The following is a 57423-nucleotide window of genomic DNA, read 5'->3' as shown; positions in this document are numbered from 1 at the left end:
TCATCGTGGTGGGCGCTGGCCCGGGGGGAAGCGTGGCGGCCATGACCGGCGCGGAGCTGGGCATGAAAGCGCTGATGCTGGAGCGGGCCAACTAACCGGGGGAGAAGAACGCCTCGGGCTTCGCCTTTTCCTCCAAGGGAGAGAGGGACTTCCCCTTCCTCAAGGAAGTGGAATATCCTTCCATGCGCATCGGTTGGAGGACCCAAGCGCATTTCCTCTCCCCGCCTCCGGAGATGGAGGAGAAGTTCAGCATGATCACCACCACCTCGCGGCGCATAAGCTATCCCGAGGGACGCGACTACTTCGTGAAGACCATGTACCGGCCCGAGCTGGACCGCTACTTGGCGGAGCGCGCGGTGCAGAAGGGGGCGGAGCTCAAGCTCAAGACCCTGGTGACGGGGATGGTCCGGGAGGGAGGAAAGATCTGCGGCGTGCGTACCGAGGGGGGCGAGGAGTACCGCGCCCCGGTGGTCATCGGGGCGGACGGGGTGATGTCCATGACCGCACGCCTGGCGGGCCTGCGGGAGAAGTTCGGGCGCGACGAGGTGGTCTCGCTGTGCACCGTGGACTACGCCGTGCCCAGGGAGAGGGCGGACGCGGTCATCCACGAGAACTGCTTCCAGACCTACTTCGCCCCCGGCTTCGGCGGGCTCTACCTCATCGTCATGGCCGACGGCGTGCACGTGGGGGGACCCGGGGTGACCAACAGCCTGGTGTCCAGGGCGGTGCGCAAACGCATCAATCCCGCCAAGGAGGTACTGCAGATGATAAACTGCCCTCCCATCCAGAGGCAGTACACCGCCCTCGACGCCCGTCCCCGGGAATGGCAGGCCCACATGCTGCCCTGGATGGACCAGTTCAACCGGCGCATCTACACCGGCGGTTTCATGCTGGTGGGAGACGCGGCGGGGGTGCCCGAGCCCCTGTGGGCGGAGGGGGTGTGGCAGGCCATGTACTCGGGGCGCCTGGCGGCGGAGGTGGCCCACGAGGCCCTGCAAGAGGGCGACACCTCCGCCTCCTCCCTGCAGCGCTACTGCGACCGCCTGGAGGAGAGCCCGGTGGGGCAGGAGTTCATCGCCGGGGTGCAGCTGCGCCAGCTCTTCGAGATGCTGGGGGACCCGGTGATCTTCGACGAGGCCACCGACCTGCTGGTGGACCTGAGCAACAACATGCTCTGGAACTGCCAGGAGCCCAAGGCGGTGAGCATCAATCGGCTCTTCCCCATCCTCCTGGAGAACCTGCCCCTGCTCATGGGCATGTTGAGGGTTTACGCCCCCATCCTCCTGGAGACGGGAGGGGATAGCCTGCGCAAGTGTATAGAGATGGTCAAAGGGGTCGCGGCCATGGTCTCGCAGATGACGGGAGGGGAGGTGGAAGTATGAGCCGGAAGAAAGACCGGGGCGGGGAGCTGGACAAGTTCGCCCTCAGCGAGATCGTCCCCGCGCCGCACGACTTCATCTTCTTCGACGCCGAGAAGTGCACGGGCTGCACGGGCTGCGTGGTCATCTGCCCCATGGACCTGTGGAAGATGCGCGAGGGCCGCGCCCGGCTGGAGCCGGATTACCGCGAGAAGTGCATGGAGTGCGGGAGCTGCTTCATCGCCTGCGAGTCCGGGGCCATCGATTTCACCTATCCGCCAGGCGGGTCGGGGGTGGTGTACAGGTTCGCGTGACGGAGCCAGGCGGGAGGAAGGAGATGAAGGCCATCGTCGTGGGAGCTGGGACCGCGGGGCTCGCGGCCCTGCACGCACTGGACAGGGCGGGAGTGGAGGTCACGGCGCCGGAGAGGGAGAGTGCGGCGGGCGGACGCATCGCCGGCGCGTGGAGGAACGGGTATGCCCTCGATCTGGGGGCGCAGTTCTTTTTCCGGGAAAGCCCGGCCGCCGCGGAGCTCGCCCGCGACCTCGGCCTGGAGGGCGAGCTGCGCGGCTACCTTTTCAAGGCCGCCAACTACAAGCGCGGCAGGTTCTACACCGGGGTCATAGACAGCGACCCGAGGGTGCTGTGGCGCCACCGCCGCCTGCTCATGAACTCCCAGGGGTTCACGCCGGCGGGGCTGGCGCAGATGGCGAGGTTCATGCCCGCCTTCCTTAAGCGCAGAAGGGACTATGACCTGCTGGCCCCGGAGAAGACCCTGGACCTGGACGGCGAGAGCGCGGCGGATTTCGCCCTGCGCCGCGGGGGGGAGGAGGTGCTGGAGGGGCTGGTGCAGCCGGTGGTCACCAACCTCACCCTAGGGGAGCCGGAGGAGGTGGCGGCGGGCTATGCCCTCACGCTGCTGTGGAACATCCTGCACGGGGTCTTCACCTTCCGACGCGGCCTGGGGGACCTTGGCCTCGCGCCTCGCGGACGAGCACCGGGGGAGGTTGAGGACTGGAACCCCTGCCAGGCGCATCGTGGTCGAGGGCGGCAGGGTCCGGGGGGTGGAGACGGACGAGGGCTTTGTGGACGCGGACGCGGTGGTCTGCGCCACCACCGCCACCACCGCCCTCGAGCTCATGCCGGACCTGCCCGCTTCCCTGCGGGGCCCGCTGGAGAGGGTGCGCTATAGCGCCTGCTGCCACGTCATTTTTGCCCTGCGCCGGCGCCTCTTTCCCGACGGGTGGTACGGGGTCGGTTTCCCGCGCCGCGAGGGCTCGTTCATGAACGTCTGCGACAAAGCCGTGAAATCTCCCTACTACGCTCCCGAGGGGTGCTCGCTCATCCACTGCTTCACCTACGGGCGCCACTCCCACGAGCTTCTGGCGCTGGAAGACGGGGAGGTGCTCAAGAGGGTGACGGAGGAGATCCGGCGCTATTTCCCGGACATGACCGAGGCCCCTCTCTTCGCCGAGGTGCGCCAGTGGCGCGAGGCGGTCTGCCTCTCGCCGCCGGGCATGCTGGGAGCGGTGGCGGGCCTGCGGGGGAAGGTCGCGGCGGAGGTGAAGGGCTCCACCTCGCCGGCGAGTACATGTACATGCCCTCGGCGGAGGCGGCGCTGCGCAGCGGGCTGAACGCCGCCGGGGCGGTGCTGGCGAACGGATAGCGCGGGACCGGGGGCGGAGCCCGCCGTACGGAGGAAGAGGGCGCCGCGGACTTAGGGGCGGTGCCGGGGCGTGCGCGGAGGGAGGAAAAGGGAGGCCAAGGAGGAACGATGAAGGCACTGGTCATGGGAGGGGGCATGGCGGGGCTGTGCGCCGCCGCCGACCTCTGCGACTTCGAGGTGGAGGTACACCTGCTGGAGGCCACGCCCATCCTGGGCGGCAGGGCGACCTCTTGGGTGGACGATGACGGGGATACAGTGGACAACGCGCTGCACATCTTCATGCCCCACTACAGCAATTGCCTGGGATTTCTTGCCAAGGTGGGGGCGGAGCCCCTGCACTGGACCCAGGGCATCACCAACTACGACGCGCAGGGCAGGAGCGGGCTGCTGCCCATAGGCGGCGGGCTGCGCACCGTCCTCCAGGCCATGCGCTCCCCCACCATGTCCATGATCGACCAGGCCAGCCTGGGGCTGGCCGTCCTCGTCTCGGCGCTCATGTCCAGGGAGAGGCTGGACGCGTGCGACGAGATCACCCTCCTGGAATGGTTCAAGCGCCACGGGGTAACCCGCAACGCCATCGTCCACTTCCGTCCCGGGGGGGGGCCGGGCTGACCTTCCTGGAGCTCAACCAGGTCTCGGCCAAGGCCCTTCTATACTGGACCTCGTCCTTCATCAACCGGGAATACATCTCCAATCCGGGGATCGGTTTCGCCAACGGCGGGCTGGGGGAGATCTACGTGGAGCCGGCAAGGCGCTACATCGAGGCACGCGGCGGCCGGGTGGAGACGGGGCGTAGGGTGACCGGACTGGTGGTGCGGGGGAACGAGGTGGTGGGCGCGAGCACCGAGGACGGCGAGACCCTCACCGCCGACGTCTATATCAGCGCCATGCCCTATTACGAGCTGCGGCGCGTGCTGCCGGAAAGCGCCCTGGACTACCCGTTTTTCCTGGACCTCTGGCGCCTCGAGGAGGCCCCCTCGGTGTCGGTGCAGATCTGGTTCGACCGTTTCGTCACCAGCATGCGCAACATCGCAGCCCAGATGCAGGGGACCTTCAACTGTTTCGCGGACATGCACACCATCGTGCCCAGGTTCGCCTCCACGGCCACGGGCTCCATGTTGGAGTTCGTCCTCACCCCCGCCTTTCACCTCCGGGGCCTGCCGGCGGAGCGCATCTACTCCAAGGTCCTGGAGGAGTTCAGGCGCATCATGCCCGCGGCGCGCGAGGCGGAGGTGAAAAAATGGGTGGTGACCCGGGAGCGCCAGGGCATCTTCGCCCAGAGGCCGGGAGCGGACCGCTTCCGCCCGCCCCAGCGCACCCCCTACCCCAACCTCTATCTCTGCGGCGACTACACCAAGACCTTCATCTCCGCGGGTATGGAGAACGCCTGCGCCTCCGCGCACCTGGCGGTGGGGCACGCACTTTACGAGCACGCGGGCAGGGAGGTCACGCTGTTCTCGCGCCTTACCGCCTACAATGCCTACCTCCGGGGAGGGCTGGCGGCGGGGGCGGCGCTGGCGGGGGCGGCGCTGGCGGCGCGCTCCCTGTATGGAAGAAAAAGGCGTTAAGCCCCGGCGCGGGGAAGGATGCTGGCGCGGTCGGGAAGGAGGGAGACCATGGAGCGGAGCAGGAAAGTGGTGGTCATCGGCTCCGGTATCGGGGGAGCGGGGATAGCGGCCCTGCTGCAGACCCGGGGGCACCAGGTCACCCTGCTGGAAAAAAACGGCTATTACGGTGGTAAATGCTCCTCCTTCGTCAGGGACGGCTACGTGGTGGATTCCGGCGTGCACATGTATTCCATGGGGCCGCGCGGCCCGCACGCGGAGCTGGACCGCCGGGTGGGCGGGGACCTGGAATGGTGCGTGGCCGATCCCATGTCCGACATCATCAGCAGCGGGCGCGTGCACATGCTGGCCTACCAGAACCAGTTCGACCCCCGGGGGCTGTTGGAGAACCTCAAGGCGGTGGCCATGGATCGGCGCGTCGCCAGGGAGGGGCGGCGGGACGCGGCCAGGCGCATGCGCCTGCTGGAGAAGGAGACCTATCGGGCCGCGAAGCGCATGCGCCCCCGCGAGGTGCTCGACGCCGTGGTGCGCATCGCGAGGCGCGACGAGGCCCTGCTGACCGAGCTCGACGGCATCACCCTGCAGGAGTTCGCCCACCGCGTCACCGACGACCTCGGTTTCCTGGGCACTCTCGCCACCCTGTGCATGGTGCTCCTGGTGGTGCCCTACTCCGAGGCCGCGGCGGGGGAGTTCCTGTGGTGCTACGCATCCATCTACCGCAACCGCAGCCTGGGGGTGCCGCGCGGCTCGGCGCGCGAGATACCCGGCTCCTTTATGCGCGCCTTCCTGCGCGCGGGAGGCGACCTCCGCCTGGGATGCGAGGCCGCCCGTATCAGGGTGGAGAACGGCAGGGCGCGGGGAGTGGAGAGCCGGGAAGGGGAGTTCTTCCCCGCCGAGCTGGTGGTCTCCAACGCGGGGATCAAGCGCACCCTGGAGTTGGCGGGGGAGGAGAACTTCCCCCCGGAATACGCGGCCTACGTGCGGGGGCTGCGCTACTCCTACTCCTTCATCACCGCCAAATACGGCTTGGCGCGCCGGGTGGTGGATGTGGGGGCGCCGAGCTTCTTCAACAAGCCCCACGTCCACCCCGACCATATGTTCGATTATATAGAGGAGGATATGGAGGAGGGCGGGGTGCCGGAGGACCCCCTGCTCTTCGTGCCCATGCCCTCGGAATGGGATCCTCGCGTGGCCCCGGTGGGAAAGCAGCTCCTCATCATGGGCGTCCCCGGCCCCAGCGAGGTCACACCGGAGAGGGTGGAGCAGTGCGAGCGCATCCTGGACCGCGCGGAGGAGAGGCTGTGCGAGCTCTTCCCCGCGGTGAAGGACGGCGCGGAATGGATCATGCGCACCCACATCGCCCACACCGCGGCCATCACCGGTAAGCCCACGGGGGAATGCATCGGCCTCGCCCAGTGCGTGGGGCAGACCGGCATCGCCAAGCCCTCCTGCCGCACCCCGGTGGAGGGCCTGTGGCTGGTGGGCACGGACGCGGGGGCGCGGGGCGTGGGGACGGAACAGGCGGCGGCGAGCGCCCTCTACCTCTCGGGCTTGTTGACCTGATCGCAGACGCGGCGCCTTTGCCGCGCGGGAGCGGGCTTGCAGGGCGCCGCCTGGAAGGGAGCGGTCTTGGCGAGACGGTGACTTGCGTGGCGAAGGGGATACGAGCCGTGATCTGCCGCTGCTTGCGCGGAGGGAGGCGCGGGAGCACGAGCGGCGTCCCAAGGTCGCTTGTCGTACAAGGGATGGGAATCGTTATGGCGGTGACCATGGAGGAGAGCGGGGGATCCGATGCCGAAGCCTTGTCCGAGCCACCCGTGGCGGAAAAAGGCGAGGAACGCCTGGTAAGTGGATACCGGGTTCCGGGCGGAGGTTCTCTCTTGCGGGGGCGGTATGGGGCCGGTTTCCCGTATCGATGGTAAAACAGGGTTTGAGACGAGCGCCGATGGTTGCGGACTGCATCGCGGGTATATCGCCTGTGTTCGGCAGGGATCGGCTTGTTTAGGGAAGGGGTGATGGGGATGGCGGAGATAGCCGTGGTAGGCGCCGGTCTATCGGGCTTGGTGGCGGCGATAAACTGCGCCCGCGCGGGCCATAAGGTGACGGTGCTGGAAAAATACGACAGAGTAGGGGGAGAGCCCGAAAACCATCCCTCGGTGGACTCCACACCCATGCTGCCCGACCGCCTGGGATCGTACATAGGGGTGGAGCTGAAATCCCCCGCAGGTGACCCCGACGCGCACCATGCGCTCCTATGCTTACGGCGATAAGTACGATATAGACGGCGGCCTACTGCACCTTCACGCGGTGGAGAGGGGAGCGCGTTCGACCTCCATAGAGAACTACCTGTATGGATCGGCCTTGGAGGCGGGCGTGTCGTTCGAGTTCGGCTGGCGCCTGCGCTCCCAGGCGGACCTCGAGGAGCTTCCGCCCAACAGCATCATCGCCACCGGCCTGCATCTCGAGTCCTTTCTGGCCCTGGACATTCCCTTCCGGCAGGTCTACGGTTACACCTCCACCACAAGGTACGAGGGGGAGCCGAAGGCGGTGGCTTACTTCGGCGACCTGACCCGCGACTACTGCTATCTCGCCAATGCCAACGGCATCGCCTACGCCCTCTTCTTCGACCGCGGGGGGCCGGTGAGGCGCGAGCTGGTGGACCGATGGGCGGAGATGCTGAAGCGGGACGAGGGAGTGGAGTTCAGGGAATGGCGTCTCTTCCAGGGCGCGGTGGCGGTGAGGGCCCTCGACAACCCCAGGCTCTTCGTGGGAGACAAGATCATCGCAGGCACGCTGGCCTCCATGAACGACCCCCTGTTCCTCTTCGGGGTGCACGCTTCCCTGCTGAGCGGAAAGATCGCGGCCACGGCGGTGGACGACAAGGCGAAGGCATACGGGCTCTTCCGTGGCGTGCTCTCCTTCTACCGCAAGGCCTAGGCCTTGAGGCGGCTCATGGACGCGACCCCCATGGCCATGCGCAGGCACGCGATGCGCGCCTTCCTGGGCATCTCGCGCTCCCGGCCCGGGCTCTACGCGAAAATAATGTCCTACCAGATACCCGGCTTCCGTCAGGTGGAAGCGGGGCAGGTCTCTTTGCGCGGGGGGTGAGAGGATGAGGGAACGCGAGGCAAAAGCGGTGGCGGGAGCGCCTCTGCGGCATATGCTGGCGGCGGCACTGCCGGGAAAGCGAAAGGTGCCGGTGTTTTTCCAAGGCCTGCCGGCGGGGCGTCACCCCGAGGACCTCAACCGTGGCATCCCGGATCATTTCGACGCCGCGCACCGACCCGGCGGCAGGTTCGGTTTCGAGTGGTGGTATTTCGACGCGAAATTCGAGGACGGACACGCCGTGGTCTGCGGGCTTATGGACCCCGACACCTGGAAGTTCAGCGCAACCAAGGCCTTGATGTGGCTGCACGTCTATCTGCCCGACGGCACCTTCTACAACAACCATATCGACATCCCGCGCTCGCGCTTCAGGGCCTCCTCGCTGGAATGCGACGTGGAACTGGCGGAAAACCGCATACGCGGGGGATACCCCGAGTACCGGGTGGACCTCGAGCACGGCGAGTTCGCCGCGCACCTCGTTTTCAAGAGCCTGCTTCCGGGATGGGCGTTGGGAAACGGACAGATGATGTTCGGATATCCGTCCTACCCCCTGGTATTCGGCTGGCTGGTGCCCCAGCCGCGGGCGGAGGTAAAGGGGACGCTCTCCTTTCCGGGAGGAACGGTAGAGGTGAGGGGAGAGGGTTATCACGACCATAACTGGGGCAATCTTCCACCTTCGCTCATGATAGAGCGCTGGCATTGGGGGAGGCTGATGCACCGCGAAAGCGGCATCACCACGCTCTTCGCCGACGTCATCTGCGGCCGCTCCTGTGGAGGTGCCCATATCCCCATGCTGCTGGTGGCCAGGGGCGACCGGCTGGTGCTGGAGACCTTGCGCGTGGAATGGCATTACCAGGACTATGCCATGGACGCCTTCGGCATCCAGGCCTACCCGCACCGTTACGGCTTCCGCTTCGGGGAGCGGGGGATCACGGGCGAGGTGGAGTTCAGGGTGGACAACGTCCCCGAACACATTGACCTGCTGGAGAACATGGGTGTCCCGGCCTTTGCGAGGGGTCCCCTCGCCAGGCTGTCGCAGCCGTGCTACTACCGCTTCGAGGCCGCCTACTCCGGGTACGTAGATTTCGAGGGCGAGAGGGTGGAGCTGGAAGGCGAGACCATAACCGAGCATATCATCCTCACCCTGCGCAGGGGAAAGGTCCCCGTGGACGTGCCCTTCAGGAGGTTTATCCCCTAACCGGCGAAGGCCGCCCCGGCGCTGTGGCCGGTGCCGCGCGCGATGCGGGGGCATCCTTTTTGCGGCGGGGTGAGGAGTGAGGACGTGGACGGGGACGTGACCGGGATGCCGCGCGCGATGCGGCGGCATCCTTTTTCGGCGGATGCGCGATGGGCGCCGCAGCCGACTTCGCCCGCGTGATGGATTTATGAGAACCTGTAAGAACCGGCCGGGGAAAGCGGCTCATTCCCTGGAGTCGCAGGAGGGGCACGCCCACCCCCGGCCCTTCCGGCCGTGCCGGGAGGGGAACTCGTCGCCGCAGCGGCCGCAGCGGTACCGGCCGGGGCCTTCCTTGAGGATGTAGCTCCCGCCCTCGATGCGCAGGGCCTTGCCGGACACCAAGGCCTCGATGACCTTCGCCCTGGCCTCGGTGATCATGCGCTGGATGGTCTGGCGGGACACCCCCATCTCCCTGGCGGCGTCCTCCTGGTACATCCCCTCCAGGTCCACCAGGCGCAGGGCCTCCAGCTCCTCGACGGTGAGGTTCACCTCCTCGAGCTGGGCCATGGGGATGCCGCGGGGCTTGAAGTAGTCCGCCCGGGGCGCTTCCCCTACCAGTTTGGGCTTCACCGGTCTGGCCAAACCATCACTCCCTTGCCTTTGCCGCCGCCGCGTTACCTAATATATATGCCAACGCGGCCGCTTTGTCATCTCGCCCGTCACTCCTGCCGCGCGGCCGTTCCGGACACCGCCACCCCCAGGCGCCCGGCCGCCGCCACGGCGAGAGCCCGCAGGGGCTCCTCCACCTCGCGGGGCACGTTGCCCACCGGGGGCAGGCCGCGGCGCAGCGACTCCACCACCGCCTCGCTGAAGGGGACCTCGGCAGCCACCTCTATGCCCAGGGAGCCGCATCTCTCCCTTATCCCGCGCGCCAGCTCGGGCACGAGGTCGCTCTTGTTCACGCACACCAGGGCCGGCACGCCGAAGTGCCGCGCCACCCCCAGGATGCGCTCCAGGTCGTGCAGCCCCGAGAGCGAGGGCTCGGTGACGATGAGGGTGAGGTCCGCTCCGCTCATGGAGGCGATCACCGGGCAACCGGTGCCGGGAGAGCCGTCCACCACCACCAGGGGCAGGGCGGCGTCCAGGGCCAGCAGCTGCGCCTCCATGCGCACCCTGCTCACAACCTTGCCCGAGGCCTCCTCGCCCACCGCCAGCTCCGCCCCTACCATGGGGCCGTAGGGGGTGGAGCCGACGTATACCTCCGCTCCCTCGGGCTCGAGGAAGAAGACGGCTTCCCGGGGGCAGACCCGCGCGCAGACGCCGCATCCCTCGCAGCGGAAGGCATCCACGGAAGGGGTCTCGGAGCCGGCTATGGCCCCGTAGCGGCAGCTCTCCGCGCAGGCGCCGCAGCCGTCGCAGGCCCGGGGGTCGATGCTCGCCTTGCGCGAGACGCTCAGCCGGAAAGACCTCTCCACCCGCGGCGAGAGCAGGAGGTGGAGGTTGGGCGCCTCGACGTCGCAGTCCGCGAGCACCACCGGTTGGAGGAGCTGCGCCAGGGAGGCGGTGACCGTGGTCTTGCCCGTCCCTCCCTTGCCGCTCAGTACGATCAGCTGTTTCATCCCCGTTACCTCCGCTCCGCGCCGTTCAAAAAAGGTCCGTCGACGGTCGATGTGCCGCTCAGGTCATATCCCACCCATGGCGCTCCCCGTTCCCCTCTGAGATGTCGGGGATCGGCGGTGTTCCCTCTGCATGTGTAGAGGGGCCTCATCTCAGTCACCCCCGCTGCGCGCCAGGGACGCCGTGCGCTCGTAGAGGGAGAGGAAGAGGCGGCGCCATTCCTCACCCGAGTCCGCGAGGTTGACGCCGCTGGAGGTCAGGCGCGCGATCTCCAGGGAGAAGGGTATGGAGAGAGCGATCTCCAGGCCGCGCTCGGCGCAGAAGCGCCTCACCTCCGTCTCCCCGGGGATGTCCTTGTTCACCACCACCAGCGACGGGACCCCCAGGGCCGCGGCCATCCTCACCGCCATGTCCAGGTCGTGCAGCCCGAAGGGGGTGGGCTCGGTGACCATGACGCAGACGTCGGACCCGTGCACGGTGCCCATGACCGCGCAGCCCGTGCCGGGCCCGCAGTCCACCACGTTCACCCTGTGGGGGTCGAGGCCTTCCTTCATGGAGGAGATGATGGGGGTGGCCTTGGGCTCGCCGATCTCCAGCAGGCCCTGCATGAAGCCCATGCCCTCGCCGGTGCGGCCTTCCTCCACCGTCCCGATGACCCGCTCCACCTCACTTATCGCCCCCGCCGGGCAGATGAGGGCGCACCCTCCGCAGCCGTGGCAGAGGTCGTCGAAGACGATCACGCGGTCCGGGGTGGTGGCCAAGGCCCCGTAGGCGCAGAAGGACGAGCATTCGCCGCAGCGGTCGCAGAGGCCCTCGTCGACGCGGGGTATGGCCACGGTGACCTCCCTGCGGCCGGATATGGCCGGCTTGACGAAGAGGTGGTCGTTGGGCTCCTCGACGTCCGCGTCCACCAGGGTGGTCTCGATCCCGGACCGCTGCAGAGAAAGGGCCAGGTTCACCGCCACCAGCGTCTTGCCGGTGCCGCCCTTGCCGGCGGCGACGGTGATCACCAACGGCCCGCTCCCCTGCCGCCACCCCTGCCGCAGCCGCCGCGGCCTCTCCCCCCGCGCCAGGTGCCTCCGTGGCCGCCGCCCGGGCCGGGCATCCCGCCCATGCCCATGCCGCCCGGAGCCGCGGGTCCCGGGCCGGTCGCGGGACCGCCGCCCGCCGCGGGGCCGCCGGCCATGCCGGCATGGTCCCTCACGGTGGCGGAGGCGGTCTCGGACAGCCTGCCTTCCTTCAAGGCCTGCACGGCCTCGCTGACGGTGCCCTGGAAGCCGGTATGCACCTTGACCTGGCCGGAAAGGACCTGCATGGCGTTGGGGCCGATGTTGCCGGTGACCACCGCGCCGGCCCCCCGGTCGATCACGAGCTGGGCGGTGCGGATGCCGGCCCCTCCGCCCGCGTCCCGGTTGGCGTTGGGCACGGCCTCCCATTCCCCGCTGTCCAGGTCGTAGAGGATGAGGTAGGCGCAGCGCCCGAAGCGGGGATCCACCCCGCTGTCGAGGCCGGGCCCGGCGCTGGATATGGCGGCCTTCATCTCAGGCCCCTTCCTTCTCCAGCTTGTCGATGCGCTCGCGGATCTGTGCCAGGGTCTGCTCCATCCTCTCCGCCTGGGCTTTGAGCAGCTCCAGCTCGCCCGCGAACCCGGCCTGGGCCGTCGGGGGCGCGAAGGGCGCCGCCGGGGCCGGCCACCTGCCGGTGAGGATGTACTCCGCGCAGGGCCCCAGGCCGCTGCGGCTCCTCCCGGCCCAGCCGGGGCTGTAGCCGAGCCTCATCCAGCCCGGCTGCCCGGTGAGGTAATACATGTTCCGGTGTCCGTATCCCATGTCCGTTCCCTCCTTTTCTCTTTCCGCGCCCCGGGGGGGCGCCGTATGAACCGTCTCTCAGCAATTGGCTCCCGCCATGCGGGCGCCGCACTTGGGGCAGCTCCTGGTGAAGCAGGGTATGCCCCGCGTGTGCGGCTCGGTGTAGCCGCATCTCGGACAGCGGCAGACCTTGGTGCCCCCGAGGCCGCGCCCGCCTGCGGGCCTGCCGCCTCCGCGTCCTCTTCCGAATCCGGCCAATATCCTCACCTCCATGTCTCCGCGCATCCCGCTCGCGGACCTAATAAGGCATATGCCCATAACCGATGATAATATGATTACGGGCATATGTAAAGCACTATTTGACGGGGGAAGCGTGAGTCAGGCCGCCCGGCGCGAAAAGATACTGGACATATGCCAATAATGCTATATAATCTAACCGTGAGCGAGAAGGCACGGATCCGCCCGCGAGCAAGACCCCGATGCGAGGTCGAGGCGCCGGGGAGGAAGCGGCCGAGAAGGCCGCATTTCCATCCCGCGCCGCTTACGGCGGGCCTCGGCGCCGGGCCGGGGCGGGACCCGGGACGGCGCGGGCGGAGAAGGAGAGGAAGCGTCGGGCGATGATCGTCGATCGCGAGCACAAGGTGGCCGTGGCCACCACGGACGGAAAGAGGATAGCCGGCCATTTCGGCTCCGCCCCCCTTTTCGCCGTGTACACGGTGGCGAAGGGGAGGGTGCTCGACTGGGAGATGAGGGCGAACCGCGAAGGATGCTCACGGGAGGAGGACGATACCCAGGCGGGATGCTGGGAGCTCATGGAGCGCCTGCTTCCGGATGTGCGCGTGGTCATTTGCCGGGGGATGGGAGAGAACGCGTACGTGGGGCTGCTGAGGCGGGACGTGCTGCCCGTGACCACGCCCGAGGAGGAGGTGGAGGCGGCGGTGGAGGCATACCTGAAGGGCCGCCTCGTGGACGACCCCGGCCGGGTGCATCCGCCGCGCCGCGAGGGTCCCGCCGCGGAGAAGACGGAGGCGGGGGCGGAGCGTTGAGCGACGGCCGGAAAGGCATGCGAGGTCCTGCGCCTGCCTGATCCGGCCGGAGATTCAGGAAAGGAGCAGTGAAGGACAGTGGCGACATGTAAAGGCGATTGCGGAGAGAAGGTGATGCCCGGGCAGCACCCCAACTTCGCCGGCGTGAAGAAAAAGATCATGGTGCTAAGCGGCAAAGGCGGGGTGGGCAAGAGCTCCATCGCCGCCGCCCTGGCCCTGGGTCTGGCGGAGCGGGGTTTCCGGGTGGGGGTCATGGACGTGGATTTCCACGGTCCCAGCATACCGGTGATCTTCGGCATCGAGGGCCAGCGGGTCATGGGCGACGAGACGGGCATCTTCCCCGCCGAGATCGCCTTCAACCTCAAGGTCATCTCCATCGGCCTCTTTTTGGAGGACCGGGACGGCGCCGTGATCTGGAGGGGGCCCCTGAAGATGACCGCCATCCGCCAGTTCATGGAGGACATCCACTGGGGGGACCTCGATTACCTGGTCATAGACTCGCCCCCCGGGACGGGCGACGAGCCCCTGAGCGTGGCCCAGCTCATACCCGACGCCTTCGGGCTCATCGTCACCACCCCGCAGGAGCTGGCCATGGCCGACGTGCGCAAGTCCATCGCCTTCTGCCGGCGCATCGGCATGCGCATGCTCGGCGTGGTGGAGAACATGAGCGGCCTGGTCTGCCCCCACTGCGGCGGGCGCATCGACGTCTTCGGGCGGGACGGGGCGAAGGGCATGGCCGAGAGGATGGGCGTGGAGCTGCTGGCTTCGCTCCCCCTGGACGGCGAGTTCGCGGCCTGGGCGGACCGCGGGGGCGCGAAGAAGGGTTTCTACCGCGACCTGGAGGGAGTGGCGGGCGCGCTCGACGAGATGGTGGACAGGGTGGTCGCCCTGACCTCCGCCGCGGAGGCGGAGGGCGGCGGGGTCGAGTCCGCGGTGGTCGGGCGGGCGGATGCGCGTGGCGAGGATAAGGCGGAAGGCAAGGAGGGAGAGATGGATATATTTGCCATACCGACGGAGAACGGGCTGCTCTGCGCTCACTTCGGGCATTGCGAGCGGTTCACGCTGGTGGAAGTGGGGGAAAACGGCGAGCCCGCGGTGAGGGAGGTATGCGAGGCGCCGCCCCACGAGCCCGGCCTGCTGCCGCGCTGGCTGGCGGAGAAGGGCGTGAAGACGGTCATCGCCGGGGGCATGGGCGCTAGGGCGCAGCAGATCTTCGCCGAGAGCGGGGTCAGGGTGCTCTGCGGGGCGCCGCAGGCCGAGCCGCTGCGGCTGGTCAGGGACTACCTGTCGGGCACCCTGGAGCTGGGCGACAACGTCTGCGACCACTGAGCGCCGGCGGCGGGAGAGAGTGCGGCTGCGATGTACGCGGTGGACGAGGACGCCTGCACGGGCTGCGGCCTCTGCATCGAGCGCTGTCCCGCCGGGGCCATATCCATCCGGGGCCGGGCAGCGGTGATAGACGAAGGTTCATGCACCTCCTGCGGCGCATGCGGCGACGAGTGCCCACAGGGCGCCGTCTACGAGTACGAGGTCCTGCCCGCGACCCGGGAGCGCGGAGGGGAGCCGGCTGCGTCCGCCCCGCGGGGATCGCGGTTGGCCGTGAGGCCGAAGGCCCTCTCCCTCACCCCGAGGGAGAAGGCGGCGGCCGCGGTGGCGCTCCTGCCCGTGCTCTCGCGGGCCCTGTTGAGGCTGGCGGGCCGGATCTCCGCGGGCGCCGCGAAAACACCGCGTTCCCGGGGCGGGAGCGCCGGGACGCGCGGCCCGGCGGGGCGGGCGGGCGCGGGAAGGCACCGCTGGCACGGAGGCCGCGGCTGAACCGAGAGGACCCGGTCAGAGAAGGGGTCCCTCCTATTTCTTGAGGAAGGATGCGGGATCGATCCAGGATTCGGTGCGCTCCGGCTCCCTGTCGGGGTCGTGTTCGGGAGGCGGTCCGTGGAAATGTGAGGGGTCGTACTTGTAGCCCTTGTAATCGTCGGGGTTTACCCGCTTGCCCTCCACGCGGATGACGCGCGCCGGGTTGCCCACCACCACCGAGTAGGGCGGCACGTCCATGTCCCAGACCACGGCGTTGAGGCCGATCTGGGCATACTCCCCGATGGTGGCGCTCCCTCCCACCATGGCCCCGTGATATATCTGAACGTAATCCCTTATGTCCATGAAGGGCTTGTTCTCCGGCAGTCCCACCGCCCCCACCGCCACGTGGGAATAGATGCGCACCCCCCTGCCGATACGGGTCTGCCTCCCGATGAGGGTGGCCACGGGGTGGTCGAGGTGGAAGTCTGGGCCTATGTCGGCGTCGGGATGGATCTCCACCCCGCAGAGGAAGTAATTCAGGCGATACCCGAGAAAGGCCAGGTTGATATGGCCTTTGAGGTAGAGCATGCGGTAGATGCGGTAGAGGGCGATGGCCTGGTTGCCGGGATGCAGGAAGATGTCCCGGAACAGGCCTCCGATCCCCTTGCGCTTGACCGCCAGCCGGAGGTCCTCGAGTAGATGCATCGCGGCGCCTTCACTCAATCCCTACACCTCCTCGTCCGCTCTTTCCCCGGCCTTTCGCCCGCCCCCTGCGGGCCAGCCGTGCCTTTCTTATATCATGGCATTATCTGGTTTTCTTTCCACTGCGTCTGGAGGCCAGCCACTTGCGCACCGTGTCCCGGGACCCGTAGAGGATCATGGAGGTCTCGTAGGGCTTGCTCTCCAGCTTACGTACCGTCTCGCGCGACACCACCTTTCTCCCGCGCAGCACCTGCGGAAGTCCCAACAGGGTATCGAAGATGCCGCGGAAGAAATCCCGCCACGTGCGGTGCTTGATGGAGTATAGCACGAAGAACACCAGGTAATAGAGGGATTTTTCCAGGGCTTTCCCCACGGGATAGAAGCGCGCCAGGTACCACCATCCTCCGGTCATGGTGATGTAGAGGCGATGTCCCGGGTTGCGCACTTCGCGCGATATCTTATGGCGGATCACTGACCCGGGGTGGTAGACGATGCGGTAGCCGCGGTCGATGGCCTTGGCGGAGATGTTGCGCTCGAACTGGTAGAGCTGGATCTCCGGCTCGATGTAACCGATCTCCTCCAGCACGTCGCGGCGTATCATGGCCCCGTTGCCGTGGAAGCTGGGCACGTCGAACACCCCCTCCGAGGCGTGCTCCTCGGGGGTGAACCAGCGCATGGGGTCGAAGACCTCGCCGGTGTCGTAGTAGAGATTCTTGGAGTGCACCACCGCGATGGCGGGGTCGGACGCGAAGACCCTGACCATGCGCTCCACGGCGTCGGGGGCGAGCACTCCGTCGTTGTCCTGGTGGAGGATGATGTCTCCGGATGCGGTCTTGGCCCCGATGTTCAGGGCTTGGATGACGATGTTGTGCGGGGACTGGATGAACATCACCTCCGGGAACTCCTCCTCGATCATCTCCCGCGTGCCGTCCTGGGAATTGTTGTCAACCACGATGATCTCCTCCACGGGATAGGTCTGCGCCTTGATGGCCAGCAGCGCCTCCCGCAGGTCGTTCTTGCGGTGCCAGTTGGGGATTACCGCGCTCACCCGAGGCCGGTAAGCCGCGTTTCCGTCTCCTCCCGTCATGCGCATCGCCTTTCTTCTCTCATGACCGCCGTCCCAAGCCGGGTCGCCCCGTCCACACCAGCATTATCGTCAACTGAGGGGTGACGGATAAACGGGATATCCCCGTCGCCGCGCAGACGCAGGGAAAGCGAGGCCGGCCCCTCCTCCCCCGCCTCATGCTCCCACGCCGCCCGCGCCCCTCGCCGCGGGGCCGTGCCTGGCCCTGGCAGCGGGCTCTCCGCGAGGCTGACGGCCGCGCCCGGCTCTTCAGTCATCCCAGCACCTCCGCGAACACCCTTCGCGTCTCCTCCGCCGCTCGCCGCCACGAGAAGGAGGCCGCCCGGCTCATCCCCGCCCGGGATAGGTCCTCGCGCAGGGCGGCGTCGCCCGCCAGACGGGAGACGGCCCGGGCCATGTCCTCCACGTTCTCGGGATCGAAATAGAGGGCCGCCTCGCCCGCCACCTCCGGCAGGGAGGTGACCTTCGAGCAGGCCACGGGTGCGCCGCAGGCCATGGCCTCGATCACCGGAAGCCCGAAGCCTTCGTAAAGGGAAGGATAGACGAAAGCCCCGCATGCGTTGTAGAGCAGGAGCAGGTCCTCGTCGGAGACGTATTCCAGGTGTTTGAGCCTGCCCTCCATGCCGCAACGGCGCGCGGTGCCCCAGATGTCCACGGGTGGGGTGAAGGGCGCGGGCATGCCCAGGATGAGCAGCTCCAGCTCCCGCCCCAGCTCCCGCGAGGCCAGCGAGACCGCCTCGATGAGCCGCTCCAGGTTCCTCCTGGTGTGGATGGCGCCGGCGGTGAAGAGGAACTCCCGCCCGAGCCCGTACCTGGAGCGGACCTCCTCCAAAAGCGCCTCGTCGCGCACGGGGCGGAAGAAGGGGTCGGCGGCCTCGGGGATGACCGTCACCCGCGAGGGCTCCACCTCCAGGAGGCGCACGATGTCGCCCCTGGAATGCTCGCTCACGGTGACGATGCGCTCCGCCCGCCTCACCTCGCGCCAGAAGAGGTCGTCGAAGCGGAAGCGCTTGTCGGCCGCGAACCACTCGGGGTGCACCTTGAAGGTTATGTCGTGAACCACCACCACCGAGGGGCACACCTTGAGGAGGGGGAGGAAGTAGGAGGGCGAGAAGTGCAGGTCCACCCCGTCCCGGTGCATGGCCAGGGGCAGGCGCAGGTGCCGCCAGGTAAGCCCGGGGGCACGCCCCAGCACCTTCATCTTCAGGCGAGCGGACTCGAATCCCAGCGGCCGCGTGGGGCGTGAGAGATAGACCAGGTACTCGTCGTCCTCTTCCAGCTCCACCAGGTGGCGCAACAGGTTCACGAGGTAGCGGGCCACCCCGTACCTCTCGCCCTGCAGCGTCCGCCCCTCGACCCCCACCCTCATCTCCGCTCAACCCCTCCTTCCCCGCTCCCGCAGCACCGACAGCAGCTCCTCCTCGAAAAGGCGGCACTGGCGCTCGATCTCGAAAAGGCGCAGGGCGCGCTCGCGGCCCCGCTCTCCCATGGCCGTTGCCGTCCCGGAGTCGGAGAGCAAGGCGATCATGGCCCGCGCCATGTCCTCCACCTCGCCCGGAGGCACCAGCCTGCCGGTCACCCCGTCCTCCACTATCTCGCGCACCCCCCCGGCATCGGCCGCCACCACCGGCACCCCCATGGCCATGGCCTCGATGAGCACCGTGGGCAGGGGATCGGGGAGGAGGGAGGCGTGCACCAAGACGTCCAGGCCCGCCGTGATCTCCAGCGCGTCCTCGCGGAAACCGGTGAAGACCACCCGCTCCTCCAGCCCCAGGCGCCGCGTCTGCGCCCTCAGCTCGTCCACGTAGGAGGCCTCCCCGAAGATGGCGTCTCCCACCAGCAGGAAACGAGCCGCCGGGAGTTCGCGCGCCACCCCGGCCGCCGCGGCGATGAAGCGGTCGGGCCCCTTCCAGTCCACCAGTCTTCCCACCAGCCCGGCCAGCGGCGCTTCCGGAGCGATGCCGAACTCCTCCGCCAGCTTCTCACGGGAGAGCGAGCGCCGGTACGAGGAAGCCAGCCTCCTGACGTCGATGCCGTTATGGACCACCGCCACCTTGCTCGCGCGCACCCCGCGCGCCGTGAGGGCGTCGCGCGCCGCCCCCGAGACCGCCAGCACCCTGGCGGCGAAAAGGCCTGCGAAGGTCGTGAAGAGCAGGACGTTGAGGACGCTGAAGGCGTCGTAGTCCACGATGTCGTGGAGGCGCCATACCACCGGCCTTGCCGCCAGGCGGCCCGCCAGGCTGCCATAGATGTCCGCCTTGGCGCTGTTGGTGAGGACGAGGTCGTAGCCCTCGTCGCGTACGAGGCGGGCCAGCGCGGTCACCGTGCGCGCCATATCGTAAGGATATGCCAGCCGGGAGAGAGGGCTCCCTCCCAGTGATTTCCTGCGTATCTCCAGGAGGCGGGGGACGGGGTATCCCAGGTGTACCTTGAGCCCACGCTCTTCCGCCGCCTCCACCAGGGGGCCGCGGTGGGGGCAGGCGAGGGCGGGCTCGAAGAGGCCGCGGTCCAGAGTGTCGAGGAAACGCAGCAGCACCCTCTCCGCGCCTCCCATCTCCACCGCGTGGTTTACTATCAGGACCTTGAATCCGGCCACCCCGGTCTCCTTCTATCCGCCTCGTTCGCCCGGTCCGCGCGGCGCGCGACGTCTCTCTGGCGAGCGCTCCTCGATCGTCTCCGTCCCCGTTTTACCCGCGGGCCGGTACTCCGCGTCAAGGCGCTCCTTGAACGCGGGCCTTCCCGGTCAGGCCGCTCGGTCCGCCGCGCCCGGTGCGCCCTGGCCGCCCGCTCAGGACGCCGTGGCCGCCACCAGTATGCTCCGCCCCCGGTCGCGAAAAAACGGCAGGGGCGCGAAGAGGCGATACAGGGGTACCCCCACGGCCACGCTGATGCGGTCCCGCCACAGGTGGGGGAAGACGGTCATCGATCCCTCCACCCTGAAACCCGTCCCGGAAAGCTCCTCCTCCAGCTCGCGGCGCTCGAATATGTGCACGTGGCCCGGGTCCTCGAAGATATGCGGGCTGGGGTAGAGCCGGTTCGGGGTGCACAGCGCCAGGCGCCCCCCCGTCGCCAGGACCCGCCGCCATTCCGCCAGCGCGGCGGGCAGGTCGGGCAGGTGTTCCACCAGGTGGTGGCTCACCAGGCGGTCAAAGGAGGCGTCCCCGAAGGGGAGGTCGCAGGCGTCGGCCCTTACCACGGTGCAGTGAGGCGCCGCACGCGCCGCCAGCCTGACCGCCTCCTCAGAGATGTCCACCCCCACCGCCTCGTAGCCTCTTGATTCCAGGAAGGCGAGCAGCGCGCCGCCTCCGCAACCCACCTCCAGGATGCGGCAGCCGGGCCGGGGAGCGAGTAAGCGGTAGAGCAGCTCCGCCTCCAGCCTGAAATCCCTGGTGGATTCCCGATAAAGGTAATAACCCTCGTCGTACAAGGCCCTTCCTTCCGTCTTCTCCCCTCAGCTCCGCTTCTTCCTGGCCTGCTTGGCGTCTAGTATGTAGTCGAAGGGGGTCCCGGTGCGCAGCTCGGTGTGATCGTGTATCTTGACCCCGCTCTCGCGCCAGTCCCTCCTTCCGTCTTCTCCCCTCAGCTCCGCTTCTTCCTGGCCTGCTTGGCGTCTAGTATGTAGTCGAAGGGGGTCCCGGTGCGCAGCTCGGTGTAATCGTGTATCTTGACCCCGCTCTCACGCCAGTTCAGAAGGTGGTCGAAGGGGGTGGAGGGCGCTCGTCCCGGATTGGGGTGGTCGTAGTAGAGGTGGGGACGGGCCAGGACGTCGGCCTGCCAGGCCAGGCCGAGCTCCTCGGAGGTGAAGAGCTTCTCCGCAGGCACCCCGCCCACCACCGTGTGGTCGGGGACGTCCTTGGTCACCACCGATCCCGGCACCACCCCGCAGTGCTCCCCGATGGTCACCCCGGGCATGATGATGGAGCGGGCCCCGATGGCGGAGTTGTAGCCGATGGTGGTGGTCTGCACGCGCATGGGCAGGTCGGCCACGGAGTTCACCGCCGCGTCGTGGGCATAGACCACCACCCCGTAGGCCAGCTTGGCGTAATCCTTGATGACCACCGACTGGGGGGTGGTCATCTCTATCCACACCCCCAGGTCCACCCAGGCCTTCTCGGATATGTTGACCCCGCGCTTGCGCAGCAGCTTCAGGCGCGTGGCCTGGTCGGGGTGCCACATGGAGAGGATCATGAGCAGGCGGTAGTCGAGGAAGGCGAGGAGGTCGAGAACGGCATTGGTGACCTTCCCCGCCAGGACGTTTCGCGCCAGGAAGGAATACCCCTTGACGAGCTTGAGGATATGCTCGCTATCCATCCTCCACCACTCCTTTCCGGAAGATCGCGCCGGCCGCTCGCGCCGCCGTACACCACTATAATGCTTTAATCGGCCGGCAGGGCCGCGGGTTGAGGGTCCCGGGTCCGGGCGCGGGGCGCACGGCGAAGACGAGTGCCCGTTCCATCGTCTCGGGCATGACCCCGGCGGAGCTCCGAGAAGGGCGGGCTCAGGCGACCGAGCGGGCATCCCGTCAGGGATATCCCTCCCCCCGATACTTGCATGTCCCGGCGGGGTCCAAGGTTACACGCCGACCGGATGCGAAAGGGAGGCGGTTTCCCTTCCTCCCGGCGGCGGCCTTCGCTACTCCTCCCTCAGGGCAGGCGGGAGAGGCTCCGACCGGCGCCCGGCGCCCGGGATATCTTCCCGTCCACGAAGTCACGCACCTCTCCCCTGCGGTCCATCTCCCCGTCGGAGCCCTTGAAGCCGTAACACTTGAAGATGTAGAAATCGCGCACGTCCTTTCCCCGTTTGGTGTAGGAGAACGTCTCCGGCGGGTCGACGTGCTCGAAATAGGCGGGCAGCTTGCGCTCCCAGTAGGCGATGGGGGTGTCGAAGTTGTCGGGATTGGTCTCGCAGTCCACGAAGACCAGATCCTCTCCTACCACGCTGTCGACGGGGATCCAGGGAGCGTACTTGCTCCCCCCGGAACCCAGGACGCTGTGCTCGTATACCAGAAAGGCCACCGTGTATCCCGCCAGGGCGTCCTTGGCGTAGTAGGCGATCTCGGCCGGGGCGAAGTAATAGGGGCTGGCCAGGTAGGGTTTTCCGCTCCCCATCTCCTCGCTCACCTCCACCACCCTTTCCGCCAGGGGCTTCCATTCGTTCTGCAACTGGTCGCCGTTGGTGAGGACCACGGCGGGAAGGGTGAAAAAGAGCACCAGGACGAGGCATAGGGTCACGTAGGCCGGATACCACAGCCGCTTGACCCTCTCGTTAGAGGTGCGGGGGCGGCTGAATCGGGAACTCCGCCAGCTTGACATGGGGGTTCCCCTCGCTCCGGAGCGGGGAGCGGCGTCGGGGGCACGAGGCCGCGCCGGCTCGGGAACGCCCCCCTCGTCCGGCCTTTTTCATGGGGCCGCGGGAAAGGCCCCGCGGGTCCTTCGTCGGACGCACATCCCCGCACGCGCCGGACGGGAGAGCCGGCTTTACCTCCGCCGGGGAGTCACCGATATAACTGCTATAATGGAGCCTGCTGGCTGAAGGGGTGCCCCGGCTTCGGCGCTTGCGCAGGCGAGGGGCGGAAGGGCATTCCGCGAGGGTCGAGGAAAGGTTGAAACATGCGCTTACAGGATATCGGGCCGGCCATTATCAAGCGACTGTGGATGGTCATCGCCCTCCTGCTGGTCTCCGCGCTGGCGGCGGCCATTGTGGCCCAGGTACAGAGCCCCGTGTACAAGGTGGAGATCGCCATCTCGGCGACCGCTCCCATCAACCGCACCACCGGGCTTCCCGACGCCATGACCCAGGGGGCTTACGTGGCGCTGACCCCGTCCATCTCCAATTTTGCGGAGAGCGTCCAGGTGGCGGAGAGGGTCAGCCGGAGGCTTGCCAACCAGGGGATAGACCTGAGCCCCGAGGAGCTGGTGAAGAAGGTCGGGGCGATGCCCGAGGCCAACTCCACCTCGGTGAAGATCACCTTCACCGACAGGAGCCCCACCCGGGTGACGGACATCGCCAATACCTGGGGCGAGACCATGGAGCTCATGACCCTGAAGAGCGAGGCCAACGAATATTACGACGAGAGCTTCAAGAACCTTCTGCTCAACGGGAACATCGTCCTGACCAATCGCGCCGTGGTCCCGCAGAAGCCCACCCAGCCCAAGCCCATGGCCTACCTGGGACTCGGGGTCTTCGTGGGCCTGGTGCTGGGCTTGGTCCTGGTGGTGCTCATCGAGTATTTCGACCCCCATTTCCGCTCCACGCGCGAGGCGGAGGAATCCCTGGGCTTGCCGGTGTTGGGCGTGCTGCCCAAGGTCAAGGGAGCCGGACCGGGGGATCTGCTGCCCGACTTCGGCGAGGGCTCGCTCACCTGGGAGGCATACGCGGAGCTTCGTTCCGGGGTGATGCTCTCCCACCGCGAGGACCATGCCTCCCTGGTGGTGGCGCCGGCCGTGCCCTTCCCGGCCGCCCCCGCCGTGGCCGCCAACCTGGCCGCGAGTATCGCCAACACCGGCCGTAAGACGCTGCTCGTCGACGCCGACCTGAGGGAGCGCGCTCTCTCGCGGCTGCTGGGCGCGGAGGGGCGCGCCGGCCTCCACGAGGCGCTGGAGAAGGGCGAGGACCCGCGCACGAAGATGGTGGAGACCGGCATCGCCAATCTCTTCTTCCTCCCCGCGGGGGCGCGGACCGAGAGGTCCACCGACCTCCTGTCCAGCCCGGCCTTCACCGAGGAACTGCGCGAGCAGGAAGAGGTCTTCGACCAGGTTGTGGTATGCGCGCCCTCACTGCAGGGGTCCGTCGACGCCGCAGTGCTCTCCTCGGCGGCAGGGAACTTCCTGGCGGTGATCGACGCGGAGCGCTGCACGCGCAAGGCGGCGGAGGAGGCCCTGCGCAACGTCGAGCGCGTGGGCATCGAACCCATGGGGGTGGCGCTCGTGAACGTCAAGGTAAAGGAGCGCGGGCGCGCCGGGGCGGGGACGGAGAAGGAGAGCGGAGCGGAAGCGGCGCGGAAGTCGGGAAAGGCCGGGAAGGCGGCGACCGCGGCAGCGCCTCCGTCGGCGCGCCCCGCCCCGCCCCGTACTCCCCGAAGGGAGATGTCCGCGGCGGTGGAGATGCATGCGTCCGGGGTGAAGGCGGCTCCCGAGGCGCCGCCGACGCCGAAAAAAGAGGCGCGGCGCGGGAGGGTGGCGGTCGCTCCCGCGCCGGAGCCGGCCCCGGAGCCTACCGCGCCCTCGGCGAAAGGGGCCGCTGCGGCGCATGCCGGGGGCACGGCTGCCGGTACGGTGTCATACGGTACGCCGGAAAGAACGGCAGCGGAGAGCGGCGGGGAGGAAACGCCCCCCGCCGCCCGGCGGACGTGGAGGCCGGTCGCGCGGGACAGGGCGGCGTCGGAAGGGAAGGAAGCTTTACGCCCCGCGCCGGAGAGGACCATCCCGGCGGCGGGCGGCGAGGAAGCGCGCGCCAGGGAGAGGGTGATGGAGGAGTTCCGCCGCAAGGGGGAGAGGGGGGAGCCCATCCCCAAGACCTGGTTGAGGGGGCTCACCTCCGATAAGCAGGACGTGAGGGAATCGGCCACGGCGGCCATAACCGCCTACTACCATGCGTTCCTGCACCGTTATGCCATCGGCGAGGAGAACGTACGGGAGATAACCGAGACCATCATCAGGATGATGCGCCGTGAGGGGGAGTTCGAGAGCATGGGGGAGGCGGAGGCCCAGGACCACCTGCGGCGTATGCTGGCGGAGGCGGGCGCCAGGCTCGCCGGCAAGCCCACCGGAGAAGGGGTCGAGGCCGCCGGGGAGCAGGCCGCTGGCGCCGCGGCCGCGGCGGAGAACGTCCCCGCGGCTCCGGAGTTGGTGGCGCCCGCCGCGGATAGGGCGGGCTCCGAGGGCGGGGATGTGAAGAGCGCCGCGCCGCCCGAGGAGTTCAGGCTTCCCGAGAAGAAGCGTTTCCGCCTGGCGCCAGGGGCGGGCGCCGGGAAGCTCGCGCGGAGAGGGCGGAACAGGGGAGCGAGGAGCTCCGGCGAGGGCGAAGAGGGCGTGGACTGGGAGTAGAGGAGCCGTACGGTCCGCTTTCCGCTCCCGGGCAGGCCGCGCGGGCAGTTGTCCCTCGCGGCTCGACCTGACCAGGGAGGCGAAAGTGGAGCGAGTGGGCCGCCTTTCCAGGAACACCGCCGCGCTGGTGGGCGCCAGGGTGGTCACCTCCGGGCTGACCTTCATACTCGCCATCATCATCAACCGCAATCTGGGGCCGGAGAAGGCGGGCATCTACACCTACGCGTTCTCTCTTTACACAATCTTCCAGGTGATACCGGATTTCGGTCTCGGCAACATCTCCATCCGCGACGCCTCGCAGGACGATTCCAGGCTGCCGCGTTATTTCTCCAACGTGGCTTCCCTCCGCTTCCTGCTGGGTATGGCGGCTTTCGCCCTGCTCATGGTGACCAACGTGGCAAGCCTGGCCCTGCAGGGCGGGGGAGAGCTGGCGGGGGAGAAGTTCTGGGTGGTCTTCACCGTCGCCTTCTGCCTCCTCATCGAGCAGCCCTTCTCCAACTCCCTGTGCGAGAACTTCATCGCCCTGGAGCGCCTGGGGACGGTGGCCCTGGTCTACCTGATCATGGGGATGATGAAGGTGGGGATGTCCGTTTACGTGGTGGTGGCGGGACTGCCGGGCGTGCTGGTATACCTGGTGTTGATCTACATCATCACCATCCTCTATTCCATATTTCACCTCTACATAGCCTACCGCCGGGTGCTGCGGGGCAAGGGCAGAGAGAGGGCCGGTATCGACGAGATGGCGGTGGCGGAAGCGGTGACCCACGTGCCCGAGGTCTCGGGAGAGGCGGCCGGGGAGGCCCTGCTGGCCGACTGTTCCTATGCAGAACTGGCGGAGGGGGAGGGCGCGCAGGCGCTGGAGGAGAAGGGTGAGGAAGGGGGTGGAGGGCCGGTCTCCCCTCCGGAGGAGGATCCCTCCTCCGTCTTCAGGCTCGGCCCCTTCACCATGGACAGGCCCCTGTGGAGGTACCTCCTGACCAGCGCCTGGCCTCTGGCTGTGGTGGCGGCGGGGGTCACGGTTTACGCGGGGATAGACATCCCCATCCTCTCCTGGCTGCGAGGCGACACGGAGGTGGGCCTCTACAGCGCTGCGGGCATGTTCGCCAAGGCCTTCGTCTTCCTCACCCTGGCGCTCAACATGGCGGTGCTCCCGGCGGTGTCCAAGGTGGGGGGAAAGCATCCAGAACGGCTTGGAAAATTATGGGAACGCCTTATCTATTATGCCTGGATGCTGGTGGTGCCCCTGGCGGTGGTGGTGCCGGTGCTGGCGCGGCCGGTGCTGGTGCTGCAGAAGCACGAGTTCATCACCGCCTGGCACGCCACCTGGATGACCATGGGGGCCATGTGCTTCACTTTCATGACCGCGGTGAGCTTCCCCTTCTTTGTGGTCATCGACCGCCAGAAGACGGTCACCGCGGTGGTGCTAATCGGCCTCCCCTTCAAAGCGGCGGTGGGCGCTTTGGCCATCTCCCTCTGGGGATACACGGGGGCGGCTCTTGCGGTGCTCCTCAGCGAGGCGGTGGTCTTCCTGCTTCTCTCCCGGCGCCTCGCGCGCGCGCTGGACCACCGTGTCCACCTCCCAGGTTTCGCGGGGCCCCCGGTGGTTATCCTGGGAGCGCTCTACGCCGCCGCCTTCCTCCTGCACCGGGTGCTGGTGGCGGGGAAGGACACCTTCATCGCCGCCACCCAATACGCCTTCATCTCGGCCGCCGTGCTGACGATGCTCTATCTGGCACTGGCCTTCGGAGGCAGGGCGCTCTCGCGGTCGGGTTTGCGGGAGTTGAACGAGTGGCTTACGGTATAGGCACGAGCCCGCGGCGCGGCCCGGCGCGAACGGGCGGGGCCGGGGAGACGTTCCATGCGACGGGTCGAGCCGCGGCGGTTGGTCAAGAGCAGGTTTGGAGAAGGTCATGGGTTTGAGGAATACGCTCAAGGCAGTGGCGATCACGGCGGTGATCCTGGCGGCGGGGATCCTCGTCGGAGGCTGTGGTTGCACGCTGGGCAGGATCATCGACCAGGCGGGCGTGACGGTGCGTGGACTGGCCTGCGCCAACGAGATCTCCCGGAAGGCGGGCGAGGGATACGACGTGCGCGAGGCGCGCGCCAAGTGGCTGGAGGCGCTGGATGCATACAACCAGGGGGACTTCAGAAGCGCCGACCGCCTGATAGACCAGGCCTACGAGGCCATGGCGGTTATGGAGAAGGTGGCGGAGCGAGTGTTCTACCCGAGCAGCGGGGGCCTCACCGTATCCGGCCTGCTCTTCCGTCCGCCGGAGGGGAGAGGGCCCTGGCCCACCGTCATCGTCAACCACGCCGGTTTCGGTACTGCGGGCGACTTCAGCGAGGTCGCCCTGATGATCAGGGATCGCGGGTACCTGGTCTTCAACCCGGATTTCCGAGGCAGCGGCATGTCGCAGGGTTCCCATGAGGGGGCCAAGGGAGAGGTGGACGACGTCATCGCGGCGGTGGATTACCTCCAGAGGGAAGGGCTGGTGGAAGGCGAGCGCGTGGGCATGTACGGCCAGAGCCACGGCGCCGCGGTATCCGTGCTCGCCGCCGCGCGCGACCCTCGCATCAAGGCGGTGGTGGCCGAGGCTGGCTTCTACGATGCCGTGGACCTGTACCGGAACATCGCCTCGTCCACGGACCCCGCGGCGGAGGCCTTGAAGAACGAGCTCCTCCCCATGGTGGGCGGCACGCCGGAGCAGGTCCCTCAGGAGTACGCGGTACGCTCCGCCCTCAACTACGTCGACGGCATCCAGGCGGCGGTGCTCATCATCCACGGCGAGAAGGACCCCCTCTGCCCCGTGGACCAGGCCCGCCGTCTCTACCAGGCCATGTTGGAAAAAGGAAAGACGGCGGAGCTCAAGATCTATCCGGAGGAGGCGCACTGCATCAACGCCCCCGCCGGGCGCCTCGAGGTCTGGGAGCTCATGTTCGCGTGGTTTGAGAGGTACCTTTAGGGTGAGTGGAGTCGGGGGCGGGCGGATGTGGTCATGAAACGGTTGCGGCGGAGGATACCCGGCGGCGAAGGCGGCCTCGCCCCGCCGCGACGGAAAGAGATGCCCGGACGCGTGGACGGTGATGGACATGCGGGATGAGGGAAGGGCCAGGCCCCGACCGGTGTCGCCCGAGCTCTACACGCGGGAGTACTTCACCAGCGATTGCGAGGGATACCATCTTCTGGAAAGCGGCTGCGAGGCGCTCCCCGAGCGCATCCGGGAGGCCCTGGCTGCCGCGGGGGACCTCGAGGGCAGGTGGGTGTTGGACGTGGGGTGTGGTAGGGGGGAGCTGGCCTGCGAGGCGGCCCGGCGCGGCGCCCACGCCGTGGGCATCGATTACGCGCCCGCCGCCATCGAGCTCTCATTGGAACGACGCGCGGCGATGAGCGCCGCGGAGCGCGAGCGGGTAGAGTTCCGTCTCGCGGACGCCAAGGGGCTGGATTTCCGCGACGGCTCCTTCGACGTGGTGTTCCTGATCGACGTCTACGAACACCTGCATGACTACGAGATAGAGCACACCCTGGGCGAGATCGCGCGCGTGCTGCGGCCCTGGGGTATGCTGGTGGTGCATACCGGGCCCAACACCTGGTTCTACCGGTTCGGATACCCGCTGGTGCGCGCGGCGGCGCGCCTGCTGCTCCGACGCGAGCTGCCCGAGGACCTGCGGGGCCAGTACGACGACGTCATGCACGTGAACGAGCAGAGTCCCCTTTCCCTCCACCGCGGGCTCTCCGCGGGCGGTTTCCGCCCCCGGGTGATCCCGCGCTCTTTCTTCGTGGGCATCCAGCCCAAACGCTGGGAGAAAGCGGCCATGAAGATGCTCTTCGCCCGACCCCTGGGATATCTCTTTTGTACCAGCCTCATGGCCACGGCACGCCCGCGCGAGGGGGGAAGGGAAGCGCAACTGCGCGCGGGAAGGATGGCGCGCATGCTCGCTCCCGTGCGCGGGAGCAGGGTGCTCCTGGTGGGTGAGGCAGAGGGAGCCCTGGCGAACCTCCTCGCGGGATTGGAGGGCATCGAGGTCACCTGGCTGGACGTTCTGGAGGAGGGAGGGCACGAGGCCCGGGGAATTCCCGCCGGCGCGGACCTCCGTTCCGTTGCCCGCAGCGAAGAGGGACATGCGGAGGAGGGTGAAGAGCCGGCTCCCGGAGCCGCGCTGGAGGGGACGGAAGCGAGGGGGAGGTCTCCCCTCACGGCGCCTCCGTGCGGGGGAGGGCCGGCCACGCCGCCCGGAGCGGCGGGCGGCGCGCGCGCCTGCGAGCGCCTGGTCGGCGATCCCTGCCGCATGCCCTTCCCGGACGGGACCTTCGATGCCGTTGCCTCCCAGTTCCTGCTCGACCGGGCGGAAGACCCCGCGGCTGTGCTGGCGGAGCTGGCGAGGGTGCTCAAGCCGGGCGGCGTGCTGGCACTGGCGGCGCGCAACGCCCTCTTCCGAGGTTCGGATCCCAGGCCCGTAGCCCGGCCGCGGCATACTCACGCCCCCCGGGAGCTGATGAGCATGGCGGTAAAGGCCGGGTTGACGGAGATACAAGCCGCCACCCTGCTGCCGGACCTCAAACTGCCCGCTCTCTACCGCGGCGACCTGGAGGCCTTCACGCGTATGGAAAATATACCCTTTCTATCCGGGCGAGGAAGGCTGCTCTTCCTGCGCGCGGTCAAGCCGAGCGCAGGCGGAAGGGGGTGCGGAGAGGGTGCCGCTGACTGAGGGAGACCGCGAGGCCTTCCGGGAGGTATCGCGGTGAGGATAGGGCTTGACGGCCGGGGTCTCTGCAACGTCAACCGCACGCGCGGCATCGGGCGCTATACGGCGCGCCTTCTGGAAGCCCTGGCGGCGCAGGCGGAACCCGAGCACAGGCTCGTGCTCTTCGGCACCCTCGAGCGGCTTCCACCCGGCCTCCTCTCCCCACAGGCGGCGGCGCGGCTGGAATGGCGCCCCATGCGCCTGGACGGGTACGCCTTCGCCGGGCCGCTGGGGCCTTACCTGGCCATGGCGAAAGAGATCGACGGAGCGGGGCTGGACCTCTTCCACGCCATCGACCACGACATGACCCCGTTCCTGCGCACCCCCAGCCTGGTCACCGTGCACGACCTCATTCTGCTGGTGCTGCGGGGACCTTACCTGGGCCCCACTTCCTGGAGGTGGATGCTGGCCCACAGGCACGCGGCGCGTCGGGCGCGGGTGGTGGTGGCGGTGTCGGAGAACACGAGGCGGGACGTGGAGCGCATCTGGGGCATACCGCGCGAGCGTATCGCCGTGGTGTACGAGGGCGTCTCTCCCCTGTACCGACCCTCGGAGGAAAAGAAGGTGCTGGAAACATGTACCAGATACGGGCTCTCGAGACCATATTTCCTCTATCTGGGAGGGTTCGATCCCAGGAAGAACCTCCACAACATGCTCCTGGGCTTCAAGCGCTTCCTCCTCTCGGGCGGCGGCGACCACCGGCTGGCGCTGTGCGGCGATCACCTGGGTTTCGAGGGCTATATCTACGATCTCGTCGAGGAGCTGGGTCTCGAAGAGCGGGTGGTGCTCACGGGGTTCGTCCCTGAGGAAGACCTCCCGGCCCTCTATTCCGGCGCCGACGCCTTTCTATGCCTCTCCCTCTACGAGGGCTTCGGCCTGCCTCTCCTGGAGGCCATGGCCTGCGGGGTGCCGGTGCTGGCCTCGCGCGCCTCCTCCATCCCCGAGGTGGTGGGAGACGCCGGCCTGCTGGTGGATCCCCTGGAGCCGAGGGAGATCGCCGCGGGGCTGCGCAGGCTGACCGCGGACCGTTCCTGGGCGCGGGAGGCGGCCGCGAGGGGGAGGGAGCGCGCGCGCCGCTTCACCTGGGAGCGGGCGGCGCATAGTATCATGGAGCTGTACCGTGGCGTCCTTGAGGGGAGGTGGTCCGGATAAGGGAGCGCAGTCCGGGTGTCGGCATCGCCGCCTCTCCCGCCTACGTGAAGGTGGCGGCGGTCCTTATGGCGGTGTCCCTCCTGGGTCTCCTGGCGGGGGCGCTGGTCTCGCGCCTGCCGGTGCTCATCGTCTTCGGGGTGCTGGGCGGGCTGGCGCTCTTCGTCGTCGTCTACCGCAACCCCTTCGTCGGGATATGGATCGCCTTCGTGTTCAACCTCGTGCTCCCCCAGGCCGGCCCCAGTTGGAACCTGGGCATCCAGATCGCCATGGTGGGAGAGACGCGGGGCATCCACTTCAACGTGCACGAGATCGTCATGGCCATGGTCCTGGTCACGATCCTGGTGAGGATGTTCCGCGCCGTCATCGAGAAGGACTGGCAGGAGGTGGAGGAGGTCTTCAGGAGCCCCCTCACCATAGCCGTGGCCCTCTACGTCCTGACCTCCATCCTGGCCTGTTTCGTGGGCCTGCTCAACGGCGCCAAGTGGTACGTGGGGCTCTTCCGCTTCGTGCGCACCGTCTTCTTCTGCTACATCTTCTTCACGTTGATCTACCTGGTGAGGTCGCGCCGCCAGTTGCAGGTGCTCCTGGTCACCATGCTGGTCTGCAGCAGCGTGGTGGCCGGCTTCGGGCTGGTGCAGAAGGTGAAGGGGGAGGTCTGGTCGAGGGAATTCGCGGAGCGGTACCTGGCAAAGCTGGGCTTTCCCGAGAGCGTCAACTACGTGGCGGGCGAGAGCAGCGCGCAGGCATACCGCATCAACTCCACCTTCATGCACCCGAACGTGTTCGGGGGTTACCTCGTCTTCGCCCTCCCCTTCTTCATAAGCCTCCTCTGGCTCTACAGGCGGTGGTGGCAGCGCTGCCTGCTCCTTCTGGGCCTGGGGATGAACGTGGTGGCCCTGTTCTATACCGGCTCCCGGGCCGCCTGGACGGGGGCCGGCTGCATCGCCCTCGCCTACGGGCTGTTCGGGTTCTTCGACCGGCGCGTGTTCCTGACGGCGCTCACGGTGCTCCTCATCATCGCCCTGGTCTTCGTGATGCTCAATCCCCCGGAGTTCATCAAGAAGCGTTTCGTCAGCCTGAGCGCCAAGGAGGCGGCGCAGGCCCGCATCTACCAGTACAGCCTGGCCCTGGACTTCTTCCTGGAACACCCCGTCTTCGGCGTGGGCATGGGCATGGAGGGACAGCGCATCGTGGAGAACAACCTGCGCTACACCTGGGCGGCGGTGGAGAACGCCTTCCTGACCTACCTTGTCTCCCACGGCCTGGTGGGCTTTTCCGCCTTCCTGCTCCTCTTCATCCTCTACTGGGGGCTGCTGCTGAAGGCGCGGCACGGCTCCCGCGACGACCCCTTCATCTATTTCTACTCCGAGGCCCTCGTGCTGGGCATGGTGGGGTACGCGGTGGCCAACCTCTTCGGGGCTTGGCTGCTCTTCGCCATCCCCATGGTCACCCTCTTCTGGTTCTACATGGGCATGGCCGGGAGCCTTTACAATATCTACCGGGACGAGGTGGTCCCGGTGAAGGAGGCGAAACGCCCCATCCTCCTGTATGGGGTCAGCCCCGGACATGGGACATATCACTTCCCTCCTGCCCGCTGAAGAGAGAGGCGCCTGCCCGACTCTTCGCATGATACCGGCCCGGCGGGCCCAGTTTTCCGCGCGGCGCGGAGCTTATCCAGCGCGGTCACACAGTGGCCTGACGCGGACCATACCGGCCTCAGCGATACAGGGGCAAGCCACCATACCCAGCTGCATGGAGACACGGTGGCCTGACGCGGACCACGCCGGCCTCAGCCCCCACCGCTGTCCGTGGACCGGTGTCACGGAGGACTCTTGAGTGGTGAGCGGGAACCTGAAGCGGCGGGTTCCGCGAGCGGCGGCAAGATCCTTCCGTCCCGTCCCGCATCGCCTTGCGGAGCGCTCAACGCACACCTGGATGAGATGATCCGAATATCGCTTCACCGAGGGCGAGGCCCCGCATCGCCTTGCGGAGCGCTCAACGCACGCCGGATTTGTAACAATATAGTAACAACGCAATCATACAGAAGGAGGTTTGCAATACGGTTTTTTCTGGTATAATGATCAAGAGAAGACAAAAGAATACTTGCTCACGATAGGGAAGCGATGATCCGCAGCGCGTGACGTGGTCACCTGGGTTGCGGGGAGCTAGTGGTGAAACCGGCCCGATCGTCTCAGGCGGTCGGGTTTTTTCATACAAGTGACGGATGCAAAAAGAGGTGAGGCAAAAGGGAGGACGCAAAAGGGGCTAGAGGGGCTGGAAAAGGGGCAGGCTTTCCGGTCGCGACCAAGACTGACTCGGCATAAGCGTTGGCAGACCACAGGGCAGAAGCCTTCCCTGACTCCGGGGATCATCCGGAGATCCCTCACCTCGATCCCCATTCGTGCCGCGCGGAGAGGCGCGAAGAAAGCGTCCCTGCAGACGAGAGAGCAGGAAAGCGGAGGTGACGTTCATGGACAGGTCGAGAAGGTTTTTGGCCCTCGCATCCATCACCGCTCTGGTCCTGGTTACGCTCCTGGGAGGGATCGTATCCGCGCTCGCGGGAGGCGGCAGGCTGACTTCCGCGATGGGTCGCAGCGTGATGACGGGGGCGGCGGAGCCGACCACCGCCGAGCTCACGGAGGGCGCTCCGGGAGAGCAGATAGCGGAGGAAGAGGCTGACGCGGAACCCGGAGAGAAAGAGGCTTCCGCGACGGCGGACCTGCCGGAGGGAGAAGAGCTCGGGGACCAGGCGGGTCCGGCCGACCTGGAGGAGGCCGGCGCGGAGGGAACGCATGCCGCCCCTCAGGCCACGGCCTATCCTGAGACGGGAGCCGACATCCTGTGCTACGGAAGGCTGGAGGTCATCAAGTTCCTGGATGCCAACGCGAACGGCAAGAAAGATACCGGGGAGACGGGTATGCAGGGCGTCACCATCCTCCTCGACGGCGGCAACCCCAAGGTGACCGGCACGGACGGCAAGGTAATCTACAGTGAAGTGCCGGTCGGAAGCCACACGGTGAGCGAAGTGATCCCCGATGGCTACCACGCGACCACTCCAGCCTCCTACACCTTCGATATATGCTTAGGGCAGAAGGTCACCAAGTACTTCGGCAACGCCCCCAACGTGGCGCTCAAGGGCTCCATCTCCGGGCACAAGTGGCTGGACCCCGACGGCGACGGTGACCTCTCGGACAAGCAGGGCCTCGGCGGGGTGACCATCGAGCTCTGGCAGGGCGGCACGAAGAAGGGCACCACTACCACCGCCGCGGACGGCAGCTATTCCTTCGCGGACCTCGAGCCCGGGGAGTACACCGTCAAGGAGATCGAGCCCGACAACACCGAGCCCTGCTCCCCCACCAGCGTCTGCGTGACGGTGCCCGAGGGACAGGACGTCACCGGGGTGGACTTCTGCAACAAGCCCGGCAGGCCGCCCTGCTCCTACGGTGTAGTGGAAGTGCTGGTGGTCGAGGACGTCAACTGCAACGGCGTGGCCGACCAGGGCGAGCCGCTGGTGAGCGGGGTGCCGGTGAGCCTCTACCATGTCTCGGGTGGAGAATGGATCCCCGCCAACGGCTACGACGGCCCTTACCAGAAGTACTCGGGGCCGGGAGCCTACGGCATATTCGCGCCTTTCGGCTTCATCATGCCCCCCTATCCCGCGGGATGGGCGGGCTGGATGAACCTTCCTTTGAACTACTCGGGAATGGGATGGTCCGAATACGCGGTGGAGATAACCGTACCCGAGGGATGGCACGCCACCGCGGGCACGGTGCGCGACCAGCTCTACCTGCGCTGCCCCTTCTGCTGGTGGAAGCAGGTGGAGATCCCCATCGCCCGTAACTTCCATATCTCGGGCCACAAGTACGAGGACCTGAACCACAACGGCAAGAAGGAAGCCCTGGAGCCCCCGGTGGCGGGGGTGACCATCCAGCTCTGGCAGGGCGACGTCTTGAAAGCCACCGCCGAAACCGCCGAGGACGGCAGCTATTTCTTTGAAGACCTCCTGGACGGCGTCTATACCGTGAAGGAGGTGCTCCCCGATGGCTGGTATCCCACCAGCCCCGCCGGCGGCATATACGAAGGCATCGAGGTGGGCTGCGGGGACAACGTGGAGGGACTGGACTTCCTCAACAGCCGCTACCTCTCCATCTCCGGCAGTAAGTGGGAAGACCTGAACCACAACGGTAAACTGGACGATGGCGAGTCCCCGCTGGCGGGGGTGACCATCCAGCTCTGGCAGGGCGACGTCTTGAAAGCCACCGCCGAAACCGCCGAGGACGGCTCCTACTCCTTCACCGGTCTGCTCCCCGGAGAGTACCGGGTGGTGGAGGTGCTGCCCGCGGGGTGGTTTCCCACCAATCCCGATGACGGTGCCCACGACTACGTGGACCTCAAGGGCGGTGTTCCCGTGGAGGGACTGGACTTCCTCAACTGCCGCTACGGCGCCATCTGCGGCGTCAAGTACCTGGACATGAACCAGAACGGAGCCATGGACGAGGGCGAGGAAGGCCTGGACGGGGTGACCATCAAGCTCAACGGCGGCGCGTATAGCACGGTTACCGCCGGCGGAGGCAGGTTCTGCTTCCAGGATCTGGTGCCGGGGATCTACGTGGTGGCGGTGGACGAGTCCACGGCCCCCGGGTACTACCCCACGGGCCCGGTGTCCATCGTGGTCGAAGTGGATCCCGGCGAGACCGAGGAGGTCTTCTTCGGGAACGCTCCCTTCGGGTCCATCTCCGGAAAGAAATGGCTTGACGCCAACGCCGACGGCATCTGGGGCGAATCTGAGACGGTGATGATAGCCGGCGTCACCATTAAGCTCTTCGAGGGCAATCCGCCCGTGGAGCTGGTAGGAACCGCGGTCACCGGCGAGGACGGTGCCTACTCCTTCACTGACCTCAAGCCCGGTGCCTATACGGTGATGGAGGAGGGTATGGAAGGCTACTTCGCCTGCACTCCCGTCAGCGTGGCCGTGGAGCTCTCGGCCGGAGAGGGAGCGGTGGTGGACTTCGGGAACTGCCCCTACGGGCGCATCGAAGGCCTCAAGTTCCTCGACCTGGACGGCGACGGAGCGCGGGATGAGGGCGAGCCCGGGCTTGAGGGCGTGGAGATAACCCTCACCGGCCTGGGAGAGACGGAAGCCCTGGCGAAGACGGTGAGCGGCGAGGACGGCGCCTTCCTCTTCCGGAACCTGCTGCCTGGGGAATACCGGGTGGAGGAGAAGGTCCCGGCGGGATATTACGCCACCCGCCCCACGGCCATAGACCCCGTGGTGGTGGGACCGGGCGAGAGCATCGCGGTGATCTTCGCCAACGCCCCCTACGGCAGCATCGAGGGCAACAAGTGGCTGGACGACGGCGACGGCCTCATCGATGAGACCAAGGACAAGCCGGGAGCCGGGGTGACCGTCAAGCTCGACGGCAAGACCCTCGGCGGGGACGCCGTAAGCATACAGACCGTCACCGGGGCCGACGGCAGCTACGCCTTCCTGCTCCTTGAGGCGGGCGACTATACGGTGACCGAGGAGTTCGATCCCGAGAAGATGAGCTCCATAAGCGACGAGAGCGTGGCGGTGAAACTGGTTCCCGGCGAGGAGAAGACGGGCATCGACTTCCTCAACGCCGAGGTGGAGGTGGGAGGCGAGGTGGTCACGCCCGAGAGTCCCGAGACCGGGGGTGCCACCGGCACCCTTCCCAGGACCGGCCTGGAACAGTATCCCCTGCTGGTCTCGGCCGCGGCGCTCATGATGCTCGGGCTGGCCTTCCTGGCCCTTGGGCTGCGCCCCAGGCGCCAGGAGCAACTGGGTAAGCGTTAATAATGTAAAGGTAATGTAAAGGGCGCGGCGGCAACGGGAGCGTTCGCGCGGCCGCCGTGACATGAGGATGTAACGTCACACCGCTGCGGAAAGGGCCCCTCCGGGGGCCCTTTCCAGTTGGGTCAGGTAGCTGATCCAGAATCCTCGACGGTATGCAGGATCAGATGGACAATCATGGGGTTAATTACCAGATCGATAAACCGACCCCTCACTCCAGTCGAAGCCGATGGAGGGGTCGTCGTAGGGGATGCGCTCCTCGTCGGGGCTGGAGGGATCGTAGGAGCGGGTGGTGTGGTAGAAAAGGCCCACGGGACGGTCCCCCAGGACCTGGTAGCCGTGTGCCACCCCGGGCGGGATGAGGATGACCAGGGGCAGGTGCTCTCCCGTGAAGATGACCTGGGTGCGCCGGTAGGTGGGAGAATCCTCCCGTAGGTCGTGTAGCACCACCCGGGCTTCGCCCTGGGACACGAACCAGAGGTCGTGCTGTTTGCGGTGCCAGTGGAAGGCTTTGATCACCCCGGGATAGGTGAGGGTGAAGGTGCTCTGCCCGAAGCGTTCCAGCAGCCCGTCGTCGTCCCTGGCCACCTCCAGGAGGTATCCCCGCTCGTCGCAGTGGCGTACCAGGGGTTTTACGACCACTCCCTCTATCGCTTCAGGATACGTCTCTTCCATCGAGCATCACCTCCCGTCTAGGTTAGCGTGGATGACGCCCAGCGGCAACCTTTCGCCTCCGGAGTGCGCCTCCGGAGACCGGACGCAGTATCATGGTTCCAAGGTCGAAGATCTGGGAGATCGCCCCTTGCTCGAACATCCGGGAGATAACCCCTCTTTTCTTCTTGTCGTAATTGCTTGGTCTGTCTGAATGACAGGGCGGCCTACCGGTTTTTTCAACCGCGAAAGCGCCTGTCGAGACGATGCGGCATGCTTCCGCCGTGTCCCGGATTTCGCGGAACGGGCGAGGCGAGTTCGCGGGAGAATGCGAGCGCGGTTCCGCTCATGTTCATCGCCGCCGCGTCCGATAAAGCGGGGTGAACGCGAGTTATCGTGGGCGGGAGAGAAAGATGGCGGCGAGATACCGTATCGTCAGGGAGACTGGGCGCGGCGCCATGGGGCGGGTATACCTGGCCCATGATGACCTGCTGGACAGGGACGTAGCCCTGAAGGAGCTCGCCGTTCCCGAATATCTCGACGAAAAGGAAAAGGAGGAGCTGAGGGAGCGGTTCCGCCTCGAGGCCAGGGCTGCGGCCCGCCTCTCCCATCCCCACATCCTTACCGTGCACGACATCATCTCCGCGGGGGAGCGGCAGTTCATCGTCATGGAATACCTGGAAGGCAAGACGCTGCGGGACGTCCTCGCGGAGCGCTCGCTCTCCGTGGAGGAGGTGCTGAGCATGGCCCCCATGATCGGAGACGCCCTCCACTATGCGCATTCCCACGGCATCGTCCACCGGGACATCAAGCCGGACAACATCTTCGTGCTCGAGAACGGCAACGTCAAGGTGGCGGACTTCGGCATCGCCAAGATGCTCAAGGTGAGCGACCGTACCCATACCGACGTGATCATGGGCACCCCCAACTACATAGCGCCGGAGATGGTCAGGGGGATGCCCTACGACCACCGCGTGGATATCTTCTCGCTGGGCGTAACCCTCTACGAGGCCCTCGCCGGGAAACGGCCTTTCGACGCCGAGAACGACTACGCCATCATCTACCGCGTGGCGGGCGAGGATCCCGTGTCGCTGTTGGAGTACCGGGACGACGTTCCCATGAGCCTGGTGCACATCATCAACCGCGCTCTGGAGAAAGACCCGGAACGGCGTTACAAGGACATGGGGGAGTTCAAGGACGACCTCATGCGGGTACGTTCCGAGCTGGGGATGGCCACGGCCCCCGAGGGCGAGGAGAGGTTCGACAAGCGGGAAGCCCTGCGCAGCGAGTTGGAGGCCGCCAGGGGGCTGGACCTGCAGGAGATGCAGGCGAGCGGAGAAGCGGCGGGGCCGGACTTTCGCCGGGACAGGGAATGGAGAGAACTCATCGCACGCATCTATCACGGCGAGGAAGACCGGGAAGGGGCGGAAAGGTCCGCCGTGGGGCATAGACCCGTACCGGGACACGGCGGCGGTCCGGGCGGAGGTGGTCCGGGGGGCAGGGCAGCGGCGGAGAGTTCATGGCAGGAACTGGAACGGCGCTACCGCACCGACGTCCCTCCCGCCTCCCTGGAGCACGTGGAGAGGAGATTGGCCGCGGAGGCTGGGGAGGAGGCCGCGCCGCGCTCCGCCGCGTGGCGTCCCTCCGCCGACCTCCGGACGCACCCGCTTCCCTCGACCGTAACGCGGGAGGGTGGGGGAAGCGGGATCGCCTCCCTCGGACCTCCCGAAGCGCTACGCTGGAGCGGGGCGCTCCTCGCCGCGGGCGCCGTTCTCATGGCCTCGGCCATGTTCCCGTGGATAGGGAAAGGACTCAACCCCTCCCGTGCCCTGCTGGGCATCACCTTTCCGGAGGGCATGGCGGTGGCGGCGCTGGTGGCCCTGGCCTGGGGAGCGAACGCCCTGTTGCTGCTGGGGGCGGGAAAGTCGCGCATATGGGAGGGCTTGATGCGCGCCCTGTGTCTGCTGTGCGTACTCCTGGTGCTCCTCTTCCTGGGCTTGAGGGTGTTCGGGGGCATCGGTTACCAGAAGGCCGCCGGCCTCAACTTCGCCGGGACCCTCGCGGGGGTGGGATGGGGCTACTGGCTGGCGCTGGTCTCGTCCCTCTTCACCTACTCCGCCTGCATGCACATCAAACGCCATGGGGTCAGCCCCGGACATGGGACATAACGCGCCGAACACACCCAGCCGTTTTCCGGTTCCTGCTCACAGCGCATGGTCGAAACGGAGGAGCGTCTCACGTTCCCGTCGGCGGACCCCGGCGGAGCGCCCGGCTTCATAACCACCGAAGCCTTCTTCCCCGTTCGTCGTGCTTACGGGAGAAGAGCCGATGCTGATAATATGTTTACGTAACGCGGAAAGCTGATGCGGGGCTCGTGCTCAACGGGCGAAGCGGCGCAGGCTTGTCAAGAGCTCCGCTCCCGTGTTGCGCGACGGATCCCGGTCTGCGTGAGAAGTCAAGGGGAGGACGCGATGCGCGTGGTGATATGCGGGGCGGAAGGACAACTCGGCAGGGACTTGGTGGAGGCCTTCCGTGAGATAGGCGCGGAGGTGCTCGGCTTCGACCTCGACCTGGACATCACCGACCACGCGCTGGTGATGGAAAAGATCCCCTCCCTAAAGCCGGACCTCCTCGTGAACACCGCCGCTGACCTGGACGCCGACGGCGCCGAGCTCGACCCGGAACCCTCCCTGCGCGTGAACTTCGCCGGCAACCAAAACCTGGTACTGGCCTGCCAGCAGGTGGACTGCCCCCTGGCCTTCGTGAGCTCCGACTACGTGTTCGACGGAAGGAAGGGGTCGGCCTACAACGAGTTCGACGAGCCCAACCCCCAGGGGGTTTACGGCAAGGCGAAACTGGCCTCGGAGCGCTATACCGCCTCGCTGCTGCCGCGCTGGTTCGTCTTCCGCACCCAGTGGCTGTTCGGCAGGCACGGCAAGCGAAACTTCGTGAAAAGCATCCTCCGCAACGCCAGGGAGAAGGGCTCCCTGCGCGTGGTCACCGACGAGGTGGGGACGCCCACCTACACCGGCGACCTGGCGCGCATCATACGCGACGTCTGCCTGTCCGGGAAATACGGCCTCTATCACGCCACCAACTCCGGGGTCTGCTCGCGCTATGAGTTCGCGCGCCAGATCGTGGAGACGGCGGGGTTGACCGATATCCCCGTGGAGCCCATCGTCTACGCGGATCTCGGCCTGCCCTGCCCGCGCCCTCCCTATTCTCCCCTGGACAACCTCAACCTGCGCCTGCAGGGGTTCCCGCCCGCGCGGCATTACCTGGAGCCCCTGAAGGAGTACGTGGACTGGCTGCTGGGATCGGGCGAGTTCTGAACCCACACTCAAGGGGGGCAAGGGGGAAGGCGGGATCGAGTCTTTCCGTACCGGCACGGGCAGCCGGCGATAAAGCCGCAGGATTCATCGCACTCGGACATCCCGCGGGGAAGGAGGAAGAAGCGGGCCGGAGAGTTTGACCGCCAGCCTTTGGGCACGTTCAGTCGAAAGGAGCACCGCATGTATGACCTCGTGGTGGTGGGAGCGGGATGCGCAGGCTGCGTGGCGGCCGCCAGGACAGCGGCGGAAGGGCACCGCGTGCTACTTCTGGACCGCCAGGAGCAGGATAACCTGGGGCATCCCTGGGTGAACGGGGTGGAGCGTTCCGTGTTCGGCCGCCTGGGGATAGCCATGCCCGCGGGAGAGGAGACCATGCCCTCGCCGCTCTCGTCGCGCCTGTTATCCCCCTCCGGAAGACATTTCATAGAGACCACCTCCAACCCCACCGTGGAGGTGCGCATGAGTTTCTTCGCCCGCCGGCTGCTCCGCGACGCCGTGGAGGCCGGGGCGGAGTTCAGGGGTGGGGTGAGGGTATCCGGTCCTCTCCTGGACGGCGAGCGCGTGGCGGGGGTGCGCACCGAGGCCGGGGAGGAGATCGAGGCCCGTGGGGTGCTGGACGCCTCGGGTTGGGAGGCGGTGCTGCGCCGAGGCCTTCCCGAGTCCTCGCCCGTGCCTCGCGAGATCGATGAGAGCTGCATGGTCACCGCCTGGAGGGAACAGCGGCGCTTCGACCCCGGGGATGCCCCGGACGTTCCCACCCTCCTGGGCATCCCCCCCGATGTCAACGTATCGCGCGTCGGCTGGAGGGGAGGGTATTCCGTGCTCATGCTGCACTGGGACCCGCGCGAGAACGAGCTGGACATCTTGGTCGGATACGACCGCAACAAGAGCGAGGAGCCCGCGGGCGAGTTCGTGCGCCGTTTCCTGGAGGAAAAGGGGGTGGGCGGGCGGCGCCATTACGGGGGGGGGGGGCTTATTCCGGTGCGCCGGTCCCTGGACGTCCTGGTGGACCACGGGTTCATGCTTGCCGGAGACGCGGCCTGCATGGTCATACCCGCCCACGGGTCAGGCGTGGCCTCGTCCATGATCGCCGGAGACCTCGCGGCGCGGACCTTCGCCCGCTGCCTGCGCGAGGGCGACACCGGCCGGGAGAACCTCTGGGAATACGCCGTCCGTTACCAGCGGGGACGCGGGGCGCTGATGGCCTACTTCGAGGTGACGCGTTCTCTCACCGCCGACTTCAAGCCCGAGGACATGGACAGGCTCATCGGATACGTCATGACCCCGGGGGACGTGGAGGCGGGCCTCAAGGCCGAGCCCCTGGGCCTCGACCTCAAAGATGCCCTGCGCCGCGCGCGCAGCCTGCGTCATCCCCTGTTCACCGCGCGCTTCGCCTTCCACGCCGCATCCGCCATCGCGCTCAAGAGGGCTTACGAAGCATACCCGCAGCGCTGGGATCCCGTCCTCCTGGAGGAATGGCGCTCCCGGGTTGCCAGAGCCCTGCCGCGGGGCTCGTGATCCGGTCAAGTCCCAGAAAGTCTGGAAAAGCTCTGGGCGATCCCTTATCGGTTGTATGCTATTGCCAATTGTCATGCCGGTGTCGTTTTTCTCAGATTAATACGACTGGGCGATCCCTTATCGGTTGTATGCTATTGCCAATATATATATATATGAATCCCCAAAGGGAGTAATCCCATCTCATGAAAAGGCAGCCTCCCGTGATGCTCTCTTCCTGGCGGGAAAAGAGATGGTTGTGAAAGGAGGTTGATATCCGTGCCGCACGCGGGAACGGACACGCACGAGCGCTTCGCGGTGATGGGATGGCGACTGACGGGCGCCGGAGGTTCTCGGCTTCGGTATACGACACAAGCAATACTCCCGCGGGGCCTTCCTGACTTTCCTTGAAGTGCAAATTGTCTCAAATCCGGGACTGGAACGAGATAGAGAACGCACGCCCCCGAACGATCAGGCAAACAGACCCATGTGCCGGCAAGGAAGCCGTCCCAACCGAAAGGAGGCGCCCCATGAGTGAATCGCGCGTCGGGATCGACCTGGCGGTCGGTTGCTGCTGGAGGGGTGGGAAGCTTCCCCACATGCAAGATGTCCCATGTCCGGGGCTGACCCCATGGTTTTAAGAGTGGAAGGTGAGCTTGAGGGTGCCCAGGAAGATCTCGTCGCCGTCCGCCAGCACGCGGGGCTCGAAGGCCTCGAGTCTTTCCCCGCTCACGTGGGTGTAGTTGGTGCTGGAGAGGTCCATGATGTAGTAGCGGTCCTCCCCCAAGCGCGTTATCTTGGCATGTCGCCTGGAGACCCCGGCCTCCACCCCGTTGAAGGGGGTGAGGTCGATGTCCGGGAAGGAATGGGTGGCGGGGTCCGTCCTCCCCAGGGTATATTCGGCCTTTTCGTCGAGGTCGAACTTCTGCCCGCTGCCTTCTAACTCCAGGTAAGCCATACCTTATTATTAACAGTATTCGGACCAGCGGTAAAGACAGAGCAAGCCCCGGCGGATCGCCAGGGCTTGCCGTAACCCCCTCGGGGCACAACCCGCTGTCGGCGATGGATAAGCACCGTGCGCGGGGATGTATATCCTGGTTGCGGAAGCCTGCAGCTTACCGCCAAGGATCTCCCCCGCGCGCGGGGATACGTGGCTCTTCTCCCCAGTCCCTCGCCCGCGGTCCCGGATATCCACCGTGCGCGGCGATGTCTCCCGGCTCCCGGATGTTCCGCGGACGCAACCCGCCGTCAGTAATGGATCTCCATGGCGCGCGGCGGGCATACCTTGACGCAGAGCTCGCAGGCCACGCACTCCTCGTCGTCGAAGCGCACCTCCATGGTCGTGCGGTCCGCGCTTAGGGCATCGGTGGGGCAGACGGCCAGGCAGGCGCCGCAGTGGGTGCACCTCTCCTCGTTGCGCCGGATGTCCTGGGAGAGGGGCTGCACGGAGACCCCGCAGCCGCGGATGTATTCCATGCCCCTATCGTAGTCCGCCTCCTCGCCGGTGATCTCCAGCACCAGCAAGCCCTCCTCCCGCGGGGTGATGGAGGCCTTGAGGATGTTGAAGTCCAGGTTGTAATCGCGCACCAGCTTACTCACGATGGGCTTGTCCACCTGCTCGTGGGGGAAGTGGAGCACCACCTTGTGCCGCACCATCTAGACCACCCCCTCCTCGCGCGCCTCGCAGGGCAGGAGCTCCACCGGCTCGCCGAGGAGGAAGCGCCCCCGCGCTATCCAGTCCTTGAGCGTCTCCGCGATCTCCCGCGCGCGGCTGTAGCTGGACAGCGGCGCGGTGGGGATCTCCTTTCCCTCCAGGTCGATGCTGCCGCTCTTGAGCTGGGCGTAGGTGACCTCGCCCAGCACCCTCCCCGTGCCCTGCGGGTAATCGATGGAATAATCTACCACAGGAGCCACAAGGTCCTCGTCGCGCACCGCCGCCGCCCTGATGACCTCCTCGTCCAGAACGGGAATGGGGATGCCGATCCCCACCGCCAGGCTGGCGCCGTATCCCAGGATGGAATATCCGGTGAGGTAACGCGGGTTCATCCCCTTGAGGTCGCCGATGACCGAGATGGTGCCCGCTGGCCGGGTGGGCGCTCCCCCGGGACCGCGCGGCACCGCGGTGTTGTGCTGAGTGCCGTGCCAGACAACGTATCCGACCCCGCCGCCTAGGAATATGCGCGTTCCTATGCCTATGGTGCGGAACAGGGGGTCGTTGAGCAGGGGTGAGAGCTGCCCCGCGCTGCAGTAGTTGGCGTTGCCCAGGTTGGGACGCAGTACCCCCATGTAGGTGTAGATGACCCTGTCCGACAGGTTGACGGCAACGTTGTAGTTCTGGTAGGCGTTGCGCGGGTTGAATAGCCACGCCTCCTTGACGTCTGCCAGGGTGAGGTCACGCTCCCAGGAGCGGTTGGGGTAGCAGTCGGTGCCGTAGGAGGTGGCCCGCAGGCGGACGCTCTTTCCCGCCACCAGGTCCTCGATGAGGTGACCTCCCCCGTAGCGGAACTCGCCCGGGAAGACCTCGTTCAGGGGATCGTGCTCCGCCATCTCCGTGGCCCCGATGTAGATGTCCACGGCGGCGATGCCGCAGAACACCGGGACCTCGTTCAGCCACGCGCGGTGTATCTTCATGCGGGGCTGGGCATGCCCGAGGTTGACGAACGCGCCCGACGAGCACATGGGCCCGAAGGTGCCGGTGGTCACCACGTCCACCTCTCGCGCCGCCTGCGCGGTGCCCTTCTCCTCTACGATACCGATGACCTCCTCCGCGGTCACCACCACCGCCTCTCCCCGCTTGATCCTCTCGTTTATCTCCGCTATGGTCTTGCCCATTTCCTTCCTCCGTATCTACACGTCGTTCAGCAAAAAGCACGTCACCGGGGAAGGCCGGGCATGACCCATACCAGCGCCACCACCGTCCTTTCTCCTCGTCCCGAGCCGATTATCTCGTATCTCATCAAGACCACCCGTCAATCCAAATGCCTGATTCGCCAACACAGCAAGATTTCAACGCGTCACCGGGGAAGGCCGGGCATGACCCATACCAGCGCCACCACCGTCCTTTCTCCTCGTCCCGAGCCGATTATCTCGTATCTCATGGTATCTCCTGCCCAGCATCCTTCCCGCTCCCACCGCGGACAACGAAACGGCCGCCGGCGAGGGTGCACGGCGGCCAGGAAAGCCGTTCGTCCCGCCCCGGGTACGGCGCCCGCCGGCGCGATACCCTCGCCTGTGGTAACGGAGGCATCCGTCCTCGCCTACTCGCTCACGCTTTCAGCGGGAAGCTCCGGGGCCATCTTCGGCCCGCTTCGCGCACCGGTTCTCAACCTCGGCCCGGCTCTCTGTAGCGCTACCCGCGGGCTTACTCCTCCCCTTCATCGCCTTTCGCGGTGGATATCCAGTTGTCAATTATCCCCAGAGGGGATAGGCAACATGATAGCCGCCGTCACCCGCGGTGTCAATCGCGCGAATTGACTCATAATAAATCAACACGAAAAGGTTTCGTTGCCTAAAAAATAAAAATCTACTCGAAGCGAGGCGCCGAAAATCCCCTCGGATAACGTATGTCCCGAGGGGGTGAGGAAGTCGTGCACGTGGGGTCAGATCTTCGATCTTCAAACGCAAAAGGGGCCGTCAACTACTCGATCACCCATAAGGGAAAAGCCATATGAAACGATCTTCGGTCTTCAGTTGCCATGACTCAGGGCATTCTCAACGGGGTCTCTCAAGCCCGATCGAAGATCGAAGATCTGACCCCATGGCGCACTCAACGGGGTCTCTCAAGCCCGATCGAAGATCGAAGATCTGACCCCATGGCGCACGATGAGCACGGGGCAACCGGCGTGGTGCACGACGCGGTTGCTCACCGATCCAAGGAGGAACCCGCTCAGCATACCGCGACCGTGGCTGCCCATGATGATCATGTCATAGCCGCCCTCCTCGGCCTCCTGGAGAATCTCCGCCGCGGTGTTGCCGAAGCGCACCTTTGGCGTCACCTCCAGACCAGCGGCGCGCAGGGGAGCGGCGCTCTCAGCCAGCATCTCCTCAGCGCGCTTGTCCAGCTCCTCCCTCAGTTCCTCGGGAGGCGGCATGATGACCTCGGGGGCGATGAGGCCGTCAGACCAGAAGGCGGAATACACCGGCTCCTCCACCACAGACAACAGGGTGACGCCGCAGGCGGTGCCCTGGAGAAGCTTCACCGCGAAGGCGACGGCTTTCTCCGCGGTCTCCGAGCCGTCGGTGGGAATCAGCACCTTCTCTATCATCCCCTGCGACCTCCTTTCCGCCGGCCTGGCTGCGCGCACGCGGTCACCCTCCGAAGCGACGGTCTGCGGCATGCGCCCTGCGTCAAGTTTCCGCTTCCGGCCTCGATGACCCCGCTCGCGCCCCGGTACTTCGTGCGATACGCCGTTTTCCATGACGCATCAAGGCCGTGGCTCTTCCATGCTCGGGCGGGCAGCCCTCCATCGCCAAACACCATGATATACTGAGTGGGGCAGCAGGTCCAAGGCGGCATGGAGCTATCCACGCGCGGAAGTCGCCCGCACGCCTCCTCCAGGCGAGCTGTCGACGGACCTTGCACGGTCGGGGTTTACCGCATGGGATCGATTTCCATAGTAACCGCAGAAGCGGGACCGTCGGAGGTCTGTGCTTGAGGCGCTGGAGAGGGATGCTTGTTCACCGGGACGTACCCGACCCCGCATGTCCGGGACGGACGCACGTATTAGAAACCGGGAGTGGGCGACATCATTGACGGCAATCCATAAAATACCACTGCCTAGGTTCAGAAACATGGTGGACACCCCCTATACTTGCCGTGTAGTAAGAAAAGCAGAGCAAGGAGGTGTCCAAATAAAGGGCTCGGTTGGAACCGCTACAAGTATCTACCACACCAGACGCAGTACCATGGTCCCCGGATCGAACATTTGGGAGATCACCCCTTTCCCCTTGTCGAACTTGCTTGGTTTGTCAGGATGATAGGGTGGCCTCTCAAACTTTTTCAACCCAAAGCGCCTACCGAAACGTTACAGCATCGCCGGTCGGGGCAGCTCGATAACCGCCCCGCCGTCCGGGGCGAAGGGTGGAGCGAGCTAGAAGGGGAACCCCCAGTCGGCGCCGGTGAGGTAGCCCCCGTCCACGCTCAGGGCCGCGCCATTGACGTAGCCCGCCTTCTTCGAACACAGGAAAAGGATGCAGTTGGCGATGTCCTCCGGCTCCGCCACGCGCCCGGCGGGTATATGCTTGACGGCCTTCTCGTACACCTGCTCCACAAAGGAGCGCTCGAAGCCCGCGCGCTCGTAGATGGGGGTGTCCACCCACCCCGGGAGGATGCAGTTGGCCCTGATGCCGGGAAGGTCCCTGGCCAGGTGCCTGGTGTACTTGAGCACCGCCGCCTTGGCGCTCGAGTAGAGGAAGTGGTGGTTTACGTGCTCCACCAGGGCGGCGCTGGACGAGATGTTGACGATGGAGGGATAGGACGACTCCCGCAGCAGGGGGAGGAAGGCGGTGACCATGAGCATGGTCCCCTTCACGTCCACCTCGTAATGGTAGTAGAAGTCATCCTCGGTCATGGCGTCCACGGCGGCGAGCTTGCCCTTGGCGGCGTTGTTCACCAGCACGTCCAGCCGGCCGTATTTCTCCCGCACGAAATCGGCCAGCGCGGATACCTGGTCCGCCTTGGAGATGTCGCAGACCCGGGGGACGTACTTCTCCCCCAGCTCGGCCGCCGCCCTGCCCAGCCCTTCCTCGTCGATGTCGGGCGAGATGACCGTGGCGCCCTCCGCGATGAACTGCCCGGCGGTGCCCAGGCCGATGCCCGAGGCGGCACCGGTGACCATGACCACGAAGCCCTCGAATTCCGGGTACATGTCATACCTCCTCTCCCTTCCCGGAGCCACCGTGCGTGGCTCTTCCGTCGACTCCGATCATCGAACCGGGACCGGGCGCGGAGCCGTGCCCGGCCCGCGCTTCCCTCAGTCCGACACCGCCGCGATCACCAGGTCCGAGAGGCGCTGGTGGCGCAGGACGCTCGGGCCCTCCTCCAGCAGGCCGGCGGTGAGCAGGACGAAGGTGAGGTCCCGCTCCGGGTCCACCCAGAACATGGTGGACCCGGCACCCAGGCCCGCGAAGGTCCCCGGCGAAGCGGTCAGGCCCAGCGGGGTGGGGAAGACGCCCTCGCCGCGCAGGAAGAAGGTGAGCCCGAGGTAGGCGGGGAAGACCGGCCAGCCGTACATCTCCCGCGCGTAGTCCCAGAGGTGGTTGACCATGTCCCCGGTCTGGTTGGAGGTGGCCAGCCTGACCGTCTCCGGCGCGAGGATGCGAGTGCCGTTTAGCTCGCCGCCCCGCCTGAGCATCTCCGCGAAGCGGCAGATGTCCATGGCGGTGGAGATGCCTCCCCCCGCCGGGAGCTCGGTATCCTCCTGCGCCAGGAAGTTGAGGGCCTCCAGCAGCAGCGGCTCGAAGAGGCCCGGGGTGCGGTCCCTGACCACCACCGGCACCAGCCTGTCCCGCAGGCGGTCCGGCACCCCCAGGGCGGTGGAGTCCATGCCCAGGGGGTCGAAGAGGTCCTCGGCCAGGATGCGGCGGAAGGGGCGGCCCGCCTCGTCCAGGCGCGTCACCATCACCGCCAGGACGGAGTGGGCGCATATGGGGTTGTAGGAGACCGAGGTCCCCGGGGTATACAGCACGCGCTCGTTGGCCATGGCGGCTACGACCGCCTCGATGTCGCCCAGCTGGTCCACGGGTATGCCGTAGGGCAGCTCGGTGTTGAGGCCGCTGGTATGGGTGAGGATGTGGTGCACGGTAACCCGCTGCTTTCCCTTCATGCCGAACTCCGGGATGACCTCGGCCACGGGCGTGTTGAGCTGGAACTTGCCCTTCTCCACGTCCATGAGCACGCGCACGGCGGTGATCTTCTTGGTGATGGACATGATGAAGAAGACGTCGTCGAGAGCGGCCCGGCGCCCCTTCTCGAGGTCGGTCTTCCCCACCGCCTCGTGCATGACCACCTTGCCGTGGCGGGCCACCACGAAGACGGCGCCGTCGTAGACGCCCCTCGCCGTGTCTTCTTCCACCGCCTGCTTCAGGCGCTGCAGGCGTTCCGCGTCCATGCCCACCTCGCGGGGATCCACGAGATCCGGAGCAAACGTCCCTTCAGTCATGACAGCCTCCTTCGCTTATCCCTTGTACTTCCCGCAGGACCTGTCCATGCGGCACTGGCACTGGATAGACACGGCAGATGGAAACGGGCATCACACCTCCCCCCTTGACCGACCTCTGCCCTGGGCCCTGCGAACCCTCGAGCGCCTTGACAGACCCGGCCCTTGACGACATTATTAGTATAGTTGTATATACATTATATCAAATAGGCATCGGATGCAACGCTTCTCCGCCGGAAAGGAGGCACGCATATCTCCGAGCCAGGACGCCACCCAACGCCGATACCGATGCGGGAAGAAGCCGCTGCCGGTTTTCATGTCGATTCTGCCCCCAATACCGGCGGCCAAACCCAACGGCAGGACGTTGCGGGCTGCGGGGCCTGACCCCGGAGCCAGGACGGGAAGAAAGGCAGTCAACCCTACGGGAAAGGAGAAGAGCCCATGAACGAGAGCATCGCAGTCCTCCTGGCGCAGATAAAAGAGGAGGAGACCCTGCGGGAGGTGCGGGCGGCTCTTTCCGGAGGCGCGGAGCCGCTCGCGGTGATCGAGTCGCTGCGGGAGGGCATGTCGGTGGTGGGCGAGAAGTTCGAGGCCCGGGAATACTTCCTTCCCGACCTGATCATGTCCGCGGAGATCTTCAAGAAAGCTGTGGGGCTGATCGAGCCCCATCTCAAGGGAAACGCGGCCGCGAGCAAGGGAAGCATCGTCATCGGCACCGTGCAGGGCGACATCCACGACATCGGCAAGAACCTCGTCGCCACCATGCTGCGCTGCGCCGGCTACGAGGTGCACGACCTGGGGGTGGACGTCCCTCCCCAGGCCTTCGTGGACAAGACCAGGGAGACCGGAGCCACCCTGGTGGCCATGTCCGCCCTGCTGACCACCTCCTTCGATTCCATCAAGAACACCGTGGACGCACTCACCGAGGCCGGCCTCAGGGATGGTATAAAGGTGATTATCGGGGGAGGCCCGGTCAACGAGAGGGTGGTGGACCATACCGGCGCCGACGGCTTCGGCTTGAACCCCGCCGAAGCCCTGAGGCTGGCCGAGAGGTTCATCCCCCCTTCCGCGGGACAGTAGGGGCCGGGCGACGGGAGGAGTGGTGATGATGATCAAGGTGACCAGGAAGATCCATCCCCGTGACACCATGACCACGGAGGAGCGCATCCAGGCGGCCTGCCGCCTCCAGATACCGGACCGGGTGCCGGTGGTCCCGTCGGTCTACTACTTCATCTCCAACTATACCGGCATAACCTACGCGGACCTGTTCGACCGCAAGCTCTATCCGAAAGCCGTGCTCAGGGTCTTCGACGAGCTCGGACCCTGGGATGCGTATTACATGTTTCACTACTACTACCGGGAACTCGCCTCGTATTACATACCCATGAAGACCCTCGAGCCGGGTTTCGAGCTGCCGGCGGACTACGTTCACCAGTTCATCGAGACGGAGATCATGAAACCGGAGGACTACCGGGTGATCGCCGAGTTGGGCAGGAAGACCCCTGCGCTCGCCTGGGACCGCATGGCCAGGATGCTGCTGCCGAGGATATACGATCATATCGAGGACAGCTGGCGGGTCTACCCCTTCGTGATCTCCCGCTTCGTGGCGCAGATGGCCCATTACGTATGGGAACTCCGGGAGTGGGTGGAGAGGGGCGTCACCATGTGGTACTCCATGGGCCCCCGCATGCTCCCCTTCGATGCCTTCTCCCTCTCCCGCGGGCTGATCCCCTTCGTCAACGACCTCTATCAGCGCCCCGAGGAGATCGTGAGGGCGGCGGAAGCCCTGGTGGAGTCCTTTGCCGCGACCATCAAGCTGGCGGTGAAGTTCTTTGGCATCAGGAGAGCCCAGATAACTCTGCACCGCTCGTCCAACGACTTCATCTCCCCCGAGCAGTTCAGGAAATACTCCCTGCCGTCATTGAAGATGCTGGTGGAGCGCCTGGCGGACGCCGGCATCACCAGCATCCTGCACCTGGACGGGAACTGGGACCTCAACCTGGAAGCGCTGAGGGTGTTGCCGGCCGGCCAGTGCGTCGTGCAGTTCGACGGGACCTCCGACATCTTCAAGGCCAAGGAGGTGCTCGGGGACCGCATGTGCATCTACGGGGACGTGCACCCGGCCATGATGGCCATGGGCTCGCCCAGCGAGGTGGACGAGTACTGCCACCGCCTCATCGAGGAAGTGGGCAAAGGCGGCGGTTTCATCCTGGGCACGGGTTGCGAGCTGGACGCCAACGCAAAACCGGAGAACGTGAAGGTCTTCTTCAATTCGGTGGTCAAGTACGGCTACTACGACAGGGGTTGAGCCCGCCCTCGGGTTTGGGGACCACGCGCGGCTTCAGGCCTGGCGGGGGTTAACACTGGCCGGGCGTCCCGCCCAGGAATTCCCGGGCGAACTTCACCGCGTCCGTGGCCTGCCTGCTCCAGGCGTCCGCGCCGGTGTGGGTGCAGACCATCTGGTTGATGGCGCCTCCACCCAGCATTATCTTCACCCTTTCCCGCAAGCCGGCCTTCTCGAATCCCGCGACCGTCTCCCGGATGGGCTCGTAGGCGGCGGTGATGAGGGCGCTCATGGCGACCAGGCGGGCGTCCTCCTCGGCGGCCGCCTCCACGAACCTCGCGGGGACGACGCTCACTCCCAGGTCGATAACCCGGAATCCCGCACGGCGTAGGAGCACCGAGACGATATATTTCCCCAGGTCGTGGATGTCTCCGAGCGGCGCGCCCAGGATCACCTTCGGCGCTTCCTCGTCCTCTGAAGGCTTAAAATACCCTTCCTTTTCCAGCAGCACCGTAATCTCACGGAAGATCTCGCCGGACATGATCAGGGCGCTCAAGAAATACTCCCTGCGCTCATACCTCTTTCCCACCACGTCCAGCCCCTTCTGGCAGGCGTCGATGATGAGCAGGGGCTCCACGCCGCGCGAGATCATCTCCGCCGCGAGCTCCAGCGCCTTCTCCTCCTCCACGTCCGCCACGGCCTGGATAAGTCCCTCGGCCAGATCGTTCCCGGTCACCCTCATCACCTCACAGCGGTCGGCTCAGCGAGGCGAAGGAGAACCTGTCGCCCCGGTAGATCATCCAGCCCCACACCACCCTCAGGTCGTTGGCGGCGTAGAGGAGCTGCTCCATGCAGAAGGCAGGGGCCCCCTTCCTGCTCGCGAGGAGCTCCGCTTCGCGAGCCGAGAGGACGGTGGCGGTGAGGTTCAACTCCGCCCGCACCGGCTTCAGCCCCGAGCCCCCGGGGAAGAACTCGGCAGTGGAGCCGTACCCCAGCTCCTCCTCCAGCAGTGGCTGGGTCTTGTCGTAGAGGATATATTTACGGTCGAACACCAGGGGCTCCCTGTTCCCCTCCAGTACCCGCTCCAGGTACAGGACCTTCCTACCCCTCCTAACCCCCAGCTTCTCCGCCGGCACGCCGCCGGCCTTGACCGCCTTCACGCCCAGCAACCTGACGCGGGTGGAGAAGCCCCGGTTGCGCATCTCCGTGTGGAAATCGGGGATGAGGAAGAGGCCGCCGTCCACCCTGGGTTCGACGACGAAGGTGCCCCGCCCCCTCTCGCCGCGCAGCAACCCTTCCTCGGAGAGGGTGGATATGGCCCTGCGCACGGTCATGCGGCTGAGGCCGTATTCCGCCCCCAACTCCTCCTCGCTGGGGATGCGATCGCCAGGACGCAACTCGCCGCCCATTATCTTCTCGCGCAGGATCTGCGCCAGCTGGTGATAGGCGGGGGCGTAGTCGTCCGGGTCTATCTTCTTTTCATTCACCTCTATGGTCTTTGCCCTCGAAGCGCCGCTTATATTAATAAATGTATATACATATATGCCTTCCCAATGCAACCCCCGGCCTGTCGCGGTTGCTGTCCAAAAAAAGTAGGCGCCCCATCCCGACAACGCCTCGACACGCCATCTTAGGGTAGCCCGCCAGGCCCATAAGCACATCTTTCACCCAGGGGTCACCGCTTCTTGTCTCGAGCGGCGGCATGTTCTTTCTGAGCCAAGCCTCCGGGTTCCTCCTCACCTCCCTTCGCAAGGAGGCCATGGCCGCCTCGGCCGCCTTCTCGTCTGCCCTCCTCCTCCTTGAGATAAAGTTGCCGAGCTCCCCGTTCTCCCTCAAGCTCGATGATCTTTCGCATGTGACCTGCGCCACAGGGCCTCCAGCTCATGCCCCGTTTCTTGAAGCGGTCGGCGGCGCACTTGTCCACGTTGCCCTCGACGGCCCCGGGCGAGCGGTGGTCCTCCGCCGCCGGGAGCACGTCCCTCCAGTCCGAAAGCCAGGCCGCAAGGGAGGAGATGTAAGCGATGGCCTCGGAGATCCGCTTCCTCTTCCCCTCGCCTCCGGCTTTTCCCAGGTGTCCCTCCAGGCCCTGTACGACTTCCGCAGCCTTGCCCTCCTTGGCCGGGGTAAAGAGACGGAAGGCCTCCTGCGAGAACCCCAGGGCCCGGGTGAGCGACCTCGCCAGGTGGAAGCGGTCCAGCTGAGCATGGGCGCAGGCGAAGAGGTCGGCCGCGGACAAGCGAGGAGGCCCCATCTGAGGACCAGATGACCTCGCCTACCTTGGAGCGGTCGTAGACGGTGGCGAGATCGGCGCTCCGGCAGGAGAGGAAGGTGCCTGCGTCGGCTGCGGAGAGGCAGGCCCGCCTGTTTTTAGTCCTCCACTTGTCCTCGCCTGCCCGGGACCAGCCCTCGTAGGAGATGCCCACCTTGAGCTCGTGCTTTTTTCTCTCTTCCCGCTGCGGGGGGATCATGCACCCGTCCGCCTCCATAAACAGCCTCTCTCCGCCTCCCTTCGCTCCGATTCGGGCAGCACGCCGCAGGAGAAGAGGTCCAGAGCCCGCGCCCTCTTCTCCTCCGCCCTCTCGGAACCCCGCCTCTGCGTTCTGCGGTGCAGCAGGGAATGGCCTACCTCCTCGGCCAGAAAGAAGGAGGGGTGCTTGCCCGCCCGCCGGAAGGAGGTCTCCGAGGCCATCTCCAGGGCCTCCGTCTCGACTGCTTGGTTTGTCAGGATGATAGGGTGGCCTCTCAAACTTTTTCAACCCAAAGCCGCCTACCGAAACGTTACAGCATCATCCATAAAATACCACTTGGCAAAGCTTGCGAAACTGTTATAATAGTCATGTCGAGAGTCTCTAGGTCGATGTTGGTACATCCCCGAGGAGCGGTTCTCGGGGATTTATTTTGTGAAGGAGGTGGAAGAGTGAAGATATACGTGGGTAACCTCAGCTACTCCACGACGGAGGACGGCATCCGTTCGGCCTTCAGCCAGTTCGGCACGGTTGATTCCGTGGACGTGATCGTGGACCGCAACACCGGCAGGTCGCGCGGGTTCGGTTTCGTCGAGATGAGCGACGACGCCGAGGCCAGGGCCGCCATCAGCGGCCTGAACGGCAAGGACCTGGACGGGCGCAGCATCAACGTGAACGAGGCCAAGCCGAGGGCGGAGCAGCCGAAGCGCAGCTACCGCTTCTAGGATCCTGGGGATCCTGAACAGGGTCGGTGGATCGCCGGAGGCGACACCAGCGAGCACGCTGAGCGCGCTGGAGTCTCTTCCGAATGCGCTGGCCGATACGAGGGGGCAAACCGTGAACGCGCGAGCCCCCTTTCATTTTGCCGGGGAATCCCTTCGCTGGTAGATTTTGGGCGATATCGAAAGCCGCTACGTGCCGTCGCTGTCGGGAATCCCCTCTCGCGTCATGCCCGGCGGCCGCCCGGGCGAGCGGACACGCTTCTATCGAACGCGCCTCTGCCTTGTAAGCCTACACTTGCGTCATGCCCTTACGTTTTCCCGCCGATATGGCGATACTCCTTTCCGACCGCGATGGAGGATTCTGGATGCGGCCCATTCAGGCCACATCTCCCGGTATGGAGGGATTACTTGGCGGTCGGTGCCATATCCCACGATAAAGATGGACGGCGCGTCGGTAAAGCCCCTGGAGAAAGCGCCGCATGGCCACGGGTTGCCTCTGCAACCCGGCTATCGCTCCGGACAAAAAGGGATTACTTGGCGGTCGGTGCCATATCCCACGATAAAGATGGACGGCGCGTCGGTAAAGCCCCTGGAGAAAGCGCCGCATGGCCACGGGTTGCCTCTGCAACCCGGCTACCACTCCAGACAAAAAAAGTGATATAATTCAATTGCTAATCGACAGGGAGTCGGAAAAGGAGGTTAAGGATGAGCTGCGGAACCGAACACGAGGGGATGGACTCCGGCTGCCTCGCGAGCGCTTCCTGCGAGGCCAAGAACTGTCCACGCCCCAATCCCGTCATCATGGCCCTGCGCTTCGCCGCCTTCGGCATGGGTGTCCTGGTCGCCCTGGCGGGAATGATCAAAGAGCGCAGATTCAAGCACCTTGCGGTATGGCTTTCGGGATGGGCCTTGTTCCTCACCTGGCCCCGTTACCTTATCTGCTCCCGCTGCGAGGGCTACGGCAACATGTGCTATTCCTATTACATAGGGAAGTACACCTCCATGGTCTTCCCCCGCGTGGAGGGTAAGGAGCCCGGCTACCTGGGCCTGGTGCAGGAGGTCGCCTCGCTGAGCACCATCTTCTGGGCTCCGGCCATCGCCCTGCGGGACAACCGCAAACTCCTCACGCAGTACCTCGCGATCATGAACGTGGTGCTCCTGGGCCAGTTCTTCCATGCCTGCCGCTACTGCGCCGCCAATTCCACCCAGGAATGGAAGAACGTCTGCCCCGCCCACCGTACCTGGAAGAGGATTCTTAAGATATCCTAAGGCAGCGACGTTTTCGCGATCCGCGATATGTTCGGCGGGTGCGGAGGCACGGAGAGGCATCTTGCGGGTGGGGCCTGTCGGTATCCACCTGATGTAACCTCTTGTTGTGGAGAGGGAAAGGATTGATGCGCCGCATGCCCGGGCGCAGGCCTTTCGCGGCGCGTCTTCTCGGCGGGAGATAGAAGGAGGGTTGCCACGGACATGCTCAAGAAGCTGAACATCTGGTCGCGGTTCGACAGGATCGCCAACTCGTCCCTGTACGTGTGGTTCCAGGAGACCTTCCGCGGGCTGATGGAGAAGGCCGTGAGCCCCATGGCCGCCGGCAAGTGCGAGGAGAGGCCAGCCCTCACCCCCTTCGCGAAGGAACTCCGCGAGGCCAGGGTGAGCCTCATCACCACCACCGGGGTGCACCTGGACGACCAGGAGCCCTTCGACACCGCCGCCTCCCTGGGCGATTCCTCCTTCCGCCCCATCCCCCGGGATGCCGATCCCGCCCGCCTGCGCATCGCCCACACCCACTACTCCCATGAACGGGCGGAGAAGGACATCAACGTCATCTTCCCCATAGACAGGCTGCGGGAACTGGAGGAGGAGGGAGCCATCGGCTCGGTGGGCGCCTTCCATTATTCCTTCGGCTTCGACCTGCACGTGAAGGAGCTCATCGACCCCTCCATGGGCACCGCCCACGAGGTGGCGCGCCGCCTCAAGGAAGACGGAGTGGACGTGGTGCTGCTCACCCCCGGCTGACCCATGTGCAACCGGGCCGTGAGCCTGATCGCCCGCGTGTTGGAGTCCTACGGCATGTGCACGGTGGCCCTCTCGCTAAACCGCGAGCTCTCGGAGAAGATCGGTGCTCCGCGCACCCTTTACCTGCGCTACCCCTATGGCGCTCCCCTGGGAGAACCGGGAAACGTGAACCAGCAGCGCGCCATCCTGAGGGACATGTTCCAGGCCCTGGAGACGGTGGAGGAGCCGGGGACCATCATCGACCTCCCCTACCGCTGGCGCCGCGATCGCTTCGAGGAGTGTGGTTTCGGGTCTTAAGGGGTCGGTGTTGATCTGGCGCGCAGCGCGGGGTGCTTCTCCAGTGGCGTCCCGGCTCCGGGCATGTGTTTGTTCACTGCCTGCAACGGAACTTCCGAGCTGATTTTAAACTGAGTTCAGTAAAACTCCAGCAAGAGCCGGAGACATGATCGTTTACTCAGCCCGCCTTCTTAGCAACCCCGATTGCATCTATGGAGATGGGAGGGGATAGCTTCAAGGCATCCAGGATCTCCTTCTGCTCTGGATCGGGGCGCGCCGCAAGCTCGAAGGAGTAGTCCCCACAGGTCAAGGGGATCACCTGTAGACGATCCAGGCTGCGGATCGCGTGCTC

The 57423-nt window shown here is 66.2% G+C and carries 54 protein-coding genes and 1 riboswitch; of the genes, 30 read left to right on the top strand and 24 right to left on the bottom strand.

Annotated elements, in window-relative coordinates:
* Positions 1–233 precede the first annotated feature (233 nt).
* The 11 genes from H5T74_14210 to H5T74_14160 all read left to right on the top strand — a co-directional run bounded on the left by H5T74_14210 (position 234) and on the right by H5T74_14160 (position 8892).
* A complete protein-coding gene (locus tag H5T74_14210) occupies positions 234–1382 on the top strand; it encodes an NAD(P)/FAD-dependent oxidoreductase (protein ID MBC7231530.1) in 1149 nt (382 codons plus the stop codon).
* Complete coding sequence (locus tag H5T74_14205) at positions 1379–1672, top strand: 4Fe-4S binding protein (GenBank protein ID MBC7231529.1); 294 nt, start codon at positions 1379–1381, stop codon at positions 1670–1672. Before H5T74_14210 ends, H5T74_14205 begins: the two co-directional genes overlap by 4 nt.
* Before the next feature lie 23 nt (positions 1673–1695).
* The gene (locus H5T74_14200; GenBank protein MBC7231528.1) at positions 1696–2550 is read left to right on the top strand and encodes an FAD-dependent oxidoreductase; all 855 of its coding nucleotides are present in this window, start codon (positions 1696–1698) and stop codon (positions 2548–2550) included.
* Entirely contained in the window at positions 2444–2992 is a 549-nt protein-coding gene (locus tag H5T74_14195; GenBank protein MBC7231527.1) for an FAD-dependent oxidoreductase, read from the top strand. Before H5T74_14200 ends, H5T74_14195 begins: the two co-directional genes overlap by 107 nt.
* A gap of 140 nt (positions 2993–3132) precedes the next feature.
* The gene (locus tag H5T74_14190; GenBank protein MBC7231526.1) at positions 3133–3636 is read left to right on the top strand and encodes an NAD(P)-binding protein; all 504 of its coding nucleotides are present in this window, start codon (positions 3133–3135) and stop codon (positions 3634–3636) included.
* Positions 3567–4592 (top strand): FAD-dependent oxidoreductase, encoded by a 1026-nt coding sequence (locus tag H5T74_14185; GenBank protein ID MBC7231525.1) that lies wholly within the window; start codon positions 3567–3569, stop codon positions 4590–4592. The genes H5T74_14190 and H5T74_14185 overlap by 70 nt, the downstream gene beginning before the upstream one ends.
* 48 nt (positions 4593–4640) lie before the next feature.
* Positions 4641–6152 carry an NAD(P)/FAD-dependent oxidoreductase gene (locus tag H5T74_14180; GenBank protein ID MBC7231524.1) on the top strand — a complete coding sequence of 504 codons (1512 nt, stop codon included), beginning with the start codon at positions 4641–4643 and terminating at the stop codon, positions 6150–6152.
* Between the two features lie 452 nt (positions 6153–6604).
* Positions 6605–6859, top strand: a complete 255-nt coding sequence (locus H5T74_14175) for an FAD-dependent oxidoreductase (protein ID MBC7231523.1) — start codon at positions 6605–6607, stop codon at positions 6857–6859.
* Complete coding sequence (locus H5T74_14170) at positions 6834–7526, top strand: hypothetical protein (protein MBC7231522.1); 693 nt, start codon at positions 6834–6836, stop codon at positions 7524–7526. The genes H5T74_14175 and H5T74_14170 overlap by 26 nt, the downstream gene beginning before the upstream one ends.
* A gap of 15 nt (positions 7527–7541) precedes the next feature.
* On the top strand, positions 7542–7697 hold the full coding sequence (locus H5T74_14165; GenBank protein ID MBC7231521.1) for a hypothetical protein: 156 nt from the start codon (positions 7542–7544) through the stop codon (positions 7695–7697).
* 4 nt (positions 7698–7701) lie between these two features.
* The gene (locus tag H5T74_14160) at positions 7702–8892 is read left to right on the top strand and encodes a hypothetical protein (protein ID MBC7231520.1); all 1191 of its coding nucleotides are present in this window, start codon (positions 7702–7704) and stop codon (positions 8890–8892) included.
* 222 nt (positions 8893–9114) lie between these two features.
* Here the strand turns inward: H5T74_14160 and H5T74_14155 are convergent, their stop codons facing one another.
* The 6 genes from H5T74_14155 to H5T74_14130 all read right to left on the bottom strand — a co-directional run bounded on the left by H5T74_14155 (position 9115) and on the right by H5T74_14130 (position 12569).
* Positions 9115–9513 carry a DUF134 domain-containing protein gene (locus tag H5T74_14155; protein MBC7231519.1) on the bottom strand — a complete coding sequence of 133 codons (399 nt, stop codon included), beginning with the start codon at positions 9511–9513 and terminating at the stop codon, positions 9115–9117.
* A 77-nt stretch (positions 9514–9590) separates the two neighbouring features.
* Entirely contained in the window at positions 9591–10490 is a 900-nt protein-coding gene (locus H5T74_14150) for an ATP-binding protein (GenBank protein MBC7231518.1), read from the bottom strand.
* A gap of 150 nt (positions 10491–10640) precedes the next feature.
* Positions 10641–11501: an ATP-binding protein gene (locus tag H5T74_14145; protein ID MBC7231517.1), complete on the bottom strand. Its 861-nt coding sequence runs from the start codon at positions 11499–11501 to the stop codon at positions 10641–10643.
* A complete protein-coding gene (locus H5T74_14140) occupies positions 11495–12028 on the bottom strand; it encodes a NifB/NifX family molybdenum-iron cluster-binding protein (GenBank protein MBC7231516.1) in 534 nt (177 codons plus the stop codon). Before H5T74_14140 ends, H5T74_14145 begins: the two co-directional genes overlap by 7 nt.
* A 1-nt stretch (position 12029) precedes the next feature.
* Complete coding sequence (locus H5T74_14135) at positions 12030–12317, bottom strand: hypothetical protein (protein MBC7231515.1); 288 nt, start codon at positions 12315–12317, stop codon at positions 12030–12032.
* A 57-nt stretch (positions 12318–12374) separates the two neighbouring features.
* A complete protein-coding gene (locus H5T74_14130) occupies positions 12375–12569 on the bottom strand; it encodes a hypothetical protein (GenBank protein MBC7231514.1) in 195 nt (64 codons plus the stop codon).
* A 344-nt stretch (positions 12570–12913) separates the two neighbouring features.
* Here H5T74_14130 and H5T74_14125 point away from each other — a divergent pair, with 344 nt between their 5' ends.
* The 3 genes from H5T74_14125 (at position 12914) to H5T74_14115 (ending at position 15157) form a co-directional block, all read left to right on the top strand.
* Positions 12914–13342, top strand: a complete 429-nt coding sequence (locus H5T74_14125) for a hypothetical protein (GenBank protein ID MBC7231513.1) — start codon at positions 12914–12916, stop codon at positions 13340–13342.
* 78 nt (positions 13343–13420) lie between these two features.
* The gene (locus tag H5T74_14120; protein ID MBC7231512.1) at positions 13421–14671 is read left to right on the top strand and encodes a P-loop NTPase; all 1251 of its coding nucleotides are present in this window, start codon (positions 13421–13423) and stop codon (positions 14669–14671) included.
* A gap of 30 nt (positions 14672–14701) precedes the next feature.
* Positions 14702–15157 (top strand): 4Fe-4S binding protein, encoded by a 456-nt coding sequence (locus H5T74_14115; GenBank protein MBC7231511.1) that lies wholly within the window; start codon positions 14702–14704, stop codon positions 15155–15157.
* A 33-nt stretch (positions 15158–15190) separates the two neighbouring features.
* Here H5T74_14115 and H5T74_14110 read toward each other — a convergent pair whose 3' ends face one another.
* The 7 genes from H5T74_14110 to H5T74_14080 form a co-directional block, all read right to left on the bottom strand.
* Positions 15191–15859, bottom strand: a complete 669-nt coding sequence (locus H5T74_14110; protein ID MBC7231510.1) for a hypothetical protein — start codon at positions 15857–15859, stop codon at positions 15191–15193.
* Positions 15860–15941: 82 nt separating this feature from the next.
* Positions 15942–16925 (bottom strand): glycosyltransferase family 2 protein, encoded by a 984-nt coding sequence (locus H5T74_14105; GenBank protein ID MBC7231509.1) that lies wholly within the window; start codon positions 16923–16925, stop codon positions 15942–15944.
* 250 nt (positions 16926–17175) lie between these two features.
* A complete protein-coding gene (locus tag H5T74_14100) occupies positions 17176–18291 on the bottom strand; it encodes a glycosyltransferase family 4 protein (protein MBC7231508.1) in 1116 nt (371 codons plus the stop codon).
* Positions 18292–18297: 6 nt separating this feature from the next.
* Complete coding sequence (locus tag H5T74_14095; GenBank protein MBC7231507.1) at positions 18298–19518, bottom strand: glycosyltransferase; 1221 nt, start codon at positions 19516–19518, stop codon at positions 18298–18300.
* 192 nt (positions 19519–19710) lie between these two features.
* On the bottom strand, positions 19711–20349 hold the full coding sequence (locus tag H5T74_14090) for a class I SAM-dependent methyltransferase (protein MBC7231506.1): 639 nt from the start codon (positions 20347–20349) through the stop codon (positions 19711–19713).
* Between the two features lie 152 nt (positions 20350–20501).
* Positions 20502–21233, bottom strand: coding sequence for an acyltransferase (locus tag H5T74_14085; protein MBC7231505.1), 732 nt, complete (start codon positions 21231–21233; stop codon positions 20502–20504).
* Between the two features lie 332 nt (positions 21234–21565).
* Positions 21566–22234, bottom strand: a complete 669-nt coding sequence (locus tag H5T74_14080; GenBank protein MBC7231504.1) for a hypothetical protein — start codon at positions 22232–22234, stop codon at positions 21566–21568.
* Positions 22235–22531: 297 nt separating this feature from the next.
* Here H5T74_14080 and H5T74_14075 point away from each other — a divergent pair, with 297 nt between their 5' ends.
* The 7 genes from H5T74_14075 to H5T74_14045 all read left to right on the top strand — a co-directional run bounded on the left by H5T74_14075 (position 22532) and on the right by H5T74_14045 (position 36677).
* A complete protein-coding gene (locus H5T74_14075; GenBank protein MBC7231503.1) occupies positions 22532–24967 on the top strand; it encodes a hypothetical protein in 2436 nt (811 codons plus the stop codon).
* An 85-nt stretch (positions 24968–25052) separates the two neighbouring features.
* Entirely contained in the window at positions 25053–26771 is a 1719-nt protein-coding gene (locus H5T74_14070) for an oligosaccharide flippase family protein (protein ID MBC7231502.1), read from the top strand.
* Between the two features lie 106 nt (positions 26772–26877).
* Positions 26878–27930 carry an alpha/beta fold hydrolase gene (locus H5T74_14065; protein ID MBC7231501.1) on the top strand — a complete coding sequence of 351 codons (1053 nt, stop codon included), beginning with the start codon at positions 26878–26880 and terminating at the stop codon, positions 27928–27930.
* A 121-nt stretch (positions 27931–28051) separates the two neighbouring features.
* Positions 28052–29674: a methyltransferase domain-containing protein gene (locus H5T74_14060; protein MBC7231500.1), complete on the top strand. Its 1623-nt coding sequence runs from the start codon at positions 28052–28054 to the stop codon at positions 29672–29674.
* Between the two features lie 33 nt (positions 29675–29707).
* Entirely contained in the window at positions 29708–30862 is a 1155-nt protein-coding gene (locus tag H5T74_14055) for a glycosyltransferase family 4 protein (protein ID MBC7231499.1), read from the top strand.
* Complete coding sequence (locus H5T74_14050) at positions 30850–32460, top strand: O-antigen ligase family protein (protein MBC7231498.1); 1611 nt, start codon at positions 30850–30852, stop codon at positions 32458–32460. The genes H5T74_14055 and H5T74_14050 overlap by 13 nt, the downstream gene beginning before the upstream one ends.
* A 509-nt stretch (positions 32461–32969) precedes the next feature.
* Positions 32970–33054, top strand: a riboswitch (cyclic di-GMP riboswitch).
* 278 nt (positions 33055–33332) lie between these two features.
* Positions 33333–36677 (top strand): hypothetical protein, encoded by a 3345-nt coding sequence (locus H5T74_14045; GenBank protein ID MBC7231497.1) that lies wholly within the window; start codon positions 33333–33335, stop codon positions 36675–36677.
* A 180-nt stretch (positions 36678–36857) separates the two neighbouring features.
* Here the strand turns inward: H5T74_14045 and H5T74_14040 are convergent, their stop codons facing one another.
* The gene (locus H5T74_14040; GenBank protein ID MBC7231496.1) at positions 36858–37349 is read right to left on the bottom strand and encodes a dTDP-4-dehydrorhamnose 3,5-epimerase family protein; all 492 of its coding nucleotides are present in this window, start codon (positions 37347–37349) and stop codon (positions 36858–36860) included.
* Between the two features lie 389 nt (positions 37350–37738).
* Here H5T74_14040 and H5T74_14035 point away from each other — a divergent pair, with 389 nt between their 5' ends.
* The 3 genes from H5T74_14035 to H5T74_14025 all read left to right on the top strand — a co-directional run bounded on the left by H5T74_14035 (position 37739) and on the right by H5T74_14025 (position 42175).
* Complete coding sequence (locus tag H5T74_14035) at positions 37739–39493, top strand: serine/threonine protein kinase (GenBank protein MBC7231495.1); 1755 nt, start codon at positions 37739–37741, stop codon at positions 39491–39493.
* Between the two features lie 303 nt (positions 39494–39796).
* A complete protein-coding gene (gene rfbD / locus H5T74_14030) occupies positions 39797–40657 on the top strand; it encodes a dTDP-4-dehydrorhamnose reductase (protein MBC7231494.1) in 861 nt (286 codons plus the stop codon).
* Positions 40658–40837: 180 nt separating this feature from the next.
* The gene (locus H5T74_14025; protein MBC7231493.1) at positions 40838–42175 is read left to right on the top strand and encodes an NAD(P)/FAD-dependent oxidoreductase; all 1338 of its coding nucleotides are present in this window, start codon (positions 40838–40840) and stop codon (positions 42173–42175) included.
* Positions 42176–42788: 613 nt separating this feature from the next.
* On the opposite strand, the gene H5T74_14020 is transcribed toward H5T74_14025, so the two are convergent.
* From H5T74_14020 to H5T74_13995, 6 genes are all read right to left on the bottom strand, one after another.
* On the bottom strand, positions 42789–43109 hold the full coding sequence (locus H5T74_14020; GenBank protein MBC7231492.1) for an FHA domain-containing protein: 321 nt from the start codon (positions 43107–43109) through the stop codon (positions 42789–42791).
* A 290-nt stretch (positions 43110–43399) separates the two neighbouring features.
* A complete protein-coding gene (locus tag H5T74_14015; GenBank protein MBC7231491.1) occupies positions 43400–43807 on the bottom strand; it encodes a 4Fe-4S dicluster domain-containing protein in 408 nt (135 codons plus the stop codon).
* Positions 43808–44983, bottom strand: coding sequence for a homocysteine biosynthesis protein (locus H5T74_14010; GenBank protein MBC7231490.1), 1176 nt, complete (start codon positions 44981–44983; stop codon positions 43808–43810).
* 947 nt (positions 44984–45930) lie between these two features.
* Positions 45931–46416, bottom strand: a complete 486-nt coding sequence (locus tag H5T74_14005; protein MBC7231489.1) for a universal stress protein — start codon at positions 46414–46416, stop codon at positions 45931–45933.
* Positions 46417–47241: 825 nt separating this feature from the next.
* Complete coding sequence (locus H5T74_14000) at positions 47242–48018, bottom strand: SDR family oxidoreductase (protein MBC7231488.1); 777 nt, start codon at positions 48016–48018, stop codon at positions 47242–47244.
* Positions 48019–48123: 105 nt separating this feature from the next.
* Positions 48124–49311, bottom strand: a complete 1188-nt coding sequence (locus H5T74_13995; protein MBC7231487.1) for a beta-lactamase family protein — start codon at positions 49309–49311, stop codon at positions 48124–48126.
* 438 nt (positions 49312–49749) lie between these two features.
* Here H5T74_13995 and H5T74_13990 point away from each other — a divergent pair, with 438 nt between their 5' ends.
* Together H5T74_13990 and H5T74_13985 are read left to right on the top strand one after the other, a co-directional pair.
* The gene (locus tag H5T74_13990) at positions 49750–50388 is read left to right on the top strand and encodes a corrinoid protein (GenBank protein ID MBC7231486.1); all 639 of its coding nucleotides are present in this window, start codon (positions 49750–49752) and stop codon (positions 50386–50388) included.
* Positions 50389–50413: 25 nt separating this feature from the next.
* Entirely contained in the window at positions 50414–51616 is a 1203-nt protein-coding gene (locus H5T74_13985; protein ID MBC7231485.1) for a hypothetical protein, read from the top strand.
* A 49-nt stretch (positions 51617–51665) separates the two neighbouring features.
* Here H5T74_13985 and H5T74_13980 read toward each other — a convergent pair whose 3' ends face one another.
* From H5T74_13980 to H5T74_13965, 4 genes are all read right to left on the bottom strand, one after another.
* The gene (locus H5T74_13980) at positions 51666–52328 is read right to left on the bottom strand and encodes a cobalamin B12-binding domain-containing protein (GenBank protein ID MBC7231484.1); all 663 of its coding nucleotides are present in this window, start codon (positions 52326–52328) and stop codon (positions 51666–51668) included.
* 10 nt (positions 52329–52338) lie between these two features.
* Positions 52339–53079 (bottom strand): GntR family transcriptional regulator, encoded by a 741-nt coding sequence (locus H5T74_13975; protein MBC7231483.1) that lies wholly within the window; start codon positions 53077–53079, stop codon positions 52339–52341.
* Between the two features lie 188 nt (positions 53080–53267).
* Entirely contained in the window at positions 53268–53828 is a 561-nt protein-coding gene (locus H5T74_13970; protein ID MBC7231482.1) for a UPF0236 family protein, read from the bottom strand.
* Between the two features lie 228 nt (positions 53829–54056).
* Positions 54057–54281: a hypothetical protein gene (locus H5T74_13965; protein MBC7231481.1), complete on the bottom strand. Its 225-nt coding sequence runs from the start codon at positions 54279–54281 to the stop codon at positions 54057–54059.
* A gap of 228 nt (positions 54282–54509) precedes the next feature.
* On the opposite strand from H5T74_13965, the gene H5T74_13960 reads away from it, so the two are divergent.
* The 4 genes from H5T74_13960 (at position 54510) to H5T74_13945 (ending at position 57092) form a co-directional block, all read left to right on the top strand.
* Positions 54510–54782 carry an RNA-binding protein gene (locus H5T74_13960; protein ID MBC7231480.1) on the top strand — a complete coding sequence of 91 codons (273 nt, stop codon included), beginning with the start codon at positions 54510–54512 and terminating at the stop codon, positions 54780–54782.
* Positions 54783–55484: 702 nt separating this feature from the next.
* On the top strand, positions 55485–56048 hold the full coding sequence (locus tag H5T74_13955) for a hypothetical protein (protein MBC7231479.1): 564 nt from the start codon (positions 55485–55487) through the stop codon (positions 56046–56048).
* 201 nt (positions 56049–56249) lie between these two features.
* A complete protein-coding gene (locus H5T74_13950) occupies positions 56250–56795 on the top strand; it encodes a hypothetical protein (protein ID MBC7231478.1) in 546 nt (181 codons plus the stop codon).
* An 18-nt stretch (positions 56796–56813) separates the two neighbouring features.
* Positions 56814–57092: a hypothetical protein gene (locus H5T74_13945; GenBank protein MBC7231477.1), complete on the top strand. Its 279-nt coding sequence runs from the start codon at positions 56814–56816 to the stop codon at positions 57090–57092.
* Positions 57093–57423: the final 331 nt, after the last annotated feature.

Source organism: Actinomycetota bacterium (assembly GCA_014360645.1).
Classification (GTDB): Bacteria; Actinomycetota; Geothermincolia; order Geothermincolales; family RBG-13-55-18; genus Solincola_B.
This window is presented reverse-complemented; position numbering and strand designations above follow the sequence as displayed.

Bases quoted from the DNA above. Each gene is read 5' to 3' on its own strand.
- H5T74_14045 (MBC7231497.1), top strand. From the start codon at position 33,333: ATGGACAGGTCGAGAAGGTTTTTGGCCCTCGCATCCATCACCGCTCTG.
- H5T74_13955 (MBC7231479.1), top strand. From the start codon at position 55,485: ATGAGCTGCGGAACCGAACACGAGGGGATGGACTCCGGCTGCCTCGCG.
- H5T74_14035 (MBC7231495.1), top strand. From the start codon at position 37,739: ATGGCGGCGAGATACCGTATCGTCAGGGAGACTGGGCGCGGCGCCATG.
- H5T74_14105 (MBC7231509.1), bottom strand. From the start codon at position 16,925: ATGACGGGAGGAGACGGAAACGCGGCTTACCGGCCTCGGGTGAGCGCG.
- H5T74_14115 (MBC7231511.1), top strand. From the start codon at position 14,702: ATGTACGCGGTGGACGAGGACGCCTGCACGGGCTGCGGCCTCTGCATC.
- H5T74_14150 (MBC7231518.1), bottom strand. From the start codon at position 10,490: ATGAAACAGCTGATCGTACTGAGCGGCAAGGGAGGGACGGGCAAGACC.
- H5T74_14130 (MBC7231514.1), bottom strand. From the start codon at position 12,569: ATGGAGGTGAGGATATTGGCCGGATTCGGAAGAGGACGCGGAGGCGGC.
- H5T74_14165 (MBC7231521.1), top strand. From the start codon at position 7,542: ATGGACGCGACCCCCATGGCCATGCGCAGGCACGCGATGCGCGCCTTC.
- H5T74_14065 (MBC7231501.1), top strand. From the start codon at position 26,878: ATGGGTTTGAGGAATACGCTCAAGGCAGTGGCGATCACGGCGGTGATC.
- H5T74_13995 (MBC7231487.1), bottom strand. From the start codon at position 49,311: ATGACTGAAGGGACGTTTGCTCCGGATCTCGTGGATCCCCGCGAGGTG.
- H5T74_14125 (MBC7231513.1), top strand. From the start codon at position 12,914: ATGATCGTCGATCGCGAGCACAAGGTGGCCGTGGCCACCACGGACGGA.
- H5T74_14140 (MBC7231516.1), bottom strand. From the start codon at position 12,028: ATGAAGGCCGCCATATCCAGCGCCGGGCCCGGCCTCGACAGCGGGGTG.
- H5T74_14020 (MBC7231492.1), bottom strand. From the start codon at position 43,109: ATGGCTTACCTGGAGTTAGAAGGCAGCGGGCAGAAGTTCGACCTCGAC.
- H5T74_14010 (MBC7231490.1), bottom strand. From the start codon at position 44,983: ATGGGCAAGACCATAGCGGAGATAAACGAGAGGATCAAGCGGGGAGAG.
- H5T74_13950 (MBC7231478.1), top strand. From the start codon at position 56,250: ATGCTCAAGAAGCTGAACATCTGGTCGCGGTTCGACAGGATCGCCAAC.
- H5T74_13990 (MBC7231486.1), top strand. From the start codon at position 49,750: ATGAACGAGAGCATCGCAGTCCTCCTGGCGCAGATAAAAGAGGAGGAG.
- H5T74_14170 (MBC7231522.1), top strand. From the start codon at position 6,834: ATGCGCTCCTATGCTTACGGCGATAAGTACGATATAGACGGCGGCCTA.
- rfbD (MBC7231494.1), top strand. From the start codon at position 39,797: ATGCGCGTGGTGATATGCGGGGCGGAAGGACAACTCGGCAGGGACTTG.
- H5T74_13985 (MBC7231485.1), top strand. From the start codon at position 50,414: ATGATGATCAAGGTGACCAGGAAGATCCATCCCCGTGACACCATGACC.
- H5T74_13965 (MBC7231481.1), bottom strand. From the start codon at position 54,281: ATGGCCTCGGAGACCTCCTTCCGGCGGGCGGGCAAGCACCCCTCCTTC.
- H5T74_14000 (MBC7231488.1), bottom strand. From the start codon at position 48,018: ATGTACCCGGAATTCGAGGGCTTCGTGGTCATGGTCACCGGTGCCGCC.
- H5T74_14060 (MBC7231500.1), top strand. From the start codon at position 28,052: ATGGACATGCGGGATGAGGGAAGGGCCAGGCCCCGACCGGTGTCGCCC.
- H5T74_14200 (MBC7231528.1), top strand. From the start codon at position 1,696: ATGAAGGCCATCGTCGTGGGAGCTGGGACCGCGGGGCTCGCGGCCCTG.
- H5T74_14005 (MBC7231489.1), bottom strand. From the start codon at position 46,416: ATGATAGAGAAGGTGCTGATTCCCACCGACGGCTCGGAGACCGCGGAG.
- H5T74_14185 (MBC7231525.1), top strand. From the start codon at position 3,567: ATGGTTCAAGCGCCACGGGGTAACCCGCAACGCCATCGTCCACTTCCG.
- H5T74_14075 (MBC7231503.1), top strand. From the start codon at position 22,532: ATGCGCTTACAGGATATCGGGCCGGCCATTATCAAGCGACTGTGGATG.
- H5T74_14015 (MBC7231491.1), bottom strand. From the start codon at position 43,807: ATGGTGCGGCACAAGGTGGTGCTCCACTTCCCCCACGAGCAGGTGGAC.
- H5T74_14205 (MBC7231529.1), top strand. From the start codon at position 1,379: ATGAGCCGGAAGAAAGACCGGGGCGGGGAGCTGGACAAGTTCGCCCTC.
- H5T74_14160 (MBC7231520.1), top strand. From the start codon at position 7,702: ATGAGGGAACGCGAGGCAAAAGCGGTGGCGGGAGCGCCTCTGCGGCAT.
- H5T74_14025 (MBC7231493.1), top strand. From the start codon at position 40,838: ATGTATGACCTCGTGGTGGTGGGAGCGGGATGCGCAGGCTGCGTGGCG.
- H5T74_14180 (MBC7231524.1), top strand. From the start codon at position 4,641: ATGGAGCGGAGCAGGAAAGTGGTGGTCATCGGCTCCGGTATCGGGGGA.
- H5T74_14080 (MBC7231504.1), bottom strand. From the start codon at position 22,234: ATGTCAAGCTGGCGGAGTTCCCGATTCAGCCGCCCCCGCACCTCTAAC.
- H5T74_14085 (MBC7231505.1), bottom strand. From the start codon at position 21,233: ATGGATAGCGAGCATATCCTCAAGCTCGTCAAGGGGTATTCCTTCCTG.
- H5T74_14175 (MBC7231523.1), top strand. From the start codon at position 6,605: ATGGGGATGGCGGAGATAGCCGTGGTAGGCGCCGGTCTATCGGGCTTG.
- H5T74_14210 (MBC7231530.1), top strand. From the start codon at position 234: ATGGAGGAGAAGTTCAGCATGATCACCACCACCTCGCGGCGCATAAGC.
- H5T74_14040 (MBC7231496.1), bottom strand. From the start codon at position 37,349: ATGGAAGAGACGTATCCTGAAGCGATAGAGGGAGTGGTCGTAAAACCC.
- H5T74_14190 (MBC7231526.1), top strand. From the start codon at position 3,133: ATGAAGGCACTGGTCATGGGAGGGGGCATGGCGGGGCTGTGCGCCGCC.
- H5T74_14100 (MBC7231508.1), bottom strand. From the start codon at position 18,291: ATGAGGGTGGGGGTCGAGGGGCGGACGCTGCAGGGCGAGAGGTACGGG.
- H5T74_14135 (MBC7231515.1), bottom strand. From the start codon at position 12,317: ATGGGATACGGACACCGGAACATGTATTACCTCACCGGGCAGCCGGGC.